This window comes from Micromonospora sp. 067-2, from assembly GCF_046549295.1.
Lineage (GTDB): Bacteria > Actinomycetota > Actinomycetes > Mycobacteriales > Micromonosporaceae > Micromonospora.
Window position 1 is genome coordinate 230,687 of the sequence record NZ_JAJPWB010000006.1, and the last position, 55,609, is coordinate 286,295.

58 protein-coding genes and 5 pseudogenes (1 of these 63 only partly in view) are annotated in these 55,609 nt (G+C 67.8%); 37 read left to right on the forward strand and 26 right to left on the reverse strand.

Annotation, left to right across the window (positions count from 1 at the left end; genetic code table 11):
• A protein-coding gene (locus tag ACLJN9_RS16325; RefSeq protein WP_410812199.1) for an NADP-dependent oxidoreductase crosses the window boundary here: on the reverse strand, positions 1-113 show its 5' end (the start). It extends 781 nt beyond the left edge of the window; 113 of the gene's 894 nt are visible here — the first part of the coding sequence; the start codon lies at positions 111-113; its stop codon lies beyond the left edge, outside the window.
• 70 nt (positions 114-183) lie between these two features.
• On the opposite strand from ACLJN9_RS16325, the gene ACLJN9_RS16330 reads away from it, so the two are divergent.
• Positions 184-774 (forward strand): TetR/AcrR family transcriptional regulator, encoded by a 591-nt coding sequence (locus ACLJN9_RS16330; RefSeq protein ID WP_410812200.1) that lies wholly within the window; start codon positions 184-186, stop codon positions 772-774.
• A gap of 138 nt (positions 775-912) precedes the next feature.
• Here the strand turns inward: ACLJN9_RS16330 and ACLJN9_RS16335 are convergent, their stop codons facing one another.
• The 3 genes from ACLJN9_RS16335 to ACLJN9_RS16345 form a co-directional block, all read right to left on the reverse strand.
• Positions 913-1,035, reverse strand: a complete 123-nt coding sequence (locus ACLJN9_RS16335; RefSeq protein ID WP_410812202.1) for a hypothetical protein — start codon at positions 1,033-1,035, stop codon at positions 913-915.
• 3 nt (positions 1,036-1,038) lie between these two features.
• Positions 1,039-1,665, reverse strand: coding sequence for a maleylpyruvate isomerase N-terminal domain-containing protein (locus ACLJN9_RS16340; RefSeq protein ID WP_410812203.1), 627 nt, complete (start codon positions 1,663-1,665; stop codon positions 1,039-1,041).
• Positions 1,666-1,759: 94 nt separating this feature from the next.
• Positions 1,760-2,287, reverse strand: a complete 528-nt coding sequence (locus tag ACLJN9_RS16345; RefSeq protein WP_410812205.1) for an ATP-grasp domain-containing protein — start codon at positions 2,285-2,287, stop codon at positions 1,760-1,762.
• A 573-nt stretch (positions 2,288-2,860) separates the two neighbouring features.
• Here ACLJN9_RS16345 and ACLJN9_RS16350 point away from each other — a divergent pair.
• Positions 2,861-3,619, forward strand: a complete 759-nt coding sequence (locus ACLJN9_RS16350; protein WP_410812206.1) for a hypothetical protein — start codon at positions 2,861-2,863, stop codon at positions 3,617-3,619.
• Between the two features lie 418 nt (positions 3,620-4,037).
• On the forward strand, positions 4,038-4,604 hold the full coding sequence (locus tag ACLJN9_RS16355) for a hypothetical protein (RefSeq protein ID WP_410812207.1): 567 nt from the start codon (positions 4,038-4,040) through the stop codon (positions 4,602-4,604).
• 96 nt (positions 4,605-4,700) lie between these two features.
• Here the strand turns inward: ACLJN9_RS16355 and ACLJN9_RS16360 are convergent, their stop codons facing one another.
• Both ACLJN9_RS16360 and ACLJN9_RS16365 read right to left on the reverse strand, forming a co-directional pair.
• The gene (locus ACLJN9_RS16360) at positions 4,701-5,501 is read right to left on the reverse strand and encodes a leucine-rich repeat domain-containing protein (protein ID WP_410812208.1); all 801 of its coding nucleotides are present in this window, start codon (positions 5,499-5,501) and stop codon (positions 4,701-4,703) included.
• Positions 5,502-5,880: 379 nt separating this feature from the next.
• Positions 5,881-6,009 carry a hypothetical protein gene (locus ACLJN9_RS16365; RefSeq protein WP_410812209.1) on the reverse strand — a complete coding sequence of 43 codons (129 nt, stop codon included), beginning with the start codon at positions 6,007-6,009 and terminating at the stop codon, positions 5,881-5,883.
• Between the two features lie 434 nt (positions 6,010-6,443).
• On the opposite strand from ACLJN9_RS16365, the gene ACLJN9_RS16370 reads away from it, so the two are divergent.
• Positions 6,444-7,514, forward strand: coding sequence for an alpha/beta hydrolase family esterase (locus ACLJN9_RS16370; protein ID WP_410812210.1), 1,071 nt, complete (start codon positions 6,444-6,446; stop codon positions 7,512-7,514).
• 72 nt (positions 7,515-7,586) lie between these two features.
• Here ACLJN9_RS16370 and ACLJN9_RS16375 read toward each other — a convergent pair whose 3' ends face one another.
• The gene (locus ACLJN9_RS16375) at positions 7,587-9,782 is read right to left on the reverse strand and encodes a ricin-type beta-trefoil lectin domain protein (RefSeq protein ID WP_410812211.1); all 2,196 of its coding nucleotides are present in this window, start codon (positions 9,780-9,782) and stop codon (positions 7,587-7,589) included.
• A gap of 218 nt (positions 9,783-10,000) precedes the next feature.
• On the opposite strand from ACLJN9_RS16375, the gene ACLJN9_RS16380 reads away from it, so the two are divergent.
• Positions 10,001-10,996 (forward strand): alpha/beta hydrolase family protein, encoded by a 996-nt coding sequence (locus ACLJN9_RS16380; RefSeq protein ID WP_410812212.1) that lies wholly within the window; start codon positions 10,001-10,003, stop codon positions 10,994-10,996.
• Positions 10,997-11,224: 228 nt separating this feature from the next.
• Here ACLJN9_RS16380 and ACLJN9_RS16385 read toward each other — a convergent pair.
• Positions 11,225-11,335 (reverse strand): annotated as a pseudogene (locus tag ACLJN9_RS16385) (transposase); the annotation flags it as partial.
• A 480-nt stretch (positions 11,336-11,815) separates the two neighbouring features.
• Between ACLJN9_RS16385 and ACLJN9_RS16390 the strand changes: the two are divergent.
• Positions 11,816-13,402, forward strand: coding sequence for a hypothetical protein (locus ACLJN9_RS16390; RefSeq protein ID WP_410812213.1), 1,587 nt, complete (start codon positions 11,816-11,818; stop codon positions 13,400-13,402).
• 558 nt (positions 13,403-13,960) lie between these two features.
• Here ACLJN9_RS16390 and ACLJN9_RS16395 read toward each other — a convergent pair.
• Positions 13,961-14,956, reverse strand: a complete 996-nt coding sequence (locus ACLJN9_RS16395) for an RNA polymerase subunit sigma-70 (protein ID WP_410812214.1) — start codon at positions 14,954-14,956, stop codon at positions 13,961-13,963.
• Between the two features lie 97 nt (positions 14,957-15,053).
• Positions 15,054-16,046: a zinc-binding dehydrogenase gene (locus ACLJN9_RS16400; RefSeq protein WP_410812216.1), complete on the reverse strand. Its 993-nt coding sequence runs from the start codon at positions 16,044-16,046 to the stop codon at positions 15,054-15,056.
• A gap of 328 nt (positions 16,047-16,374) precedes the next feature.
• Here ACLJN9_RS16400 and ACLJN9_RS16405 point away from each other — a divergent pair, with 328 nt between their 5' ends.
• The 4 genes from ACLJN9_RS16405 to ACLJN9_RS16420 all read left to right on the forward strand — a co-directional run bounded on the left by ACLJN9_RS16405 (position 16,375) and on the right by ACLJN9_RS16420 (position 20,269).
• On the forward strand, positions 16,375-16,575 hold the full coding sequence (locus tag ACLJN9_RS16405; protein ID WP_410812217.1) for a DUF1883 domain-containing protein: 201 nt from the start codon (positions 16,375-16,377) through the stop codon (positions 16,573-16,575).
• 630 nt (positions 16,576-17,205) lie between these two features.
• Positions 17,206-17,697, forward strand: a complete 492-nt coding sequence (locus ACLJN9_RS16410; RefSeq protein ID WP_410812218.1) for a SigE family RNA polymerase sigma factor — start codon at positions 17,206-17,208, stop codon at positions 17,695-17,697.
• A complete protein-coding gene (locus ACLJN9_RS16415) occupies positions 17,688-18,419 on the forward strand; it encodes a hypothetical protein (protein WP_410812219.1) in 732 nt (243 codons plus the stop codon). Before ACLJN9_RS16410 ends, ACLJN9_RS16415 begins: the two co-directional genes overlap by 10 nt.
• A gap of 860 nt (positions 18,420-19,279) precedes the next feature.
• Positions 19,280-20,269 (forward strand): hypothetical protein, encoded by a 990-nt coding sequence (locus ACLJN9_RS16420; protein ID WP_410812220.1) that lies wholly within the window; start codon positions 19,280-19,282, stop codon positions 20,267-20,269.
• A 123-nt stretch (positions 20,270-20,392) separates the two neighbouring features.
• Here ACLJN9_RS16420 and ACLJN9_RS16425 read toward each other — a convergent pair.
• Positions 20,393-20,554: pseudogene (locus ACLJN9_RS16425) on the reverse strand (transposase); the annotation flags it as partial.
• Positions 20,555-21,212: 658 nt separating this feature from the next.
• Here ACLJN9_RS16425 and ACLJN9_RS16430 point away from each other — a divergent pair.
• The 6 genes and pseudogenes from ACLJN9_RS16430 to ACLJN9_RS16455 all read left to right on the forward strand — a co-directional run.
• A complete protein-coding gene (locus tag ACLJN9_RS16430; RefSeq protein ID WP_410812221.1) occupies positions 21,213-21,953 on the forward strand; it encodes a hypothetical protein in 741 nt (246 codons plus the stop codon).
• 206 nt (positions 21,954-22,159) lie between these two features.
• Complete coding sequence (locus ACLJN9_RS16435; protein WP_410812222.1) at positions 22,160-22,612, forward strand: hypothetical protein; 453 nt, start codon at positions 22,160-22,162, stop codon at positions 22,610-22,612.
• Between the two features lie 180 nt (positions 22,613-22,792).
• Positions 22,793-23,491: a hypothetical protein gene (locus tag ACLJN9_RS16440; protein ID WP_410812223.1), complete on the forward strand. Its 699-nt coding sequence runs from the start codon at positions 22,793-22,795 to the stop codon at positions 23,489-23,491.
• An 81-nt stretch (positions 23,492-23,572) separates the two neighbouring features.
• Positions 23,573-24,055 carry a hypothetical protein gene (locus ACLJN9_RS16445; RefSeq protein ID WP_410812224.1) on the forward strand — a complete coding sequence of 161 codons (483 nt, stop codon included), beginning with the start codon at positions 23,573-23,575 and terminating at the stop codon, positions 24,053-24,055.
• Positions 24,056-24,406: 351 nt separating this feature from the next.
• Positions 24,407-24,868 (forward strand): annotated as a pseudogene (locus ACLJN9_RS16450) (YfbM family protein); the annotation flags it as partial.
• 27 nt (positions 24,869-24,895) lie between these two features.
• A pseudogene (locus tag ACLJN9_RS16455) lies at positions 24,896-25,093 on the forward strand (IS256 family transposase); the annotation flags it as partial.
• An 83-nt stretch (positions 25,094-25,176) separates the two neighbouring features.
• Here ACLJN9_RS16455 and ACLJN9_RS16460 read toward each other — a convergent pair.
• On the reverse strand, positions 25,177-25,473 hold the full coding sequence (locus ACLJN9_RS16460; protein WP_410812226.1) for a hypothetical protein: 297 nt from the start codon (positions 25,471-25,473) through the stop codon (positions 25,177-25,179).
• Between the two features lie 301 nt (positions 25,474-25,774).
• On the opposite strand from ACLJN9_RS16460, the gene ACLJN9_RS16465 reads away from it, so the two are divergent.
• From ACLJN9_RS16465 to ACLJN9_RS16475, 3 genes are all read left to right on the forward strand, one after another.
• The gene (locus ACLJN9_RS16465) at positions 25,775-27,748 is read left to right on the forward strand and encodes a WD40 repeat domain-containing protein (RefSeq protein ID WP_410812227.1); all 1,974 of its coding nucleotides are present in this window, start codon (positions 25,775-25,777) and stop codon (positions 27,746-27,748) included.
• A gap of 449 nt (positions 27,749-28,197) precedes the next feature.
• Positions 28,198-28,920 carry a HEAT repeat domain-containing protein gene (locus tag ACLJN9_RS16470; RefSeq protein WP_410812228.1) on the forward strand — a complete coding sequence of 241 codons (723 nt, stop codon included), beginning with the start codon at positions 28,198-28,200 and terminating at the stop codon, positions 28,918-28,920.
• A 37-nt stretch (positions 28,921-28,957) separates the two neighbouring features.
• A complete protein-coding gene (locus ACLJN9_RS16475) occupies positions 28,958-29,551 on the forward strand; it encodes a hypothetical protein (RefSeq protein WP_410812229.1) in 594 nt (197 codons plus the stop codon).
• A 19-nt stretch (positions 29,552-29,570) separates the two neighbouring features.
• Here the strand turns inward: ACLJN9_RS16475 and ACLJN9_RS16480 are convergent, their stop codons facing one another.
• From ACLJN9_RS16480 to ACLJN9_RS16510, 7 genes are all read right to left on the reverse strand, one after another.
• Positions 29,571-29,978, reverse strand: coding sequence for a hypothetical protein (locus ACLJN9_RS16480; RefSeq protein ID WP_410812230.1), 408 nt, complete (start codon positions 29,976-29,978; stop codon positions 29,571-29,573).
• Complete coding sequence (locus ACLJN9_RS16485) at positions 29,975-30,739, reverse strand: hypothetical protein (protein ID WP_410812231.1); 765 nt, start codon at positions 30,737-30,739, stop codon at positions 29,975-29,977. The genes ACLJN9_RS16480 and ACLJN9_RS16485 overlap by 4 nt, the downstream gene beginning before the upstream one ends.
• The gene (locus ACLJN9_RS16490) at positions 30,688-32,124 is read right to left on the reverse strand and encodes a hypothetical protein (protein ID WP_410812232.1); all 1,437 of its coding nucleotides are present in this window, start codon (positions 32,122-32,124) and stop codon (positions 30,688-30,690) included. Before ACLJN9_RS16490 ends, ACLJN9_RS16485 begins: the two co-directional genes overlap by 52 nt.
• On the reverse strand, positions 32,121-34,004 hold the full coding sequence (locus ACLJN9_RS16495; protein WP_410812233.1) for a hypothetical protein: 1,884 nt from the start codon (positions 34,002-34,004) through the stop codon (positions 32,121-32,123). Before ACLJN9_RS16495 ends, ACLJN9_RS16490 begins: the two co-directional genes overlap by 4 nt.
• A complete protein-coding gene (locus tag ACLJN9_RS16500; RefSeq protein ID WP_410812234.1) occupies positions 34,001-34,315 on the reverse strand; it encodes a hypothetical protein in 315 nt (104 codons plus the stop codon). The genes ACLJN9_RS16495 and ACLJN9_RS16500 overlap by 4 nt, the downstream gene beginning before the upstream one ends.
• 12 nt (positions 34,316-34,327) lie before the next feature.
• Positions 34,328-35,425, reverse strand: coding sequence for a hypothetical protein (locus ACLJN9_RS16505; protein ID WP_410812235.1), 1,098 nt, complete (start codon positions 35,423-35,425; stop codon positions 34,328-34,330).
• 194 nt (positions 35,426-35,619) lie between these two features.
• Positions 35,620-36,549, reverse strand: coding sequence for a TRM11 family SAM-dependent methyltransferase (locus ACLJN9_RS16510; RefSeq protein WP_410812472.1), 930 nt, complete (start codon positions 36,547-36,549; stop codon positions 35,620-35,622).
• Here ACLJN9_RS16510 and ACLJN9_RS16515 point away from each other — a divergent pair.
• The 4 genes from ACLJN9_RS16515 (at position 36,525) to ACLJN9_RS16530 (ending at position 40,783) form a co-directional block, all read left to right on the forward strand.
• Positions 36,525-36,800, forward strand: a complete 276-nt coding sequence (locus ACLJN9_RS16515; RefSeq protein ID WP_410812236.1) for a hypothetical protein — start codon at positions 36,525-36,527, stop codon at positions 36,798-36,800. The genes ACLJN9_RS16510 and ACLJN9_RS16515 overlap by 25 nt on opposite strands.
• A gap of 130 nt (positions 36,801-36,930) precedes the next feature.
• Entirely contained in the window at positions 36,931-37,728 is a 798-nt protein-coding gene (locus ACLJN9_RS16520) for an aminoglycoside phosphotransferase (RefSeq protein ID WP_410812237.1), read from the forward strand.
• Between the two features lie 615 nt (positions 37,729-38,343).
• Positions 38,344-39,366 (forward strand): serine/threonine protein phosphatase, encoded by a 1,023-nt coding sequence (locus ACLJN9_RS16525; RefSeq protein ID WP_410812238.1) that lies wholly within the window; start codon positions 38,344-38,346, stop codon positions 39,364-39,366.
• Between the two features lie 865 nt (positions 39,367-40,231).
• Positions 40,232-40,783, forward strand: coding sequence for a DUF4240 domain-containing protein (locus ACLJN9_RS16530; RefSeq protein ID WP_410812473.1), 552 nt, complete (start codon positions 40,232-40,234; stop codon positions 40,781-40,783).
• Here the strand turns inward: ACLJN9_RS16530 and ACLJN9_RS16535 are convergent.
• Positions 40,729-41,337 carry a glycosyltransferase gene (locus ACLJN9_RS16535; protein WP_410812239.1) on the reverse strand — a complete coding sequence of 203 codons (609 nt, stop codon included), beginning with the start codon at positions 41,335-41,337 and terminating at the stop codon, positions 40,729-40,731. The genes ACLJN9_RS16530 and ACLJN9_RS16535 overlap by 55 nt on opposite strands.
• Before the next feature lie 70 nt (positions 41,338-41,407).
• On the opposite strand from ACLJN9_RS16535, the gene ACLJN9_RS16540 reads away from it, so the two are divergent.
• Positions 41,408-42,181: an SDR family NAD(P)-dependent oxidoreductase gene (locus ACLJN9_RS16540; RefSeq protein ID WP_410812241.1), complete on the forward strand. Its 774-nt coding sequence runs from the start codon at positions 41,408-41,410 to the stop codon at positions 42,179-42,181.
• Positions 42,182-42,901: 720 nt separating this feature from the next.
• Here ACLJN9_RS16540 and ACLJN9_RS16545 read toward each other — a convergent pair.
• On the reverse strand, positions 42,902-43,051 hold the full coding sequence (locus ACLJN9_RS16545) for a hypothetical protein (protein ID WP_410812243.1): 150 nt from the start codon (positions 43,049-43,051) through the stop codon (positions 42,902-42,904).
• A 53-nt stretch (positions 43,052-43,104) separates the two neighbouring features.
• Positions 43,105-43,260, reverse strand: a complete 156-nt coding sequence (locus ACLJN9_RS16550) for a hypothetical protein (protein ID WP_410812244.1) — start codon at positions 43,258-43,260, stop codon at positions 43,105-43,107.
• Between the two features lie 25 nt (positions 43,261-43,285).
• Between ACLJN9_RS16550 and ACLJN9_RS16555 the strand changes: the two are divergent.
• Together ACLJN9_RS16555 and ACLJN9_RS16560 are read left to right on the forward strand one after the other, a co-directional pair.
• Positions 43,286-43,927: pseudogene (locus tag ACLJN9_RS16555) on the forward strand (DUF4240 domain-containing protein).
• 24 nt (positions 43,928-43,951) lie between these two features.
• Positions 43,952-44,485, forward strand: coding sequence for a GNAT family N-acetyltransferase (locus ACLJN9_RS16560; RefSeq protein ID WP_410812245.1), 534 nt, complete (start codon positions 43,952-43,954; stop codon positions 44,483-44,485).
• An 868-nt stretch (positions 44,486-45,353) separates the two neighbouring features.
• On the opposite strand, the gene ACLJN9_RS16565 is transcribed toward ACLJN9_RS16560, so the two are convergent.
• The gene (locus ACLJN9_RS16565; protein WP_141908475.1) at positions 45,354-45,863 is read right to left on the reverse strand and encodes a hypothetical protein; all 510 of its coding nucleotides are present in this window, start codon (positions 45,861-45,863) and stop codon (positions 45,354-45,356) included.
• A 16-nt stretch (positions 45,864-45,879) separates the two neighbouring features.
• Positions 45,880-47,106: a PQQ-binding-like beta-propeller repeat protein gene (locus ACLJN9_RS16570; protein WP_410812246.1), complete on the reverse strand. Its 1,227-nt coding sequence runs from the start codon at positions 47,104-47,106 to the stop codon at positions 45,880-45,882.
• Between the two features lie 124 nt (positions 47,107-47,230).
• Here ACLJN9_RS16570 and ACLJN9_RS16575 point away from each other — a divergent pair, with 124 nt between their 5' ends.
• From ACLJN9_RS16575 to ACLJN9_RS16605, 7 genes are read left to right on the forward strand one after another with little or no spacing between them, the layout of a single operon-like run.
• A complete protein-coding gene (locus tag ACLJN9_RS16575; protein WP_410812247.1) occupies positions 47,231-47,761 on the forward strand; it encodes a MauE/DoxX family redox-associated membrane protein in 531 nt (176 codons plus the stop codon).
• Positions 47,754-48,326: a hypothetical protein gene (locus tag ACLJN9_RS16580; RefSeq protein ID WP_410812248.1), complete on the forward strand. Its 573-nt coding sequence runs from the start codon at positions 47,754-47,756 to the stop codon at positions 48,324-48,326. Before ACLJN9_RS16575 ends, ACLJN9_RS16580 begins: the two co-directional genes overlap by 8 nt.
• Positions 48,323-48,454, forward strand: coding sequence for a hypothetical protein (locus tag ACLJN9_RS16585; protein ID WP_410812249.1), 132 nt, complete (start codon positions 48,323-48,325; stop codon positions 48,452-48,454). The genes ACLJN9_RS16580 and ACLJN9_RS16585 overlap by 4 nt, the downstream gene beginning before the upstream one ends.
• 18 nt (positions 48,455-48,472) lie before the next feature.
• Positions 48,473-49,039, forward strand: coding sequence for a hypothetical protein (locus ACLJN9_RS16590; RefSeq protein WP_354992425.1), 567 nt, complete (start codon positions 48,473-48,475; stop codon positions 49,037-49,039).
• Between the two features lie 34 nt (positions 49,040-49,073).
• Positions 49,074-49,625, forward strand: a complete 552-nt coding sequence (locus ACLJN9_RS16595) for a hypothetical protein (RefSeq protein WP_410812250.1) — start codon at positions 49,074-49,076, stop codon at positions 49,623-49,625.
• Positions 49,625-50,170, forward strand: a complete 546-nt coding sequence (locus ACLJN9_RS16600; RefSeq protein ID WP_354992427.1) for a hypothetical protein — start codon at positions 49,625-49,627, stop codon at positions 50,168-50,170. The genes ACLJN9_RS16595 and ACLJN9_RS16600 overlap by 1 nt, the downstream gene beginning before the upstream one ends.
• The gene (locus tag ACLJN9_RS16605; protein WP_387135797.1) at positions 50,167-50,514 is read left to right on the forward strand and encodes a hypothetical protein; all 348 of its coding nucleotides are present in this window, start codon (positions 50,167-50,169) and stop codon (positions 50,512-50,514) included. The genes ACLJN9_RS16600 and ACLJN9_RS16605 overlap by 4 nt, the downstream gene beginning before the upstream one ends.
• Here the strand turns inward: ACLJN9_RS16605 and ACLJN9_RS16610 are convergent.
• Entirely contained in the window at positions 50,432-50,821 is a 390-nt protein-coding gene (locus tag ACLJN9_RS16610; RefSeq protein ID WP_410812251.1) for an IS110 family transposase, read from the reverse strand. The genes ACLJN9_RS16605 and ACLJN9_RS16610 overlap by 83 nt on opposite strands.
• A gap of 56 nt (positions 50,822-50,877) precedes the next feature.
• On the opposite strand from ACLJN9_RS16610, the gene ACLJN9_RS16615 reads away from it, so the two are divergent.
• On the forward strand, positions 50,878-51,156 hold the full coding sequence (locus ACLJN9_RS16615; RefSeq protein ID WP_410812252.1) for a hypothetical protein: 279 nt from the start codon (positions 50,878-50,880) through the stop codon (positions 51,154-51,156).
• 49 nt (positions 51,157-51,205) lie between these two features.
• Here the strand turns inward: ACLJN9_RS16615 and ACLJN9_RS16620 are convergent, their stop codons facing one another.
• Positions 51,206-52,081: a sigma-70 family RNA polymerase sigma factor gene (locus ACLJN9_RS16620; protein ID WP_410812253.1), complete on the reverse strand. Its 876-nt coding sequence runs from the start codon at positions 52,079-52,081 to the stop codon at positions 51,206-51,208.
• Between the two features lie 87 nt (positions 52,082-52,168).
• On the opposite strand from ACLJN9_RS16620, the gene ACLJN9_RS16625 reads away from it, so the two are divergent.
• The 3 genes from ACLJN9_RS16625 to ACLJN9_RS16635 all read left to right on the forward strand — a co-directional run bounded on the left by ACLJN9_RS16625 (position 52,169) and on the right by ACLJN9_RS16635 (position 54,607).
• Complete coding sequence (locus ACLJN9_RS16625; protein WP_410812254.1) at positions 52,169-52,627, forward strand: carboxymuconolactone decarboxylase family protein; 459 nt, start codon at positions 52,169-52,171, stop codon at positions 52,625-52,627.
• Positions 52,628-52,885: 258 nt separating this feature from the next.
• Positions 52,886-53,824 (forward strand): sigma-70 family RNA polymerase sigma factor, encoded by a 939-nt coding sequence (locus tag ACLJN9_RS16630; protein WP_410812255.1) that lies wholly within the window; start codon positions 52,886-52,888, stop codon positions 53,822-53,824.
• Between the two features lie 3 nt (positions 53,825-53,827).
• Positions 53,828-54,607, forward strand: coding sequence for an alpha/beta fold hydrolase (locus ACLJN9_RS16635; protein ID WP_410812256.1), 780 nt, complete (start codon positions 53,828-53,830; stop codon positions 54,605-54,607).
• Positions 54,608-55,609: the final 1,002 nt, after the last annotated feature.

Here is a 55,609-nt window from a genome sequence, read left to right on the forward strand (position 1 = left end):
CCCGCCGCCCGCACGGCGATCCGCACCTGACCAGGATCCGCATGGGGCTCCGCGTCGTCGACGAGTCGCAAGACCTCCGGACCGCCGAACTCGGCGAAGCTCACCTTCTTCATGCGCCAGACAGTAGCACTACCGGATAGCTTTAAAAACCCGCTCCACTGATGCTTCTGATAGTGTCTTGCTGTGACCGCGCCACCCGGACGTCGTGAGCGTAAGAAGGCCGCGACCCGCCAGAAGATCGCCGACACCGCCCTGCGGCTCTTTGAGGAACGCGGGTTCGAGGCGGTGGGCATCCGCGAGATCGCCGCCGAAGCCGACGTGGCCGTCACTACGCTCTTCCTGCACTTCGCCTCGAAAGAGGCCATGGTGTTCGAGCTGGACGAAGACTTCGAGCAACGCCTCGTCCAGGCGGTCACCGACCGGGCGCCGCACGAGCCGCTCATCCCCGCACTGCGCCGCGAGATCCACGCACTGGTGCACCACTGCACGTCGGCCAGTGCGGCCCCGATCTGGCTCATAATCGGCGAATCACCTGCCCTGCGAAGGTACGACGAGGCGATGAGGTTGCGCCACGCAGAATCGTTGGCCACGGCAATCGCCGCCGATCCCGACCTGTCACAGACCGCGACCGCGTGCCGGACGATCGCAAGGTTCGTCATCGACGCCTATTCGCTGGCCCGCGAGGCGGCCGATCCTCAGACCGCCGTGGACGAGATATTCCAGATGATCGAGGCCGCCTGGAAGGTCACCGCCCCTGCCCGCCCTGCCCGGTGAACGGCGCGAGCCCAATCTGCTCCGAGCAGGGCGCAGCGGCGCTGACGTCGGCCGCAACGAATCGAACAGCCGCAATTCAGATCCACAGCATCGACGATAAAGGCTCATCGTCGTCCATCTGACGTAGGGAGATGATCTTCAGGTGATCCGGACCCCCACGCCGAAGCCGGGCACCTCTGAAAACCAGCGCAGAAAGCGCAAATCCCGGGCCAGCAGCGCGGCCAGCACACCCACGGCGAGCAGCAGGTCGGCGAGCTCCACCAGCTAGAGGGCGGAGATGGAGGTGGGAGCTCGTTCTTGCCGAGCTAGCGCGCGTATCACGTTCAGGGAACCGTGTCGCCAGGCCGCGAGGCTGCTCAGCAGCTGGATTGTCGCCTCAGTCGCTGTCTGCGGCATCGGTGGCGTCGGCAAGCCGAGGCTGACTGCCAGGTCGTCGGTGTGCACGAGCAGCTCCACGACCCGGGTCAGCAGGAAGTCATCGATCTTTAGGCCCCAATCGCCGAGGTCCACGATGCGATCGGGCGGTTGCGCTGTCACCGTGGCACCCAGGTCGGCCAATGCCGCATCGACCGCGTCCGCCAGCTCGCTGGCGGTCGTCGCCGCAGCTGTCTGCTCGCTGCGGCGCCGGATGTCGATGTTGTCGGCACCACCCACGCCTGAAGTCACCCAGGCGTTGCCGGTGAAGTGTTCCAACACCGAGATCGCCGATTCTCCTGGTGGCGCGGCGAGGAACGTCACGGTCTGAGTGACCTGGTTGGCCAGGTGGTGGGCGAGGCCGCCGGTGGAGAAGTCCGGCAGTGCGCTGGGCGAGGACCATTGCTCGGCCAGTATCGGATTGCGCAACAGGGCCATGGCGGTCTCGGCGGCGTCCAGGAACGCGGGTCGGATCATCGAGTGCACGTTATGCGCGCACAGGAACCCTTGTCATCCCCGCACGCGCCGGCGGGGAGCGGCTCCCCGTTGCGAGTGCGTGGACATCGGCAGATCAGTACACCGGCTTGAACCTGCCGGCTTGAAGCGCGGCGGTCGGCTGAGGCCGTCGGATGAACTCTCGGTCGCGGGCGGTGACCGAAGCCGTTGGGCTGGCCGCTCGGAGGACCACATCGAGGACCAAGTCTGGATCCGCTACGTAGGCGCCGCTGGCCCATGCGGCATTTGCCTCGATCACGGCCCAGTAGCCGCCGAGCAGTCCTACGTCCACAATGATGGCGGAGGGCGGCGTGTGCTCGTATCCGGCGATGAGATCGGTGCCGAAGGCTAGCGCGTCGGTCGACGGAGGACCGAGGTGCAACCGGCCGTGCGCGGCGTACTGGCTGCCGGTGTAGACGACACCGTCGAGCAGGTGTAGCCGGTACTCGGCGGTGAAGTCGACGATGTCGCTGACGAGCACTGGAGTCCGCTCACCGACACCGTGATAGGCACCCTGAAGCCGCAACTCACCCTCGACGACCTGCGCAAGGACATCGCCGCCATCGGTCACCCGACCGCCGCCACCCAACTGCAGGCTCAGCAAGCCGCTCACCCTGCACACAGGTGTGTCCGTCACGGACCAGGCCATCCGCCAGCGCCAGAACCGAAGGCCGCCGCACCGAACCCGGTCCGGCCATAGCAACCGGTCCCCGACCAGAAACGCCAGGAAGCGTTCGATCGGTTCCAGGCATCCGTGACGCCTTCGGACCCGCCGAACAGCCTGAAGCGCTGGTCAGGGCGCTGCCCGTGGGATCGGTGTCTCAGATGATTGAACCGCGGCGGACTCCAGCATGCTCGCCCACGACGCTTCACATCGAACCGCAGCACACCAACAGACGTGGCCTTGGGTGAACCGAGACGCCGGCCGGCACCAGCCACCCCCAGCAACCGACGCGGTCGGTGCTCAAGGGCTCAGGCAGGACCCAGGGGCCCGTGCGGATCTCGGAAATCTTGTATGTTTCGCCCTGACGATCATGTACGTGAGTGATAGGAAAGAGAAGTCAATATGCGAGGGAAGATTACGGCTGGCGTTCTCCTGGCACTGGCCCTCCTGGTCCCGGCGACATCGGCGGTGGCTCAAACCAGATCGCCCGTGCTCACCGAAGCATCCTGCCGAGTGGTCGTGTACACGGATATTCGCGAGCTTGTCACCGTCGACCTCGATACCGCCTCCGACACCGAGGTGCGGGTGCTGGCCAACCAGATCCTGGCTGCGGCAACCGCCAACTCGTTGACCACGTTGCCGGGCAGAATCCAGGCGCGGCTCGACGGCTCTGCGAAGGATCTCCGCGCGTTCCTCAAGACGAACCTGCAGACCTCCTGGTCCACAGATCTGCGGATCGCGGTGAACCGCACGATGCCGAACGCTGGCGTCAACGTGCAAGCAGCCGCGCAAGCGGCACTCGACAACGGGACCATCGATGCCCTTCTGGCTTACCTGAACCACGGCCTGTACATCGCCCGTGCGCTCGACTCCGGGTCTCTCAAGCTGTACACGGATATTCGTCCGCTTGTCACCGTCGACCTCGATACCGCCTCCGACACCGAGGTGCGGGTGCTGGCCAACCAGATCCTGGCTGCGGCAACCGCCAACTCGTTGACCACGTTGCCGGGCAGAATCCAGGCGCGGCTCGACGGCTCTGCGAAGGATCTCCGCGCGTTCCTCAAGACGAACCTGCAGACCTCCTGGTCCACAGATCTGCGGATCGCGGTGAACCGGACGATGCCGAACGCTGGCGTCAACGTGCAAGCAGCCGCGCAAGCGGCGCTCGACAACGGGACCATCGATGTCCTTCTGGCTTACCTGAACCACGGCCTGTACATCGCCCGTGCGCTTGACTGCACGTCTCAGCCAGCGGCGGCGGCATCGGCCTGACGTCTCGGAAGCCGTCCACTGTGGACGGCGGGTTCGGGTGGGCCGTGCCATGAGGGGGCGGCCCACCCTCTCGGCGGGCCGACTGGTGAGAAATCGGCCCAGCGGGCAAAGCAGCAGCAACTCATGACCTTGTGGCCCGGCCGGAGGCGTTCAAACCTCCGGCCAGCTCGTCGGTGATTTCGGCTATCACGTGGGCTCGTCGCTGCAGCAGCGATGGGGTGTGCAGAACGACTGTTGGCACCCGTTGCTGAGTAGTTCGTGTCCGCAAGATGTGCTGGTACTGACCGGAGAATCGATGCGGGACGACGACAGCGTTGACCAGATCCGCCGAGTGTTGCGAGAGCTGGGCCGCCCGCGTGTGATCGAGTTGCGCGATTATGAGGCCAGCACGGATTCGGTGGCCTGAACGCGCGGGTGGGTGTCCACCTGGTCGGTGGGTGGATGGGTTCCGGGTGGAAAGGGCTGGACCGTGGGTATCGCATGGCGCGAGTCGCCGGAAGAACTGGTCGGGCTGCTACGCCACCACGGCCTGACTCCAGACCGGGTGAACAACGTCGGGACGGCATGGAAGGCGTTCCGCGACTTTCTTGCCCAGCCGGTCGACGGCCTGGAGCCCGGGCCGAACAGCGACGCCGACGGCTTCACTATTCAGTGGGGCCGGTACAGCTGGCACAACCGGCTCCCCAGCCTGAGCTTCACCCGACAGTTCGCCGTCGACGTGCGGGGACGTTGGAAGGAGACCGACTGGTACCAACCAGAGATCTGGCAGGTGAGCCTGGATCTGGTCTTTGCAGACGCACCCGCGCTCGCCGATCTGGGCCGGCTCAACGTCCAGGACAGCGGGTTCGACTTCAGTCCACTCGGTCCGGAGCGCGACCATGCGATTGGTGAAGCGGAGTCGGAGGTGCAGCACCACCCGATGTTGCGAGCACTCTGGGCGAGGACCCCCGTGCACAGCGCCGTCATGCTGGACCGCGCGGATTAGTCACCCGAACGCCCCAGACGCACCCGGCTTCGGTGACCCGCGCATTGCTCGAGTGCACGGTGATCGATAGTTGCGGGTGGTCTCGTGGTAGCAGCCTCATCGCCTGACGTCCGGCTGAACGATGTCCCGGCCGCCGGTGTGCGGCGTCGGGAGGTAGCCCGGGTACGGCTGCGGCAGTGCCGCCACGCAGGCCGCGGAGCATGCGTTTACCAGTAACGGCAACACGTCGGTGGCGACCAGGCCAGAGATCCAGACCTGGCGAAGCTCACCGTCAACCGGCCCATCGCAGACGCTGCAGGTTCGCACCGCGTCGCAGCCCCACACGCCTGGGTCGAGCGCGGCGAAGTCCGCCTCCACCGCACGGGTCACTGGCCGCAGCCGTGGAAACGGAGGACGGAACTTGACGTTGCCATAGAGGACGCGCGTGCTCACCGTGCTGCCGGCCAGCTTCGTGCATCTGGTCAGCTCATACGGGTACCAGTGCAGCCGGTGGGAGGTGTACGGATCGAAGACCTCAAGGCTGGTCATCGACCCGATCTCGGGCGGGATGCGAACCAGATTCGTGCCGTAGAGCACCAGACGTTTGACGGCGGTCAGCTCCGCGATCGTCTCCGGTAGCGTGACGATCTGCCGCCGCTCAGGAGCACTCAGCTCCACGAACGGCTTGAACACCGTCCGCCCATCCGCCGCGGCCTCGTCGATCAGCGCCAGCAGGTGCCGCCAACCCGTCGCCTCGGTGTCCTGACGGTCCGCATGGAAGACGACGTTGTCCGGCCGGGTCGCGACCGAGTGGCCGACGCAACGGCAATGGTCGCGTGCCGGACCGCCTGCACTGGGTCCGACCGCATCCGCAAAGCGATTGGGAACCAGATGCGGCGTGATCTCGTTCGCGTCCACGCCGAGGACCCTACCGGCACCCATCGACCGCATGCGCGCTGTCATCGGCTCATCCAGAAGGCGCCGACGTGCTCGTGGCTGGGAAGCTCATGCAGTCACGTGCGAACCAACAGGTCGAGAATTCCGCCAGTACCGGACAGGCTCTCGCGGTGCCACGGTCATGATCTGCGCAGCCTGATCCGCTGGAAGATGAAGAAGTAGCCGCTACCGGCATCCGCCGTGCACGAAGGGCTGCGCAGCCCAGTAATGAGCGGCGGCCGCCGGCGCCGGGCCGGCGGCGAGAACCCACTCTTCGCCGAGTGTCCCGATAACGAGATCGCCGTTCTCGAACCGCAGCAAGAGACCAGCGCAGACTCGTCAACGTCCTGGCCGACGACGATCACAGCGCCGTCGGTGAGCCGGGCGCCAGCCGGTACGCCGCCGCGGCGAGCGCCACGATCACATGCACGGCGAAGGCCACGAGGCCGACCCACGGCGCTAGGGTCCCGTCCGCCTGGGTCAGCGCCATCACGGCGCTGCCGGCGTTGCTCGGCAGGTACGGGGTGAGGGCCTCGGAGATCGAGTCCGAGCAGCACGGCCAGACCAGGCACGATCAGCAGGAGGCCGGCCAGGATCGCGATGGTGCTGGGGCGGACGAGCATGCCGAGCGCGACGCCGAGCACCGCGACCAGGTACCCGGGTACCATCGGCACCCCTTCAGCCGGGCGGCCCATGAGGCGATCAGGTCACGGCCTCGGGGCGAACCCCGCTCGTCGAGGGTCACCACCCGGGCGGCAGCAGCTGGACGACCAGTGACGCCACGTCACGTGCGGTCGTGACGCGGCGCCACTGACGAGTCGGCCGGGCCCGAGGTGTCATGGAGCATCTGACAACGACGACCGTCCCGGTGCACCTACTGACGGCGACAGTCCGAGGCCCAGCCCGTCTGAAAGGACCGCCTGAGTGACCGCCCCACACTCCGCGCCCGATGCCGCACCCGAGGCGTCCGCTTCCCCGCGCAGTCGACGGCGATGGCCTTGGATCGTCTCCGCCGCCGTCGTCGCCGTCGTGGTTGCCATCGGCGTCGGCACGACCGCCCTTCAGTTCGGTCTGCCGTGGTGGATGCAGGAAGGAGACCGCAACCACGTGTACGAGAGCGACGCCGGTTCGCAGCGCTACCAGGTCCACCTTCCGCCTCAGCACGACGCAACGGCCCGACTGCCCGTCGTCATGGCGATCCACGGCTGCGCCATGACCGGCTACGGGTGGAACTCGATGAAGTCCACGACGCAGTTCAACAACCTGGCCGATCGGGAGGGCTTCATCGTCGTCTACCCGACGCAACGGATCTTCGGTAGTGCGATCAACTGCTGGAACTCGACGGACCCCCGCGAGCAACACCGCCAAACCGGCGAACCCGCGCTGCTCGCCGGCGTCGCCCGCCAGGTCGTCGACACGTACGACGCGGATCCCGACCAGGTGCACGTGGCCGGCGCCTCGTCCGGGGCAGGAACCGCCGTGATCCTCGGCGCGACCTACCCCGACGTGTTCGCCACGGTGACCTCGGTGGCGGGCGGTGAGTACGGACTCGACCAGGTCGACCCGGACAACCCGGACGCGACCCCACCGCTGGACACGGCACGTCAGGCCCGGGCCCAGATGGGTAGCCGCGCCCGGCAGGTGCCACTGCTCGTCATCCAGGGCGAAGAGGACGAGGTCGTTCCACCCCTGGTCGCCACCCGACTCGTCGAACAATGGACCACGGTGAGCGATCTCGTCGACGACGAACTGCCAAACGGCAGCCTCCACTCGACCGAGGAGAATGTGTCCGTGCCGGCGGCGGCGGGCCGCCACGCGTACGTGCACTCGACGATCACGGCACCGAACGGTACGTCGATCGTCGAGGCATACCGCGTCCAGCAGATGGGGCACGCCTGGCCGGGCCCCGACGGCGACGGCAGGTACACCGATCACGCGGGTCCCGACGCCAGCGAGATCGTCTGGGAGTTCGCCAAGCGTCACCCGATGACGTGAGTCGACGGGGCGTGGCACGACGTGGCCGCGCAGCGGACTCCTACCGCGTTCCCGACTCTCATCGGGTTCCGGTCACGGAAAGTTCACCAGGTACACGTTGGTGTTGCTGGAATTCGCCGCCGCTCCCACGTCGTTGATCACGCGGGAGATGGTGCCGACCCCGCCGAGAGAGACCACGGCCATGTTGTGGAATCGCACCCCGGCAGTGGTGGGCGCCTCGAACGCCCGTGCCGAGGCCACCGCGGGATTGACGTTGAAGTAGCAGTAGCTGCCCAGACCCCACGCTTCGAACGTGGTGACCCCGGGGTTCACCTTGATCGCCGGATAGCCGTTCTGCGAGCCGTTTGTCCAGGCGGCCTGGTTCGGTGGGTCGTACGGCATCTCGTTCTGGAAGAAGATGATCCGACCGTTGGCGCCGTTCCAGACCACCTCGGTCTTCTGGTAGTGCTCGACGAAGAGGCCGGTGGCGAGCACGTTGTCGCCGTTGACGGACAGGCCGACGTCCGCCGTGTTGACCGTCCAACCGACGCCGCTACCGTGATCGGCACGCCACGCCCAGGTGTGGTCGATGATCGTGTTGTTGGCGTTGACCACCAGGCTGTTCGTCGCCTTCCCGGCGACCATGCCGCCGATGCGGAAGAACACATCCTGCACGGTGGTCGGGTTGCCGGCGTGGGACACCACCGACTTCGCCGAGCCGACACGGAGCAGGGTGTCGCTGTTCGTGGTTCCGGCGTCAAAGAGCAGGCCCTTCAGGCGTACGCCGTCGACGTCGGCGACGTCCATGGCGTTGACACCGCCGTCGGGAATGATCGTCGGATAGCCGATGCCGAGCACGACGGTGTTCGCCTTCGTCACCCGCAGCGTTTGGTTGACGTGGTAGATGCCGGGTGTGAAGAAGACGTTGCAGCCGTTGGCCAGGGCCGTGTTGATTGTGGCCGCGGAGTCGCTGGGGCGGGCGACGTAGAAGGTGCTCATCGGCAGTGAACTGCCGGGCGTCGATCCGCCTGCCCAGCTCGGGCCTGCGGCGTTCGTCCGCAGTGCGGGGAGGAACACCCGGTACCGTCCGGCGCCGTCGAGGTAGAGGTACGGCACGTCGCGTGAGAGAGGCGTGCTGCCGAGCGTGGTGAAGCGCGGACCGGCGGGCGCGGTGTTGAAGTTGTTCGGCGGCGCGCCGTTGACGCCCGAGAAGACCATGTTCCAGTTCGACCCGCTCCACGAGCCGAGCGAGCTGTCCCGCGTGTACCACTGCTGCTGGGAGGCCGACTCCGTGTTGCCGTCGACCTTCGAGTCGGCGATGTACCCGCCGCTGGCCCAGCCGTAGCTTGCGGGAAAAAGATTGAGGTTTCCGAGAACGTGCATCCGGCGGAACGGCGCGGCCTGGGCGACAGCCCAGCGGTTGGCTCCGCCGTTCGTGTTGATCGACATGTTCTCCGCGGAGCGCCAGAAGTTCTGAGTGGCGTTGCCGGCGTCGCTGGCGTTGAAGGCGTCGACCGTCACCGCGCCGTTGATCCGTACGTCGTCGGGGTTCTGCCCGAGGCCGAGGATCGAGGAGTTGAAGCCGATGTTGGCATAGACGTTGTACGGCGTGGCGCTCGGCTTGAACAGCATCGCATCGCGCCGGGTGGCGAACTGGGCGCTCGTGGTGCTCTTCTGCGCCTCGAAGATGGTGTCGAGTGAGGACTGGATGGCAGCATCGCTCATGCCGTGGTCGTAGACGTGCACATTGGGGCCGAAATCGGGGGTGTCCGAATAGGCTGGGCAGCTGCCGCCGCCGACCGTGAGCGAGAATTTCTGCGCCCCGGTGCCGTTGCAGTCCCAGATCTGCAGGCGGGTGCCGTTGGCACTGGCGCCGCTCGGCGAGTCCATGCAGCGGCCGGACTGGGGGTTGCGCAGCGAGCCGTCGGCCTGCGCGGTCCACTGCTGGGCGCCGGTGCCGTTGCACTCCCACAGCTGCAGCTTGGTGCCGTTGGTGGTGCCACCGCTCTGCACGTCGAGACAGCGGCCGATCGTGGTCAACGCGGTGCCGCTCCAGGTCCAGTGCTGGTCGGCGGCACCACTCTGGCAATCCCAGAGCTGCACCGCCGAGCCGTTGCCGCCGGTGTCGTCACCGCTGACATCGACACAGCGACCGCCCGGGCCGATGATCGGATTTCCCACGACGGCGGCGCCGGCCGGACCGGCCGGCGCGACGAACCCGAGGGCGCCGAGCACGATCAGCGCCAGCAGGCTCCCTGCGCGCCGAGACCTCACTGGTGTAGCTTTCATCGCTTCCCTGCTCCCACTGGTTGGTCTGCCCGGCGCAGCCACGTCAGTGTGAGAGCGCTCTCAAGCCTCGCATCCATAGTGTCATGTCAATGAATCACACTCGTCAAGAAGTGCTGGACATCGAATCGTCCGATCACCGGTCGGTCGACGCGCGGGGCCGGGGGTCACCACACCGATTGACGCTGATTCATATCGTGACGATAGTAGCGAGCGTGGACATGAACCCTCCTTGGACCACTGGCGCGGCCCCCGCGCGCGCGGTCAGCCGTCGTCGCCTGCTCACCGGCCTCGGTGCCGCGACGGTGGCTGCCGGGGTCGGCGCGCTCGGCCGACCCGCTCCGGCCACAGCCGACCATGCCGCCGCCGCCGTCCTCTTCTCCGTCGTCAGCACCTTTCCCAGTAGCGTCGGCGGCGACCCGGCGGACGTCTACCATCCCGTCACCTCCCGTCGTCACACTCCGTGGCCGGTGGTGCTGCTCCTGCAGGGCGCCAACGTCGACAAGGCCAACTATCGGGCCGTCGCCCGCCGAGTCGCGGCGTACGGCTTCGTCGTCGTGGTCCCGAACCACCAGCGAGTGATCGCCGGCCGTGCCGGCCTGTTCGTCGTCGGCGAGCAGGCGGGTTGGACGGTCGACTGGGCCGCCGGCATCAACTCCAGCCCCGGCTCACCGCTGCGCGGGCGGGTGGACGCGGACTCGCTGCTGCTGATCGGGCACTCGTTCGGCGGCGCCACCGCGCTCAGTCTCAGCACCGGGCTGTGCACTCCGCCGTTCTCCGACGCGCCACTGCCAGCACCACGGCAGCTGCGGGCGATCGCCTGCTACGGCACCAACAACGCGGCGCCTGGCGGCTCAGGGGTAACGCCAATCGCTAACACCGTACCGATCGCCCTGATCCAGGGCAGCACCGACGGCATCGCCGAGCCGGCCGACGGCCTCGCCACGTACGAGGCGATCACTGCGCCGCCGAAGCTCTACGCCGAGCTGAAAGGCGCCAACCACTACGGCATCACGGACACCCAGCAGCCGGCGGGCGCCATCCCCGATCCCTCCCCCGAAGCGCTCCACCAGTCGGTGGCCGTCGCGAAGGTCGCCCGGTGGAGCGCGCTCTGGCTACGGGCGCAGCTCGGTGACCCGGTCGGGCGGGCCTGGGTCAGCGGTCTCGGCGACCTCGTCGACACCGACGTCACCACGCGATACCGCGTCCAGCTCTGATCTGACCTCTGCCGCGGGATCAGGGATGGGTTCTGCCGCACCGGCAGGGCGCTTCAGGGCGTCAACCCACGTCGGTAGTCCATCTGATTCTTAGCCGGGCGGGCCGGCCAGCATGCTCGCAGCATCTGGTCGCGGATCCGGTGTTCGACCACATGCCGGAGCGCTACTACACCCACAATGAGCACCGAGCACCAGCGGATGACGCCCGCATGTTGCGGCTGTTCTCGATCTCCCGGCCGTGCCGGAGTACTGCCGCTGAACTCCGACAGTGTGCCCGCCCTTCTTCAGATCGCCGGTCTCGTCGATGACCAGCACCGCGTCGGCATCACCGAGCTGCTCCGCATCAGGCCCCAGCTCAGCGAAGGTCAAAATCCCCGGCTGGAGTACTAACTGCCGCGCGAGCGCCCACGGAATGTGGGTGCGGCCCACCATATTGAACTCCACCGATGGCGGGGTCGATGACAGATACCAGTCCGTGTCACAACACCGTCACAACGATCGCGCCCCGATACACCGGTTGCTTCTCTCTTCACTATCCGGCGACCGTACTGCCGGCGAGCGAATGGAATCGGGATGAGGCTAATTGATCGAACCCGCGGAACGACCCGCGGGTTCACCGTTCTCACGGTGCTGGCGTTGCTGCTCGCGGTGGGTGCGCCCGCCGGAGCGGCGAACGCAGAGCCTTCGTCGACGAATCTGAAGTCTTGGCAGGCGGAGATTACGAAGGTCGCGCAACCGTCAGCGAAGGGGTGCTTCACCGCCGACTACCCCCGGCTGGCGTGGCAGCAGAGCAAATGCGGATCAACTCCGTCGATTCCGATGACGCCCAAGCGCAGCATCCGCCCGTTGGTGGTAGGCAACGGCAACGACATCTCCGCGCAGGCACCGAGCGGATTCATCTCCTCCTCGTCCGGCACGTTCGAAAATATCGTGAACGTGACAAGTGAGAGCTCACCCATCGCCAACGCGGGGCCGCCCGTCGCAAATGCCTACACCCTTCAGATCAACACCAACTTCTTCTCGAGTACGGCCTGCGCCGGGTCACCCAACGCCGGATGCCGGGGCTGGGAGCAGTTCGTGCACGCCAACAACGGCTCCAGCGGCCTGGCGTACATCCAGTACTGGCTCCTCCAGTACAACGCGGCATGCCCGGCCGGCGGCTGGACCCAGTTCTCGTTCACCGGAGACCCCGACATCTACTGCTACCGCAACAGCCCGTCCGCCGTGGCGGTGCCCAACCAGCCGATCACCAACCTCGGCGCCCTTCGGCTAACGGGTACGGTCAGCGCGAGCAGTGACAGCGTCACCCTGTTCGTGGGGTCGACGGCGTACAACGCCACGGGTTCCAACTCCGTCAACGCGGCGGCGGGCTGGACCAAGTCCGAGTTCAACGTGTTCGGCTACGGCGGCAACAGCGATGGCGGAGGTGCGGCCACCTTCAATGGCGGCGCGTCCCTCAACGTCCGGACGAGGATCACCTACGGAGGCACCGCCGCACCCATCTGCGCGGCTGAGGGCTTCACCGGTGAGACCAACAGTCTCAACTTCGGATCACCCACGCCGCCGGCGACTCCGCCCGGCCCGGCCGTCATCTTCGTGGAGAACACGACGGGCGGCGCGGCGACCAACTGCGCCGCGGCCTCCGTCATCGGCGACACCCATCAGCACACGGTCGCCGGCCTGCTGTACGACTTCCAAGCCTCGGGAGACTTCGTCGAGGCGCAGGTCGGCAGCACCTTCGAGGTGCAGACCCGGAAGGTGTCCGGCGCGCCCACCTGGCCCAACGCCTCGGTGGACCAGTCGGTCGCGACTCGGATGGGCAGCACCAAGGTGTCGCTGTGCGACGGGAAGAGCCTGGTAGTGGACGGGAGGATCCAGGACGTGCCCTCCGGCGGCGCGCTGCACCTGTCATCCGGGGTGGACGTCCACCACGTCGGCAACGTCTACGTGGTGACCGACCAGACGGGCAACAGCATCCGGGTCACGGTCAACAGCGGGTACATCGACGTCACGGTCGGCATTGGCACCTCGCCGGCAGCCGTACTCGGCCTGTTGGGCAACCCCAACAACGACCCCAAGCTGCTCGCCGCCAAGGACGGGACCCAGTACGCCGTCCCCCTCTCCTTCGACGACCTCTACCAGAAGTTCGGTGCCAGCTGGCGGGTCACCCCGGTCAGGACCCTGCTCGCGTCCTGCGCCACGGTGTCCTCGGGCAACCCGTCGGCACCGTTCTTCGCCCGCGACCTCAAGGACGATGTCCGCAAGCGGTCGGAGAACATCTGCCTCCAGGCCAAAGTCGTGCAGGCCTGGCTCGACGCCTGCACGCTGGACGTCGCGGTGGTCGGAGACCGGGCTGCGACGGCGTACATAGGCCGGACGCCTCCGGTCGTCAACGGCAACAGGTAAGCGCCCACTGAGCTCGATGGGCCGTCACCCCGCTGGGGGGTGGCGGCCTGTCGAGAAAGTACGGACTCGGTGCTGGGCAGGGTCGGCACACGCCGATGGTCGCGTACGACTCCCGCGAATTGCGACATCACCCGGCGGGCCCGTCAACGTCCACTCGACCGCGGAGGGCCGCCACCACGGTTAGACCGAGCGCTGGCTTCAAGGTTCGCAAGCTGGAGCCCTCGCGGCACAAATTCGGCGGTCAGGTCGAATCGGAGTACACGAGGTGACTGCCGCGGTGCCGGCAGGGGGCCGCGCGAACGACTCGTCAACGAGCGAGAAGTCGCAGCCACCCTCGTTCGTCGGTGTAGGTGTTGCCGAGCTACCGGGTCCTCCCGCGATCGGCTCAACGGAGGTCGGCTATCTCCAAGGGGCCTGCGGGTACGAGGTGACTGACGATCGCCGAGAGGGCGACACGCGGTCCTAGAGCCGCGCGATTCGCGCCAGATCCGGATGGCCGAAGTGAGCGTCGCCGATCGCACAGACGGTCGAATATGCCTGCGGATCCCGCGCGTGCGGTTACTGCTCCAAGGTAAGCGGGAAGCCGAACGTCGCTGCGAGTACGGGATCATGGAACTTGGTCACACGCGAGATGCCGGCGGAGGTCGGCGTCAGTACCACGACCCCGTCGGCTGTGTGCGTGCCGTTGGTGTCGAGGTGGTAGACCACCGCGGCCGGCTGACCGTTGGCGGTGGTCGCCATCATCCGCCAGTCGCCGGGTGACCCCAGGACATAGGTGTCGAGCATCTGGATGCACATCGCTCGGCCAGACTGCCAGTCCCGGAAAGGCGTCGCCTCCAGGGTCGCGTCGGTGCGCAGCACTTGCTGCAGGAGGCCAGCGTCAGAGCGCTCGAAGGCCGCGATGTAGCCGGCCAGCAGCGCGCGAGCTCGTTCGTCGGTCGGCTTGAGCAGTTCTGCGGGACCGGGATCCATCTCGTCCAGCCGTGCCCGGGCACGTTGTAGTCCGCTCTTCACCGCGGCAGCGGTGGTGCCGAGGATGTCCGCGGTCTCGGGTGCTGAGAAGCCCAGCACTTCGCGCAGGACGAGAATCGCGCGTTGCCGGGAAGATAGGTGCTGCAAACTGGCGATGAGGGCGAGTCGGATGGATTCGCGAGCGATCACCACCGCGGCTGGGTCGTGCTCGGGTGGTGCGATCCACGCCTCCGGAATGGGTTCCAACCACGAGACCTCGTCAGCAGCCAGGGACCGAGGCGGACGATCGGCGCCCTCGTTGGGTCGTGCCAGCCCCGAGGGTAAGACGCGGATCCTCCGCGGCTTCAATGCCGTCAGGCACACATTGGTGGCGATCGTGTAGAGCCAGGACCGGATCGACGCCCGGCCTTCGAACCGGGAGTAAGATCGCCAGGCTCGTAGAAATGTCTCTTGCACCAGGTCCTCGGCGTCGTGCACCGACCCGACCATGCGGTAGCAGTGCGCCAAGAGTTCCCGGCGGAACCGCTCGGTCTCGGATATGAACCGGTCCTGGTCCCGTGGCTGGCGCAGGTGCGAGGTCACCCGACGAGCCTAGTGACCAGCAGGCGGCTGCATGATCCATGTGAGGGCGACGCTCTTTGCCGAAGCGGGCACCTGATGGCGGCGGAAGATGATCTCCTCACGGGAGCAGCGCCAATTTGCCGGTCGTGGCCCTGTCCTCCAGTTCCGCGAGCGCCTTCGGTCCGTCGGTCAACTCGTACGTTGTGGGCCGGCCGGGGGTCAGGATTCCGGCCGCGATGAGGGAGGACAGCTCGCCCATCAGAGAGCCGAAGACCTGTGGCGTCGCCTGAATCAGCATTCCGAGATTGAACCCGGCCAGGTGGACCTGATGCTTGTACACCAGCTCCCAGTTGGTCACCGAAGCTTCGCCGCCTGCCAAGCCGTAGACGACCACCCGACCTGTGACCCGCTTGGCCGCCGCCAGACTGGCCTCGAAGGTGACGCCGCCGGCCGACTCCAACACCAGATCGGCACCGACGCCGCCGGTCAACCGCAGCACCTCGGCAACGATGTCGCCGTCGACGGAGTCCAGCACGTGATCAGCACCCAATGCGCGCACCACCTCGTGCTTGCCCGGCGAAGCGGTGGCGATGACCGTCGCCCCGTAGTGCTTCGCCACCGTGACCGCCGCCTGCCCGGTCGCACCCGCTGCGGCATGGATCAGTACCGTCTGCGTCGCCACCAGAGCGCCCACGGGCTTGAGAACAGCAAGCGCGGTGACCACATTCACGAGCAGTCCTAGCGCCTCGACCCCGGTCCAGCCCGAGGGCACCGGCACCACCCCGGCCGCGGGAAACACCGCATACTCGGCGAAGGTGCCCTCGCCGACACCGACGACTCGGGTTCCCAACAGCTCCCCGGCCACAGCGGCGCCCACCGCAACAACTTCACCGGCAGCCTCGAAACCCGCCAAGTACGGGGGCGTTGGTCCGTCCCGGAACGTGCCCCGCGATTTCGAGATGTCGGCGAAATTGACGCCGGCAGCGACGATCCGGACCAGGACCTCATCCGGGCTGGGGCTCGGCACGGCGGCGTCTTCGACCAGGCGCATGTCCTGCGGGCCGTTCAGAGACATCTGCTGCAGCGCGCGCATTGTCGTGGGAATATTCATCAGCGAACAACCTTTCGGCCTGGACGTGGTAAGTCGTGCGCGACCCCAACGGTGGGCGTGCCCACAACATGTAGACCGCAGTGAACCTCCAAAGGAATCGCCGCTGCCGAGACGTCAGACACCGGGGCCATGACGCGCGCTCACCGGCACGACCGGACATCCGGACCGCAGGATGGAGCGAGGTGTACATCACGGAGTGTGGTGAGCCGTCCGCGGCATGCGGATGTGCCTTCGACCCAGCACTGACCTCGAGTCCGGAAGCGGGGTGACCTGCTTGCAGACGGGTGGCGACCTTTACGACCGCCGCGCGCTCCGCTAGTAATCGCCTATGGAGCACCTGTGGTTCAACCTCGGTGGCTGCGCAGGCGGCACCCAGCTCGCGGTACAGCTGCGCGGCTCGTCCGCGCGGGCATGCCTCATGGACGCCGACGAGTACCAGGCGTACCTCGACGGTGACGAGTACGAGTATCACGGGGGCTTCTTCGACGTCAGCCCGATAGTCCTCGAGGTCCCGTACGACGACGATTGACACCTGGTGGTCGACAGCTACCACGGGCGCGTCAAGGTCAAGTACGAGGCAATCTTTAGATGATGCGACCGGCTTTACATGATGCGACCGGCGCCGCGTCTGCACGACCCGACGACTCACCAGACACGAGAGCTCCCGCCCGAAACCTTCAGGCTGCGGTGCTACGTGTTGTGACGATCGTCGAGCGCCGAGTCGCGCACGCCTACAACGTCCCGCAGTCGCACGCCACCGCCACTCACGTGCCACCGCCTCGACGATCATCGGACCGGCGTCCGGCGATTCCCTGGCGGATGACACCGCGCCGACATCTGTGACGACTTGGGCATGGAGATCATCGCCTTGCTGCTGGCGGGAGTGCCCGAATCACACGTAGATCGGGCGGCCAGGACCACCTGGCTGGCCGCTGCCGTCGGTCGAGGAGCCGACTGCACGCTCGATGCGGCAGATGAGTGCACCGAACCGTCGGTAGCATCGCGACGTGTCCCTCCTCTGCTGATCACGACACCGTCAAGGACCCCTCGACGGCATCGGCCTCGCCGCTGAGCGGGAAAAGAATCGCGATCTCGAAGGCAACCCGGCGCGGTCCGGCTTCCGTTCACCCAGTGAACCCGAAACGGGGAGGGAGCACGGATGGCGACCGAGCAGGCCTACCGCGAATACGTTGCGGCCAACCTGAACCGTCTGCGCCGCACCGCGTACCTGCTGTGCGGTGATTGGCACCTGGCCGATGACCTGACATCGACCGTACTGGTCAAGCTGCTGCGGCACTGGAAGCGCGCGTCGCAGATGGAACATCTCGACGCGTATGCGCGGCGCATGCTGATGTCGGCGTGGCTCGACGAACGCCGCCGCCCGTGGCGCCGCGAGTCGTCCACCGACCTGCTGCCGGACCGCCCGGCCGCCGGCGCGGATACCGACCAGCGGCTCGACGTGCTCTCCCTCCTCGCCAGGCTGCCCCCGCGCCGCCGTGCCGTGCTCGTCCTGCGCTACTTCTGCGACCTTTCCGTCGAGGAGACCGCGCAGGCGCTCGGCTGCAGCGAGGGCACCATCAAAAGTCACACCGCCCGGGCGTTGGAGTCGCTGCGGGCCGGCCTCAACGAGGGAGACCCACTGTGGATCTGACCCAGGCCATGCTGGCCGCCACCGACAACCCGCCACCCACGAGCATCGACGTCAACCGGCTGATCACCGGCGAACGCCGACGCACCCACCGCCTGTACGCCGTCGCCAGCGCCGCCCTCGCCGCGGTGCTGATCGGCGGCGTCGTGCTGGCGCAGCAGCCAACCAGGCACACCGAAGCGCCCGGTGCGGCACCCCCACCGGCCGTCGCCCCGGTCGCGTCGGAGGAACCGCCGTCCTGCGGGATCAGCACGCAGATGGACGACGGCCTGCTCACTGGCAACCCGCCGCTGCGACCGGTCACCGAGTCGTGCCTCGTCGGGGCCGGCCGCCTCGGCGACGCGCTGACCATGGTCCTGACCGACCAGCTCCCGGACGCCACGATCACGCCACCGCTGCCGGCCGAGATCGCGAAGCTCGTCGCGGGGGACGGCTACTTCACCGCGTTCCGAATCGCCGGCGGCGACCTCGAGGTGCGGGTGCGCGGGTCCGAGACGACCGCGGCCGGCCTCGACACCTGGCGGGCGAGTCGGTGCCTGCAGGTGACCTGCCGGGTCGAGCAGCACGAGGGTCAGCCGGTGCTGATCCGCACCGCGACCGGCACCGTGGAGGTGGTCGCCCTGCACGCCGACGGGACGATGGTGTCGGCGCTGGCCCGCGGCGGGCTCACCGAGCAGCAGCTCGTCAGCATCGCCGTGGCTCCTACGCTGACCGTCTACCCCTGATCGGTGCACCACTGCCGCTACCACCTCGCGTTCCTTGCCGTACAACCCACAGCCAGACGCTCCGGAAGCGCCACGGCCTTGCTCAACCACCACCGCAGCCGACCCGACCACGTGAACCTCCTGTCCTGGACCAGCACCACTGCCGACGCCCAGAACATGCACATCCGTCACGGCTACACACCACAACCGACCATCAACCTGCCCGAAGGCCCGACCCTGAGCACCATGCACCGAAACCCGCACCATCAAACGCCTGGCCAACCAAAGCCAGTCCCACCACAAGCCAACGAACCCGCGCCGTTCTATCCAGTTCTCTGGGCATGCGATCCGCAGGCCAACCGTCGACAGAAGGGACGACGGCTCCCCGACCTCCCGCAGCAGCGGACAGGCCAAACCGCGTCAACTCCAGGCGGGCAAGCGACGACACCCCACAAATCGGCGGCCTCGAGAGTCACAGAGCGCCGACGGCGACGACGGACACAACAAGCGGCGGAGCGGCGAAGCTCGGGACACTGGGAAGAACACGCGCAAGAAGCTGTCGGCTCTTCCCCTCCATAGGCGGACGGCTGGCCAAACTCGGGAGGCTCCGCTCGATCGGGCCCTGAACGCCGTTGCGGCCCGTCAGGGAACCAGCAGCAACGTTCCAGCGCCACCACCCGCCCACCCCAAAATGGCCCGCCGCGGGAAACCTCTGAAGCCGCCGATCTGACCCAGCCAGCCCAAGGCAAGCGCCACACCCGCCTGCCGATCATCGCGGCGACCGCCGCACAACCGCGCTACGTGCCGCTGCACCCAATCTGCTCCCCTAGACGGGGCTCGCACCAACTCGCACCAACATACGGGCCATAGGATCCACTTCTATGGTCCGCACCACACCTCCGCGTCCCCTAGACATCACCGAACTCTTCCCGGAACTGCGGGAACATTCCATCACCGCTACCCGCCTGCATCCCCGACCCGGCGCTCCGACCGTTACGGACAGTTCGGTCGGCGGACCGCTGCTGTGGCCGGCCGACGAGGTATGGCCGGTCTGCGACGACGCCGGAGCGCACGAGCCATGGAACCTGACGACCCCGGCCGCCCTGCACCGCAGGCGGGAGATCCTCACGACCGCAGAAGCCCGGGAGTCGCTGCCGGGCGGGGACTTCTTGACTGCGGAGGAGCGGGCCGAGCTCGATGCTGCCGACGTTCTGGACCTGGACGACCTGATCGAGAATCCCATCCCGTTGGTCCCGGTCGCGCAGCTGTACCGACAAGATATTCCGGACTACGCCGGTCCGGACGGCACCGACCTGCTCCAAGTGCTGTGGTGTCCGGTGGACCACTCGGACCGGCACTACAGCCCTCGCGTCTTCCTTTACTGGCGCAACAGTTCCGCCGTCGGCCCGCTACTCGAAGCGCCTCCCGAACCGCCGGTGATCAGCGACATGTACCTGCCGCTTCCGTGCGTGGTGCACCCCGAGCAGGTCCGCGAGTACCAATACGCCGACCTGCTCCCCGATGACCTACGCGATCGGCTCGACGAGTGGGATGACGACGAAGACGAGAGCCGTCCCCACTATCAGACCGACTTGTCGCTCGCGCCGGGATGGAAGGTCGGCGGGTACGCGAACTGGTCACTGACAGATCCGTACCCGATGGACTGTGCTGCCTGCGGCACCACGATGACCTTGATTCTCACCGTCGACTCAGGCGACTGGAACGGCATGCATTGCAGCTGGCGCCCGTCCGATGAGAACCCGACCGCATCCCCAGACATCGTCGGCGTGCAGATTGGGCGCGGCTACTCGCTGTACACCTTCCGCTGTCTCAAGTCATTCGATCATCCCCCGGCCACCGCTATGCAGTGACCCGACCACGCACTAAGAACTCCTCCTAACTCTTCGAGTGATGGAGTCGGCGCCAGCAGAGAATGAATTGCGGGGCTGTCGCCGCGACTGCCAGGGCCCATGCAGTGCCGGAACGTCCCGTCACGGTGAGCCGACCCGTGTCCGCCACCGAATCCCGTCGATCAACTGCCGTCTGCTCAATCTCGGCGGACGTCCCGACTTACGCGGTCTGGGCAGCAACGGCTCCAGCGCCGCCCACTGAGCGTCGGTCAGGTCGTGTCGCCTCGCCACCGCTAAGGTGACCACGAGGTCTGCGGTGATGGGTTCTTCTTCGTCGTTGAACCACCTACCGGAGACCTCACTGTCTATCGATTACCGACACGCCGACGTCGGATTCGACGATCCCACGTCTGCACACCGCCATGCGACGGGCATTGCCACCTGCCGTAGAACGTCCTGCCAGGCATCATGGTCTCTATGAACGCCGATTGGGTCACCATCACGGCCTACGAGAACACACCAGGCTGTCTGCAGCCGCTGGCAGCCGTCCGCGCTTGACTGCGCGACCGAGGCATCGACTGGATGCCATTCGAGTCGTACGAGGTCTATTGGGGTCTGTCCTGCGGCGTCGGTCCCGACGGCCACTGGCACGGCTGGCTCGACATCCGGATCGACGCCGCCGCACTTCACCGCCTCGGCCTACATCCCGATCAGTCCACCGCTACGGTCCCCGGGCCCACCCCGCCTGGCTGGTGGCATGCCGCAGCAGAACGCAACGCGCAGTAGCTCAGTAATCACTTGTGAAACACGGCCTGGAGCCGCGCGATTCGCGGCAAATGAGGACGTGATGGCCGCCACGGATTCGTCTCCTGCTACTGACATCGGCGGTTGGCTGGACTGCACCCAGAGCTAACCCGGGCGGCCCCGAAGGCCGCGGCTCGACGGCATTGGACATCATGGAGGCGTGGGCGACCTTGTAATCAATCTACTGGCGAGCGTCATCGCCGGTACGGCCGTCTGGCTCACAGGGTTCCTGGTGCGAAGGCGCAAGCTGAGTCGAGAACGGGCCTTCTTCAGCCTCACTGCGGGAGCGAGCTGCCTGCTGGTGGTATCCCGGCACGCGTCGTCGCCGCGGGAGTTCAGCGTTCATCGCCGTGACGTTGCCGCGCTGGTGGAGCTGGCAACCGTCGCCCGAGAGTGCGGCGCGCACGCCGACCGGGTCGGCGAGAACCAGCCGACCGGGGAGATCGGCCGGTTGACCGAGTTCTGTGTCGGGGGCCCCGGCGGCGCCAGCCCGCGCAGCGCCACGCACGTACGCACGATCCTGCGCGGCGTGACGTACGAGGTCTTCGACGAGGAAAGGCACCGGATGTCGTTCACGGTCGATGGCACTGAGTACGTCCACAGCCTTGAGAGCAGCTATGTCCTGCTTGCCCGGTTCTGGGGTCCAGCAGGTGGGCATCCGGTGTTCTTTATCGGCGGCCTGAGCGCGGGCAGCAATCTCGCCGGCGCCCGTTACCTGGCCGCCCGCCACCCTGAACTCCACCGCACGTTCGGCGCCGGCCGGCCGTTCGCGTTCGTGCTGCGGATCGTCGAACCGGCCGCTTACGGCACCGACTTCACCGAGCTGATCGCTGACGTGACCGACGTCGCGTTCCAGCCGATTCCTGACCCGCCGCTGCAGGAGCGCGTCACACCAGCGTGAAGACTCGTTCGTGTTCCCGCTTTGATCGAACTTACGGAAAGCTACCTGGACACACGCCAGTTATCGAACCTGGCGGATCATCCTGCTGCCCGAAGGGCGGCGCGCCCTGTTCGCGGCAGATGCGGATACGAGGGGCTGGCCTTCAACAAGGGAGGCGTCTGCTTCCGAGGTTCGCCGTCTGCGCCGCGATGCCGGATGATCCCTGCGTGGAGATCATCCGACTGCTGCAGGCGGGAGTGAGCAAGCCGCACCCAGATCGGACGGCCAGTGCAACCTGGCTGGCCATGGTGTACGACAGCACCAGGGCAGTCGGCGGTGTGGTCACGACCTCGGTCGAGGAGCCGATGGTCGGCCGAAATCACTACAGGGTCGGTGTGCGGCTCCGTGATGGCAAGCCGTTGAGCATCCTCTTCAACGCTGCGGCCTTATTGGTCGCTGGCGCCGAACAGCAAGATCCCCACATGATCAACGCGATGTTCGTTGACGTCCCCGGCGCGGACATCTACCGCCGGGCAGGGCTGCGGGTCGCCACCACGGCAGAGCTGAATCAGCCGCTCAACGACCGACACCTGCATCTTCTTACCGACGAAGAACGCCGGGATGTCGCCTACCACCAGCCGAGCCGGCTCGGTGACCTGCTGTTCAACTGGTTCGACTGAGCTGCCCCTCCGCGCTCGCCGTGCGGCAAATGCGGATGCAACTGGTGTCCGGAGCCGTCGTGTGCCGCGACGCCACAGAACCCTCACCCGGCGGGCGGTGCGAGGGTGACAACGCGACTCTCGGGTGCGGCGAGGATAAGCAATCGACGGCAACGTGACGAATCCTCAGAATCATTAGTCATGACCATCGCCGTCCCGGTCGCTGACTTCCTGGTGCTGCCGCCGCGCCTCGACAGCACCGCCGAACTGCTTGCTGAATCGGCCCGGCGACGAGGCCTGGCCGTGGAGGTCCCCGCCGAGGATGTCGGCCACGTCACCCGGTTCGACGCCGCACGGTCGTACCTGGACCGTTACGAGGTACACCAGGCCGGTGGCCGCGACGTGCTGGAGTACTGGATCCCCGCCGAAGAGCTCACCGACCTCAACGCCCACATCGTCGGCGCCATCATGCAGGAAGCCGAGTACCGCAGCCCAGTGAACGACCAAGAGTTCATCAACGCCGACGAGACCCTGGGCCGGCCTCTGCCGGCCGCGTGGCGAACCTACCTCCAAGGTGAGTCATGGTTCCGGCAGGGCTGGATGTCCCGCGAAGCCTACGTTCGGCTCAACTCGCCACACGAGATGCTCGAGCTGCATCACGCCTGGCACCAAGCCACCGAAGAGTTTCCCGGCATCGCGATCATCGGCGGGGACGGCTCACGTGAACAGCTTGTACTGGACCTGCGCAGCGACCCTGCGCCGGTGCTACTGGTCGACATCACCAGCAGCGGCTGGAAAAGCGCAAATCGGCAAGCCGACGACGTCAGCCAACTTATCGACCGCATCGAGGCGGGCACATTCGAGTTCCACCTCGAGGATAGCGGACATCGGCAGGGATGAGCGTCGCGCATCTCGCGGCATGAGCGGATGCAGGGCGCCTCGCCAAAGTGCGCTCTGTCGGGCGTGCTGCATTCTCTGTGTATGCCAGGAGCAGCCAAACGCGACGAAGCCTTCGAAACGGTGGGACCGAGGGAGTACCTCGACCGACTGTTGACGGAATACCAACTCGACGAGCAGGAACTCGGCGACCAGATCAGAGTTCGAACACCCCCGCGGTGGCTGCCTAATGAGATACCCACGCAGGAGTACCTGGTGGACGCATCCCTGCTCCGCTCGCACGGTGACTTTGCCTGCGCCGGCGACACCGAGGCTCTGGCCTTCTGCGAGAACATCATCAACGCGATGACGACTGGCTATGGCATCTCTCGCAACGAAGCGGTCGCACGCCTCAACAAGCACTGGTCGCATGCCGATCCGCCGGGACGGGTCCCCCGTGTCTGGATCGTCGGCTTGGACATCGTCTATCACGAGGAAGCGGAATCCTGGGCCGCGTTGATCTACTACGGTCCCGACTCGCGCTGGTGGGACCCCGAGACGAGCCAGCAGCCGCTTCCGTTGCCGTGATGCAGTTACACCGACACATGGGTCTGAGCACTCCGCGGTGAAACAGGACGCCGCACCGACTCTCACCTGTGGAAACGTGGAGCCGCAGGCAGGGATGGGTGCAGTTGAGCGCCGTTCGACGCCGTTGGGTGCAGTTCGAGGCCGTTCAGAGCATGCTGTTGCTCCCCACCTGCTCCCTCATTTGCAGATCGCGCCATCCCGCGGATCCGCGATGCTCTGGCCCCACGTGTGAAGCACGTGTCGCCCAGGTTGGTGTCTCACCGCCGAAGCAGACAGCGGTATCGTGCCCCGCCAACAACAAGACGCTCCCGCGACGGGAGGGGAACAGACTTGTCGGGAGGACTTCGTGGCATGGAGCTGATCGGGCGCCGGCTTTCGGCCGAGGAACTGCGGGTGTTGGATGATCCGAAGACGGTCAGTCTGCTGCTCTTCGGCGACCTCGACGATGAAGACGCAGAGATGCCCGATCCCGAACTGGATCTGCACAAGGCGTGGCAGGCCCTGTATTACCTGCTGGCCGGAGCCGCCGGGAGGTCGGACGACCCAGCCGCTGCGGCCGTCCTCGGCGGCGAGGACATCGGCGATGAGGGCGGCTACGGGCCCGCACGCCTCCTCGGTGTGGAAACGGTCCGCCCCGTCGCCACCGCGCTCGACATGCTAGACATCGGCACGTTGCGCGCCCGCTTCGACCCAGACGCCCTGGCGGCCGCAGACATCTACCCGGGCGGGTGGGTTCGCGGCGCCGACGACTTCGATAGCTTCCTCGCCCCGGCCTTCGCCGACCTCTGCCGCTTCTACCGCTCAGCCGCCGCCCAGGACCAGGCGGCACGCCTTGCCATTGCCCGCTACCGGCGGGCCGTGAAGGCCCGCGGCCACCTCCCCAACGAGCTGGCGGCGTTGAAGTGTCTGTACCTGGTGACCCGATCCCTGGACCCCACCGGAGCAGGCAGAACCCGATGGACGATGCGCTGGAAACCCGCATTGAACGCCTTCGCCACCACCTTCAGCGACCGCTTCCCGGCCGCTGAAACCTACTAACCAAGATCGCCGGAAACACCGTTAGCGAGACAGCCCCCATGGAGGCGAATCGGTGGCATGGGTCGAGCGCATCAGCTCGGATGTCACCGGCGCTGACGCGCACGCACCACCTCGATCTTGGCCTGTTCGGCGATGCCGGTCAGGCGGTTCAGGTGCCGGTAGACCGCTGCCGGCTCCCGGGAGGTGTCGGCGAGTTTCCCGTGAGTTCGAGAATTCTGAAGGTCTGTCGGCGCGAACCGACGGGTGCGGTCGGCTGTAGGTAGGCGGTAGGACGTCGGGTTCGCGGGATCTCGGACCTGTGTGCCAATGCGGTCCGCGTTCTGGTCGGCGTGCCGGCGGCGCAGGCGAGTTGGTCTGGTTGTGGTCCGGCGGGTCTGCATTGTGCTCCTTGGAGTTTCGGTGCATGAAAAAGCGCCCCTGCCGGAGGCAGGGGCGCTGGGTTTCGCGTTGTAGTAGGGAATGCTTGCTCGCTGCGCCCGGGGTCGTTGGCCGGCCGGGCTTGGTGTGGTTCGAGTGGTCAGGGTGGGCCAGCGAGCGCAGGTGTGCCATCGGCCGCAAGCTCACTGCATAAGCCGCCGAAGGGCATGTAGCTGATCGTCGGCGTTCGGTTGTGCCGGTGAGAGCGCTTTGAGCTGACCCCATCGAGGGTGTGCGTTCGTTGGGGTGGACTAGGGTGCCTGGGTGATCGTCAAGCTGCCGCTGGACAGCCAATTGTGGGACGGGCTGTCGGCCTGCTACTCGACCGCCAACGCCATCGCCCGGTTGCGTGAGGTGGTTTCTGCGCGCCGGTTGGGCGAGCCGTGGCGAGAGTTGTGCGATGAGCTGCTGCATCAGGGATCGGTGTACGGCGTGACGTCGGCGGCCATTCCGCATCTGGTTGATCTGGCGCTGGACCTGTCGGCGGATGCTCGGCGGGAGCTGTGGATCCAGATCGGGTTCATGGTCACGGCTGGCGCCGGTCATTTCGAGTCCCCGCCAGCGCCTGGGCTGCAGGAAGGCCTCACCGCGGCGCTGCGAAAGGCGGATGTTCTAGCGGTGGAGGACTTCCTCGCTGATGCGACGGTCTCACCGGATGAGGCTGGGTATTTCGCGTTGGCGTGCGTGGCGTTCACTGGGCATTCGGTCGGTCGAGCGCTGTGGGAATTCTTGTCACCGGGTGCCGGCTACGTGCGGATGGTGTGCGCCGGGTGTGACGCGGAGTACGACGTCGGTGGCTTTGCCGACCCGCTCCAGCGGCCGTGTCTGCCGCCGGTCGTAGACCTGCCGCCGATCGGCCTCGAGCCGTGGCAGAACGTCGCCCGGGCCATTGACGACGTGGATCTGGGGCAGGGGTGGTCGGGTTTCCTTGATTCGGCTCGGCACGTGGCCGCTGCTGGTGTGCCTGCGCACGTCCCGGCTGATGCCGTGTGGTGCCTGGTAGCCGCGATGGTGGCGACCACCGGCGGCGACGCGGTGCCGTGGGCACGTACGCTCGCCCGCCTGGCCGGGCACACACGCTGCGTCGATTGCGGTCTCGTGTATTCGATCGCGGACCTGATCGATGAACGGGGCGACGCTGGTCCGATCGATCCGGCATCTGTGCCGGCAGAGACACTCGCCGACGGTGTGACTGGATTTCGACCTGCGCCGGGCCGGGTTCCGACTTCAGCCACCCTCGGGGCCCGAGTGCGGTGGCGGGTCGCCAGCGGCCCGGTCGACGCACTCGCTGCGCTGGGAGATCGGGCGGTGCTTGCGGCAGGTCCGGCTGGGACTACTGCCTGGGAAATCGTGTCCGGCGGCCCGGCGCTGCCGGCCATGCCCGGCCCCGCGGTCAGCGTGTGCGTACCCGACGATGCCGTCATCGTCACCGCGACCCCGGACGGCACCCTGCGCAGGTGGGAAGCATCGACGGCGAAGCCCATCGGCCATCTCGTACGACGCGGTGGAACGCCGGTGCGGTCGTTGGCGGCGGTAGTCGTGCCCGACGACCTGGACCAGCGCGCCGTGTCATGGCTTTCCCAGCTGCGAGGGCGCCGAGTGCTTGCAGTCGGTGACGCCGGCGGCGGGGTCGAATTGTGGGAGCCGCTCGCCGGGCGGCCGCATGTCGAGTTGTTCCGGCATGGGAACCGGTCCGTGGTCGACCTAACCGCCCTTGATTTCGTCGACCAGTGGCCGTGGAAGGGCAGCGACCTGATCGTGCTGTACGGCGACACTGTCGTCGACGTGTGGGGGTCAGCAGCGGTACACGGCGACCGCTCCACTATGGCGCCCGGCTCGGCCAGCCTGGCGGCGATCGGTCACGAGCACATCATCGGCGCCGTCGTCGCTCCACGGCGCCTCGGTCACCGGGCGCCGGTCCTGCTGGCCGACCGCAATGGCACGGTCTCGATGTGGGAGACGTTCGGGGTCCGCCTCAACGATCCCCTGCCACCTGATCCCCAACACCGCGACGTGATTGGTATTGCCGCGGTGCCGTTCGACCGGAGCATCGCTGTCGTCACGGTCAGTCGCACCGACCGCACCCTACGGATATGGGATCTGGTATCGGGTTCGGCGACGCTTGTCCCGCTCGACGTGCATCCACGCTGTGTGACAGTGGTCGGAGATACCATTGTCATCGGGCATGATGCCGGCCTCCTCGCGGTCGGCGTTGAGGCGACACCACTCTCAACGTGAGCGGTCAACGTGTAGCCGACGTTACCAGCCTTGAGGTTGCTGGTCGGGTCGCGGAAGACCCGGCCGAACGCGGCCGCAGGCTCACACCGGCGGCCTTCCCGGCGGCCTTGGCCTGACCGGACGTGTCGTGCTGCACTGCCTGGGGTGCCACGGGCTCCGGCTTGAGCAGGTCAGCGACGCTGCAGTCCCGGACCGCGCAGATCGCGAACCCGCTGGTTATCTCGGTCAGATCGCCGCGTCGAACCCGGGGATCGTGCCCTGGGCGGCGAGCAGCAGGAACGTGGAGCTCTGCACGCCGGCGCTTCTGTCGCCTATTCGGGACTGTTGTAACGGGGTCGTTGATGAGGGTGGATGGGTGGACTTGGGCATGGTGAGGGGATCTCTCTGGCGGGCGGGGATGGCGGATATCGCTGGTCTGGACCGGTCGTGTTGCGGCAGACTTCGCGGTCGTGGATGGGGAGATCGCGCGGCTGATCGGGCTGCTGGACGACGACTCGACGGAGGTCGCTGAGGACGCGAAGGCCGAGCTGATCTCGGTAGGCGTTGAGGTCGTCGAGCCGCTGTCGGCTGCCGTGCCGTCGTTGGAGCGATTCGGGCAGCTATCCGCGATCGAGGTTTTCGAGTACTTCGGTGATCCCGGAGCCGGCCCGGTGTTGATCGATCTGCTCAGCAGTGAGCACGACACGGTGCGTGAGTGGTCGGCGTGGGCGATCGCGCAGCTCGGTGTCCGCGAGGCTGTCCCGGCGCTGCGGGCGGCTTACCGGCGACTGCGAATAGCTGAAGGCCGTTGGGATGACAGTGAGGCAGTGGCGATGCGTCGCGTGCTGACCATGCTGGGGGCGCGTGATGAGGTGATGCCGCCGTTGACAGCGTCGTTACGAGCGCCGGCCGGCAGCTTGGATCACGCCTGGCCGTCCGGTCGACTGGAGGAGATCATCAACGAGCTCGCTGATCATCGGCAGGCCGTGTTGTACTTCATGCTGTGGTCGGTGATCGACGACGGCGCGTTCTGGCATGGTCACGAGACGCTCGATCAAGCGCTCGATCGAGATGCGCCTTGGTCGGCCGTGGTTGAGGCCGCGCGGGAGTCCGCACTGCTGGAGGCGGCCTTCATCCCGAAGCGGGACAACCTGTTCGCCACCCTGGAGTGGATGGACGAGGGCGATCGGTGAGCACGCGATCGACCTGCGGTGCAGCGGGGTGGGGCTGATGACCGGTCGGTTGGTGGACACCGATGCGCTGACGAAGTTGTGGGACCAGCGGTGGCCGGGGTGCTCGAAAGTGCCGTACGAGCTTCGAGGTGTTCAGGATCGGTGGGTACGGTTCCATACGCTCCCCGCCTCGAAGCGGTATCCGGAAACCAAATCCGAATACGAGACCATCCTGGGCCGCCACAACACGGTATTGACGGAGTTGGTGAGGGGCTCCGCGTTACTCGTAGTGACGGCTGGTTACTCTGATCGGCCCGAGCCGCGGGTTCCCGGTCGATCGGCGGAGACCGTCGCCGTGCATCGGGACGCGTCGTACTGGACGAGTGCCTGTATCGACGACGATCCGGGGTTCGAGAGCTATCTGCACCTGTATGCCAGCCAGGTCAGGTGGTCGCCTGGATGCGTGGATCCGTTGCTGTGCAAGGTCGCTGATGACGTGATCGCCAATGTGCTGCTGGCTGACACCGGTCTGGGATGGCTGTATCACCCGTACGACGGCGGAATGGATGTGATCATGTCGTCGCGCATCGAACGGGACGTGCTGAGGGACCGGCACCGTGACTGGTTGTCCGCGCACCCGGATGGGCTGTAGCACGGTCGTCCGAGACCTTTCATCGAGGATTCGGTAGGCGCGTGACGTTGTCGGGCAGGGCCGCGACGTTGCGGGGCTGTCGGTCGAGTTCGGTGACCAGTTCGCGGATGACCTGAGCGTAGGTGTCGACGCGCTCGGTGAGTTCGGTGTTGTCGGCTCGCAGTCGCCGGTTGGCTGCTTCCAGGTCCGCGATTTTGTTTTCGAGGTGTTGGTAGGCGGCGGGGACGCCGTCGGCGGCCCGCCGCTGGTCTTCGAAGGCTTGGCGCAGGTCGGGGTGTTTGTGGGTGAGGACCCAGCGTTTGACGCCGGCTTCGGCGGCCAGCTGCAGCACGGTCAGCGCACCGGTGGACTGCGTCGGTGTGCCGGCCAGCAGCCGGCGTGCGGCGGCTTGGATGGCGTCGCGTTCGGCTTGCCGGTCGGCGGTCACCGGCGGCGTCCGGGGTGGTGTCGGGCGATGAGGTGTTCGAGGCGGGCGAGTTCGTGTCGTTCTCGGTCGTGACGTACTGGCGGTGCCGCGGGATCGTTGACGAGGGCGCGGAGGCGCGCGGCCTGCTGGCGTAGCACGTAAATGTCGCGGTCGGTGCGGGCGATGTTGGCGCAACTGGGGCGGCAGTCGTCGATGTCGGGGGTGCGGCGGGTGCCGCGTTCGTCGGTGGCGACGCGACAGGCGGCGCGGGCTGGGTCGAGGACGCAGGTCATGCCCTTGCCGGTGAAGATCTGCAGGTCGGGGTTCGCGAGTAGGGTGGCTGCTTCCCGGTTGGTGCGCAGGGTCCGGCCGGCGAATCGGGTGGCCGCGTTCACGCGGGTGCGGTAGGTGTCGGCGGCGGGGCCGCTGACGTGTTCGCCGTCGGCGAGTCGGTGGTGGGCCTCGGCCATGGTTTCCAGGCGGGCGAGCCACTCCTCGAAGGCCAGGTCGTCGGGGAATCCGGAGGCGTAGTTACCGCTGTAGCCGAGGGTCATCCTGACGCTGACGTGCCCGTACTGGATCGCGGCGGCGACCAGGCCGCGGGGGCGCCGGGCGATGAACCAGGCCAGGGTTCGCCGCAGCCGGGTGGTGGTGATCGGCGCGTCGACCGGGTCGGCGGGCACGCGGTCGTCGCGGCCGTGGTCGTGGCAGTAGGTGTCGATCCAAGCGATCAGCGCGGCGATGTCCTTGGTGGCCAGCTGGTCGCTACGGCCCAGACCCACGCGGGTTTGCAGGCAGCCTTCGGCCCGCCCGTTGATGAGCAAGGTATTGGGGAACAGCAGCGGCCCGGTGTGCAGCCGCTCCAGCACCGCAACGGCTGCCGCGACCGGAGCGACGACGACCCACGGGTCGACGCGTTGCGCACCTTCGGCCTGGGTGGCGCCGGTGGAGTCCCGCACCCCTTTCCAGTGCCGCCCGCGCAGGAGATCAGCCCGGTCGCGGTGTCGTGTTCGATGCAGCCGCGGCGCAGATTCAGAGTCTCCCCGGGACGCTGACCCGACAGGTAAGCGATGATCACGAAACAGGCGGTGCTCAGGTGCCGCGCGAGCGTCGGCGCCTGGTCGAACGTGATCGACCGGTCCCGCCACGGCCGCCCGTCGATGAGCCCTCGCACGGGCGTGAACAGGTAGCAGTCGTCGTCGATGTGCAGTCCGGACGCGGCGACGACAGCGCCGTGGGCACGAGCGGCCGGCTGACCATCGATGAGCCTGCCGAGGTGGTAGTAGTTGACCTTTATGGTGCCGTCCGGAAGCCGTTGGCCGGGAACGCCCATTCCATGTGCCCGGTAGCGTTCCAGCACCCGGGCGACGTCGTCGGTGAGGGCGTTGCGCGGACGTCGGGGTCCCACTCGCGGCGGCCGGGTGTGGCGGCGACCTGGCGTGTGATTGACCAGAGACTTGTGCTCGTCGAACGCGGCGATGATGTCCTCGGCGAAGTCGTCGACGAACCGCAGGCTCCACGACAGCAGCGCGGTCATCGTGTCGGGGTGGATGCGCGGGGTGCGGTTCTCGCCGCGGTAGCGCCCGCCCTCGAGGACGTCGCGGACCCGTTCACCGCCCCACGGGGGTGCCTCGGGCAGCCGGTCGGATGCGGGTAGCAGGTGACGCATCGTCCAGGCCCGGGCGACCGCGGCGAGCAGGTCCTCGCGCAGGTCGTAGGAGACGTCGCTGGCGCGCACGTCGGCGACGTAGGTGTCGAGGTGGGCGAGGGTGACCTCGCTGAAGCGGCGGATGCCGCGGTCGGTGAGCCACTCGGTGAACGCGCGCAGGTAACGGAAGATCGCCACGATGGTGCGGATCGCGGGCCGCGTCGAGCGGGCGTGGAAGGCGACCACATCGCCGGCGTCACCGTTGATCATGAGCCAGGCGATCAGCTTAAGGGGCTGCCGGAACGCCTCCGGGACGCAGGAATGATCCAGGCAGGTCGCCTTGGAATGGTCCTCGTGCAGGGCATGGGTGAGGATCCACCGGTCGTCGGCGAATCGCGACAGCCTCTGCGGGTCGGCGCCGGGACGCAGGGTGCGGTTGGCTAGCACGAGGGTGTCCGGGCCTGGCAGCGCCGCGATGCCAGACGCGGACGTCGCGGCGGTGGTCGATGCAGTGGTCATTTGTGGTCCAGTCCGGTGCTCAGGAATCGGTCGACGAGGTCGTGGTCGGCCGGGGTGGCCGCCTGCCGGGCGTCGTCGACAGCGGTCGGGCCGTAGGGTTTGAGGAGATCGGTGAGCTGGGTGACGGCCTGGCCGAACCGGCGGCCCCAGCCCAGCGGGGTCATCTGCTGGCGGCGGGCCAACAGAGCATCACGGACCAGAACCTGCACCGGCAGATGCGCCGGGGTGGCGCGGGCGCAGGGACAGGACAGGCAAAGCAGGAATGACGCGGTGCACGGCCGGCCGGGGGCAGTGTGCGGGCTGTCGAGGTTGTCGGTGCAGCCGGCCATCACGGTGTCGAGCCGTCCGGCGATCAGGTCCTGCAGCCGGGCCACGGTCAAGCCGTGAGCGGTGGCGACCGCCTGCGGATCAACGGCCGCCCGCTCGACGTCCTCGCTGGTGAGCACAGGCATCGGCCGGTGCGCGCGGGCGCCGTCGACCTGTTGTTGCAGCACGCTCGCGACGATCTGCTGGTACTCGGCGATGTTGCCGCGGTTGCGAGCGAGGTACTCGTTCGCGAGGGTGTGCTCGGTCTGCGCGACCGGACGCTGGTGAATCTCCAACCAGGTCAGCCGCAACCGTCGGGCATCGATCACTAACGGCCCTGGCGGGGCCGGATTATCAGCGTCCTGCTCGTCGGCCGCCCTGGGCGGATCACAGTTCAGGCCCGTGGTGGCGCCCCAGTACTGCAACGACTGTTTCGGCACCCCGACCCGGAAGCCACGCCCGGTTTTGCCCTTGGCGTTGTAGAAGGCGAACAGCCGGTCGGTGCCCAACCAACGTCGGGTCTCACGGGCCAGCTCGATCAGCAGGGTGTAGACCCCGAACGGGGTCACCAGGTCGTCGCGGCCCGACCCCAGCCCGTCGATCTGCTCACCGCCGGCGCCGACGTCTTGCAGCGCGACGGTCATCGCGGCGTGCCGGCTGCCGCGCCGGGGTTTGACCAGCTCGATCACCGCGGTTGCCGGACCGCCGGCATCCGCGTCCGGCCGGTGATGCTTCGTCGTCGCGTTGTCTACCGCTCCGAGGTTCTGCCCGGTCAGACACAACAGCAGGACCGCCGCGGCGGCGACGTCGGCGTAGGTCAAGTGCAGACCGCCGATCACGGTGTTCGGCCCGCCATGGCGCACCACGATCGCGGTCGGCACGGCCCGGTCGCGGACGTCGGCGCCCCGTGGCACATCGCCGTGCCGGTCGAGGTGGTCCAGCAGCCATCCCTGCTCCCACCGGGTGTGGTCGCTGCGCTCGATGCCCCCGCCGCGCCACAACTCCAGCACGCCTCGAGCGTGGCGGATGCGGTGGGCGGCGGCGCGCAGCTGCTCGCGGGCAGCCTGGGTGATCCTGCCGAACTCCGCCTCGCTGTAGCTGCGTACCGTGCTGTCGGACTTCGGGACGGAGGCCTGAGTCAGCCGAGCCCAGAACTCCGTGGGCAGATCGGGCGCGAACCGCAAGGTCGAGCGCAGACTGCCCAGGTCGCGGTGCAGCCACTTGCCGCCGGCCAGGATGAATCCGTCCAGGTGCGCCCTGCGCAGCTGGTCGGGGCGCGTCGGAGGCCGCTGCAGCGTGGCCAGGTAGCGGGTGAACCGTTTGAGGATGCTCTGGATATCCAGCGCCGATCTGACGCTGCGCCGTGGCCCGCTCGGCCCAGTGGCGCCAAGCACCGCGACCGCCAGCCACTCCCGCAGTTCCCGGCTCACCGGCAGCGCCATCAAGTCGATGTCGGCCGGTGGCCCGCCGTCCTCGGGCAACACCCGCACCCGGCATTCATGCTCGCCCACGAACAACCGCTGCGGCAGCGCGTACCCGGCCGCGGGCAGTGCGGCGGGCCGGCCGGCGCTCACCGGGCAGCCTCGGACGGGGCGGTGATGACCTGCGGATGCGCGGCGAACATCTCCGCCATCAGCGCCGCCATCCCCGCTCCGTGCGCGTGCTCGATCAGCAGCGACACGTCGAGCTCCCGGAACGGCTCCAGGTAAACGTCCATCGTGGTGGTCACGTCGGAGTGCCCCAACAGCGTCTTGACCAGGTACCAGGTGTCACCGAACTGGGCCCGGAAGTCGCGCAGTTCCTCGGCGTCCAGATGCGCGAACCGCTTCTCGTAAAGTAACCGGCCGACGGAGAACCAGCGCAGGGCGAACGAGTGACGCAGCATATGAGCGGTCGCCTACACCGCGTCAAGGCCGGCCCGCGCGACACGCTGATTCGCGGTGTCGAACGTGTGCTGCCAGCCATGCACCTGCCGCGGCAGGCCGTCCTCGTTGACCCAGACGACGGCCGGCGCCAGACCGCTCGCGGTGTCGGTGAAGATCCGGCAGCGGACCGCCGGGTCCAACGCGTCCAGCGAAACCGTGTTTCGGCCTCCGGCCCGGTCGGTGAGCTCGACCCGCCGCCGGCCCAGCACCCGCGTGAGAACCAATAAGTCGCCGACCTGGTCGTAGCGCCCGGCCCGCTGCGCGCGGCGTACTGCAGCGGCCCGCTCGCCCTCGCAATAGGCCAGCACACCGGCCGACACCGCCCGCGGCATCCAGTACTGCCGACCCCGTTTACCCTTTCCGCACTCCGACGCCAGCCAGCAGGTCACGTACCCGCGAGTCGGGTCGTCCGCAGGCAGCTCCACCAGCAGCACGCTGGCCCACTCAGAAAGCCGCAACCCTGTGCCGTACAAGCCGTCGGCGAACGCGCAATCGCGTTGGCTGTTACGGCCTCGCCACCGTTCGACCTCCCGGCCATGCCGGTCCAAACCGCGCAATCCGATGTCGCGCCAGCAGGCATACCCGCCCGGATCCAACCACTTCACGTCCCGGCGGCGAACCACGTGCGGCGACGCCGCGAACGACTCCAACCGTGCACCTGCTCGCCGGCCGCGCAGATGCCTGCGGGCCACCGGATTGGCCACCGCATAGCGTGGCTGCGCCCACTCGTAGAACGCGTTGACCGCGCTGAGGTTGTCCAACACGCTCGAACCGGCCACCCGCGACGGGTTCGCCGCGTCCGTCATCCGCCAATACTTGAACCCGTCGACCTCGGCCTCACCGGCCTGCGACCAGGACTGCCCAACCGCGTCGAGGTAGCCCAACCAGACGCACAACCCGCGGCCGAACTTGTCCCGCGTGCCCGCCGACCGGCTCGTCATCCGCGGCGAGGCCAGAAACGCGTTCACCGCCGACACCACCCGGCCGTCCGAGCAGATCAAGAACTCCTGACCCGGCCGCGTCCCATGCGCCTCGGCGAACTCCCGCAGCGTCGGCAACCCGGCCAGCACCGGATCCAGGCCGTACCAGCCAGCGCCCCGGTCCGACCGGCAAGCATGCAGCCGCCACACCGCCGAGCCACTACCACCTCGCTGCCCAATGATCACGCGTCACCTAAGCAGCGACCGCCCTACGAGCGCCAATGCAACAGCGCGATTTCGGTACAGACCGGCGCCCAGGGACAGGTAGCGGCGGGTGGGTGGGCTCACGCGACCACCCCGGATCCGTCCTCCGCCGAGATCCGCGTCTTGGTGAAGATCAGAACGTCTTCGTGTGCGATGAGGTGCATCGGCACCCCGGAGGAGCGGGCCTTGCGGACCTGTTGGAGTTGGAAGAACGGCGGGCGAGCGACGAGCTGCCCGTGACGGATGGCGGCGAGGAGTGCGACGCACCGCTCGGTCGGCACGAGTCCGGCGCGCAGGCCGGCGGCGATGACGGCGCTGGGCAGGTCGACCAGTTCGCCGCGTTTGCGCCACGGGCGGGCGGTGACCACGACGGCGCCGCCGGGGCGTAGCAGGGTGGCGCAGCCGGCCAGGATCTGGGCGAACCCGTCGGCGAGGCCGGTCAGGTCGCGGTAGGCGAGGTTGCCCTTGTCCTCGCCGTCGTTGTACCGGTCGTCGTACTTGACGACGCCGTGCTCACCTGGGCGGACGAGGCCATGGACGGTGGGCCCGTACGGCGGTGGGTTGACCACGAGCGCCACCTGTCCGGTGAGGGCCTTCGGCACCAGCGACATCAGTCGGGTCGCGTCGCCGCGGATGACGGATGCGCGTCCGCTGGCACCCTGGTCGTGGGCGTGGCGGATGTTGGCGTCGGCGATGTTCGACCATTGCGGCTCGTATTCGACGCCGAAGGCGTCGCGGCCGGCGTGGACGGCCTCGACCAGGGTGGTGCCGATGCCGCACATCGGGTCCAGGACCAGATCGCCGGGCTGGGTGTAGGCGGCGATCGCGTGGGCGGCGATCGCGGGCAGCATCCGGGCGGGATGATTGACCGATTCCGGCACGTACCGGCCGCGTCGCTGGACGGGGCGATCGCTTCGACCTACTCGATCAGCTACTCGCCAGAGATCGACCCAGTGAGGCCCACTACCACCTCGCGTTCCTCGCCGTGTCGCCCAGCGCCAGGCGGTCAGGACACGGCACGTCCCTGCTCAGCCACCATCGCAGCCGACTCGACCATGTGAACCTACTGTCCTGGACGAGCACCACCCCCGATGCCCAGAGCCTGCATGTCCGGCATGGCTACATCCCAGGATCGGCGATTCAATTGCCCGAAGGCCCGATCATCTGTTCCATGCGTCGCAGCCCACTTCATGGCGACATCCACCCAACCAGGACGGCCGCGGCCGAGGGCCAAACCAGTCATCCACGTCTGCGACCATGACCCATCCGCCACTCGCGAGGACGAGACACGAGACTGGCTACCGGGTCGACATCGACTTTGGAGTGGCGGGACTGAGTCCTGCTGTCCGCCAATCCCGCCTCAGCCGGGCAAACAGCAGAGAAGAGAACCGATGCGTAGCGATTGGACCGCTCTGCCGGAGAGTGTCACGGCCGGGATCGCCGAACGGGTCGGCGGACCCTATGACGTTGCCCATGCTCCCAGTGGCGACCACGCTGAGATCGCCTCGACAGTCACCGGGCCAGCCGGACAGATCTTCGTCAAGGCCGCCTCCGGCGAGTTGAGCGTTCGGTCGCTGCGCTACGAACTGGCGGTAACCCGGGCCATCAACCGGCACCCACCCGCGGTCCTGTGGCAGTTCGAATCCGATGGCTGGCTGGTGGTGGGGACCGAGCATCTTGCCGGTCCCCACCCCGACCTGTCTCCCGGCAGCACGGACCTCAATCTGCTCCTAGCCGCACTGACAGCACTTCAGGAGACGCCGGCGCCCGGCGAGACGCGGTTCACCCCGGCAGCCCGGCTCGGGTTCGCGCACCCGGCGATGGACGGCGGGACACTTATCCATTCGGACCTCAATCCGGCGAACCTGATCGTGACACCACTCGGCCTTCGCATCGTGGACTGGGCGTGGGCAACCAAGGCCGCCGCGTGGGTCGAACTCGCGTTGCTCGTCCCATGGCTGATCGGTAGCGGCCACAGCGCCGAACAGGCAGAAGAGTGGATAGCGCAGCTTCCCGCATGGACTGCGACTGACCGTCAGGTCTTGGACGACTTCGCGTCAAAGAACGCGACGAAGTGGGCGGCCAAGTCCCGGCAGGAAGCCGAGCGCTGGGTACGCGACCTCGCAATGTGGACCGGCGAGTGGGCGGATCACCGGACCGACGGCCATCAGTCGGCCTGCGAGCCATAGCGCGGGGGCACCCTCGTGAGGTGGGCGCCGGTAGCGGTAGGACTAGCTCCTCAACCAGCCAGCAGGCCCGTTCGGACCCGCGAATCAGGTCATTCAGCCGGGCGGGTCCATGGCCGTCCGAGCCGCGAACCAGCCGCGCTGCTCCCAATGTAAGCCGCACAAACGGCGAAGCCCGTTACCGGCAATTCCGGCAACGGGCTTCTGACCTGCACGAACTGAGAGTGGGCGATGCTGGTATCGAACCAGCGACCTCTTCGGTGTGAAACAGGACGCCGCACCGACTCTGACCTGCGGGAACGTAGAGCCGCAGGCAGGGGTGGGTGCAGTTGAGCGCCGTTCGACGCCGTTGGGCGCAGTTCAAGGCCGTTCAGGGCACCCCGCTGCTCCCAACCTGCTCCCCCAAACCGGGCCCGCGCCGGGCCGCCGACCGCCGACCGACCGTGAAATGCCGGCCCAGTACCCATGCTTGGCGCCAGCGCTGGCTCCCGCAGCCGCATCGGTCGATAAGGAAGCACGTCCACGATCGCCGCGCCTTGTCAGCGGCATGAGAGTAAACCCGTCGGCCGAAGCTGTTCGCCATCCTTCAAGGAGTGCCCCAAGAGGCATGATGCTGAGGTGCTCCTTACGCGGCGTTCCCGACATGACCGTGTTGCAGCCTGGCTTGCCGCCCGCGATGATGGCGAACTCGCGGCGTTGGTGCAGGCAGGGCCGCTCAAGGGCGTGGGTGTGGGTGGCGGCGTCTCGAGCATCGACATCGACGGGGTGCCCGTGTTCGTCAAGCGAATCCCGCTCACCGACCGGGAGCTGGCTCATCCGCACAGCACGGCGAACCTGTTCGACCTACCGGCCCGTTGGCAATACGGCATGTATCGCCTGGCCGGTCCGAGTTTCGGGGCTTGGCGCGAGCTGGCCGCGAACCAGATCGTCACTGAAGGCCTCCTCGCGGGCGAAGCGCAGTCGTTCTCACTGCTGCACCACTGGCGGGTGCTGCCTGGCCGCCCACCAGTGGCGGCGGAGCACCGCGACATCGATACCGTCGTCACCCAGTTCGGTGGCAACAAAGCCGTTCGGGCCCGGTTGGAAGCGCTGGTGGGCGCCACCACAAGTCTCGTGCTATTTCTCGAATATCTCCCAGATGGTTTGCCTCGCTGGCTGAGCGATCCGGTCCAAAGAGCCGCAACGGTCGAGCGGCAACTGTTCGAGATGGTGACATTCCTGCGCAACCGCAAGGTTCTGCACCTGGATGGACATTTCGGCAACATCCGAGCCGATGACGACCAGCTCTATCTTGTCGACTTCGGGCTTGCTACCTCACCGCGCTTCGATCTGTCGGAGGCCGAGCGCGCCTTTGCGGCGGCCAACGACGGTCATGATGCCGACTACGCTTCGATGCGGCTGGTGAACTGGCTGGTCACCTCAACGTGCCGGCTGCCGACGCTAGCCGGCAGCGGTTTCGTCGCCCGTAACCAGTTGGTACGCAGGTGCGCGACCGGTGACATCCCACCGGAGGTGCCGCTCCCCCTGGCAGAGATCATCGCCAGGCACGCACTCGCTGCTGCCCGAATGAACGACTTCTGCTGGCGCTTATTCGACGGCGATCTTCACGCAGAGTATCCCGACAATAAGAATGCCACGTAGATCCCAACGAAACGCGCGACTCGGGTAACGGGATAACGCCCTCTCATCGGCATGTGCGGACGCCGCCATACATCCTCCGCCGGGCACCGACGCGGACGCCGTCGGGTCCGCCGAAGAGGTCTCCAGACTGAAGGGCCTGGTCACGGCGCTGCCCATGGGATCAGCGTCTCAGATGACGGAACCGTGACGGACTCCAGCAGGCTCACCCGCAATGCTTCACATCGATCTACAGCAGACCTACAGGCGTGGCGTTAGGCGACCCGAGACACCGGCCGGCGCCAGCCATGCCTTAACAACAGGCCTGACCACTTCGACCTCTACTGGGAGGTCACGCCGCACCGCTCCGCCGCATCACCACAGGTCACAGCCCTCGTCTCTCTCCGGCGTCGGTGAGCACTTCGGGCGCGGAGACCGCTTCGCCAACCTGCACCCAATCTGCTCCCAGTTGCAAGGCCGTGCCCACCAACAGCTCCTTACCGCCTTGACCTGCGCACACTCTCCTGCCAAGCCACATAGAACCTTGTCGACCGCTGCGCAGAACCGAAGAGCACTCCGCGGGAAACAGGACGCCGCACCCCCTCTGACCTGTGCAAATGTGGAGCCGCAGGCAGGGGCGGGCGCAGTTGAGCGCCGTTCGATGCCGTTGGACGCAGTTCAAGGCTGTTCAGGGCACCCCGCTGCTCCCAACCTGCTCCCCCGACCGGGCTCGCGCCCGGCCGCCGACCGATCGTGTGTGACCTGCCGGCCCAGTGCCTTGGTTGGCACCGCTCCGGTTGAAATTTACCGGTAAGGCAGCGTAAGAGGCTCGTCGCAGCGACATCCGACCACACAGGAGCAACTTGGTACCGTCTAACGGTGGAGCAGACTGTCTTCTGGCGCATCGTCCTTCTGGCGCATCGTCGAAGGTGCCCGTGCCGAGGCGGGTAGTGACACCGAACGCGTCGCCCAGGTACTCCTTCGTTGCCTTCGCGCATTGACTCCGCAGGAGATTGAGCAGTTCGAGGAACTCTGGCTCCAAAAGCAGGAAGAGCTCTACTGCTGGCCGCTTCGGGACGCTGCCACGCTGTTACTCGGCCCTTTCGACGACGATGACTTCCTCGCCGTACAGGACTGGATCGTGTCGCACGGACGGCAAGTCATGCGGCGCGTCCAAGCCGACCCGGACAGCCTTGTCGAATTGGCACCCGACCGGCACAACGCTCGGGTCGACTGGTTCTGCGGTCTTCCGATCGAAGCGCACATCGCCGCAACCGGGGCTCCCACCACAATCGATGGGCCCTCCGGACTCGACACGCCCCTCGGAACACCAGCAGACCTCACCGACGAAGCCCTTACGAGGCAACGATTTCCCAACCTCACGGCCTACCTCGACGCCAATCGGTGGATCGCGCGGCCATGGGAAAGCGCGGCCAGCTGACCACCAACCGCACCCACCGGCCGGACACCGACCCGACCGAGCGCCCTGACGTCCCGTAGCGCGAGGCGGTCGTCCGCCGCGAGCACCCCGTACTCGATCAGGTCGGCGAGCTGCCGGCGCAGCTGCTCGTACGGCCTGGTCGGGTCGTTGGTGTCGACGGTGAGGGCCGGCCGTCGGTCACGACGCGCCCTGCTCCGCGGTGGCCCTCTCCGGAACGAGGACCGCCGTGGTCCACCAGGCGGTAGATGACTGCGGAGGCTCCGCTGTCGGGCAGCAGCCTGCTTGAGGATCTCCCATGCCTCGTACTCCCAGCGCGCGCTCGGAGCGTCATAGTGGGTCAAGACGTTCCACCGCGGATCGAGCGCCGTCCACCGACCGGCCACCACGGTGTTCAGCGCGTGTTGGTCGCTCAGTCCGTGTTTCGTCACGAGGGACAGCGCGGTGGCCCCGATGTCGGCCGCCCGCCACGCCGGGACGTCGACGCAGATCACACCGGAGTTGAAGTAGTCGGACCATCCGTGTTGGCGGTTGGTATTTTGGACTTGCGGGTCCAATTTCTAGGGGCAACAATTCGAGGCGGTATGGGGCATTGGCCCGACCGTCCCGGCAAGGATGGGAAGAATGATGGATCTGCAGCTCACCGGCAAGCGCGCTCTCGTTACGGGTGCGAGCAGCGGCCTCGGCGCGGAGATCGCCGCGGTCCTGGCCGTGGCGGGAGCGGTCGTGGTGGTACACGGCCGCGACCGGGTCCGCACCGAACAGACCGCCCAGGAGGTCGGCGGTCAGGCCGTCATCGGCGACCTCGCCACCGACGCCGGCGCCGAGACCGTGGCCGCCGAGGCCGGGGAGGTGGACATTCTGGTCAACAACGCTGGCATCTACGATCCTGCTGCAGGGTGGGCCGACACGGACGCTGACGCGTGGGCCGCCATGTACAACATCAACGTGCTCAGCTCCGTGCGGCTGATCCACCATCTGGTACCGGTCATGCGGGCCAAAGGCTGGGGTCGGGTCATTCAGATCAGCAGCGTGAACGGTGAGATCCCGTCGGCTACGCAGCCGCACTATGGCGCCAGCAACGCCGCCCGACTCAACCTCACACGCTCGCTGGCCCGCGATCTCAAACACACTGGCGTGACCTCCAACGCCATCGCAGCCGGCAGCATCCTCGTCCCCACCACCCGCGAATACCTCATGGGACTCGGACGCGCCAACGGATGGGGCGAGACCTGGGAGGAGGTCGAGCGCAACGCCCCCCCGATCCGCGACGCCACCGACGTCGGCCGCATCGGATACCCCCGCGACTACGCCGACCTCGTCGCCTACCTCGCAAGTCCTGTCTCGGACTACATCACCGGCGCCACGATTCGCATGGACGGCGGCTGGTACGACCGGTAACCACAACAGGATCGAGAACCCCCAGCACCTGCCGCAACTGGGTTGCGACGCGTACCGACGGCCAACGACGTCTACCGCTCCCTGTCGACGGCTACGGACTGCAGGCGGGCACCTGAGGACGTCCGCCGTCGTGGCTCAGGGGATAGATTGGCCAGCGCTCGGCTGGTGACGCCGTACGGGGCGATCGTCAGGGTCGAGCAGGGGCGACCGCGTCGTCAGGGTGCAGTACCGGCCCGACGCCATGAGGATCGGTTCGTTGGCACTCCAGTCCACGCCAAGCTCGACTTTGGAAACCCGGACACCGTCGGTGACAGCCAGCCGCGCAAACGTGTCGTACACCCGCTCGGTCTCGACGGTCAGGCCGTCGTCTCGCTAGGCGGTCCACCACTACGCCGCATTGCTGCGGGTTGCGGCGAGTTCGGGGAAGGCGTCCTCCCAGCGCCTCGCCGACCGGGAGCCGGTCGCTCAGCCCGAGCACCACCGCAACGCCGTAGCGGCCGGATGCCCGCCCGGCGTGCGCGGCTCCAGGCTCACCGGCCTGCGCGGATGCGGCCGGCGCTGTTGTCGGCGCATCGTCGGGCCGCGAAAAGATGCGCGCCCTGGTCGCGGTCGGACGCTCGATCCTGACTGCCGTGCAGACCATGCTCACCCGCAGCCAGCCGTACCACGACCTCGGCGCGACTACTTCACCGACCGACTGGACCCCCGACGCGAAGCCCGTCAAGCCCGCCGATTCTCGACCAGCTCCGCTGCGAAGTGTCCGCCGCGATCGTGCTCCGTCCATTGCACGATGTTGTTCGTACGGTCCGCGACGTGTCGTAGTGGAATGAAGTTGTCCTGCGGGAAGACGGCCAGCGCGGTCGGTGCCATCGACGATTCGGAGGGCTTGCCGGACGCTACGAAGGGTCAGCTCCGCCATGGCGTCAGAAGTCCTGACCGGCGCGGATGGCGGCGACGAACACCGCCCACGCCTGCGGGCCGACGACGATCTGCACCTCCGGCCGCCAGGAGCTGCGCAGCACCCGGTTGAGGTCGGCGTCGACGGCGATCTCCAGGCGCTCGGGGACATCCGACCGCACAGGAGCAACTTGGTACCCTCCCGGGGTGGAGCAGGCGGTCTTCTGGCGCATCGTCGAAGGGGCCCGCGCCGAAGCGGGCAGCGATACCGAACGCGTCGCGCAGGTACTCCTCCATCGTCTTCGCGCGTTGACTCCACACGAGATTGAACAGTTCGAGGAACTCTGGTTCCAAGAATAGGACGAGCTCTACTCCTGGCCAATCCGGGACGCCGCCACGCTGTTGCTCGGCGCCTTCGACGACGATGGCTTCCTCGCGGTACAGGACTGGATCGTGTCGCACGGGCGGCAAGTCATGCGCCGCGTCCAGGCCAACCCGGACAGCCTTATCGAGTTGGCCCACGATCGGCACAACGCGCGGCGATTGGTTCTGCGGCCTGCCGATCGCGGCGCACATCGCCGCAACCGGGGCTCCCTCCGCCATCGATGGGCCCTCCGGATCCGACACACCCCTCGGAACCCCAGCAGACCTAACCAACGAAGCCCCTTACGAGGCAACGATTCCCCATCCTCACGGCCTACCTCGACGCCAATCAGTGGATCGATCGGCCATGGAAAGCGCAGCCAGCTGACCACCGACCGCACCCACCGGCCGAACACCGACCCGACCGAGCACCCTGACGTTCCTTCACGCGCGACTCGCGGCATGAGCGGATGTCTGGCGGGGTGATGGACCTTCGCTAGTGTCGGTCGTATGCGCGTCATCACGAGCGATCGTCTACTGCTGCGCCCGTGGCATGCGGACGACGCCGATTTTCTCTTCGACATGGAATCGCGCTGGGAGGTCGTACGCTTCCTCGGCCCGAACCCGAGGACGCTCAGAACGCGCGAGGAGGCGCTGGCCTCGATCAAACACCGGCGCGAGGTCGATCACCCGATTTACGGGATCTGGGCTGTCACCACCCGGGAAGGTTCCTTGGTCGGCAATCTCGCGCTCGTGCCGATCCCCTTGTCGGCCGGACAGCCGCCGATCACGCAGCCCGAGGTGGAGATTGGCTGGCACCTGCACCCGCACGCGTGGGGAACCGGCTACGCCACCGAAGCAGCGCGCACCGTGATGGACGACGCTTTTGCTCAGGGCCTCACGAGGATCGTCGCCGTGACCAACGTGGGCAACGAAACCTCACAGGCAGTCTGCCGACGACTCGGCATGGCGCACCTTGGTCAAACGACCAGGTACTACGACACCACAAAGGAACTGTTCGAGAAACTGCCCGTTGATTGGTGATAGCGCCATCGACGGTGCTCATGCCGTCCTCGCTGACATCCGCTCATCGGCGTGAGCGGACGCCGCCCTACCGCCTCTGCGGGGACGCCAACGTTGACGCCTTCGGATCCGCCGAAGAGGTCACCGTTCAGGAAGCGCTGCCCAGAGGTTCGCCAGTGGGATCTGGGTCTCAGCTCGCGGGATCCCTACCGACGCCAACGCGACGACAGCCAGAGCCGTGCATCGATGCGGGCCGGCCTCGTGATTGGCGTCGGCAGCCCTCAGTTCAACAGCCAACACCAGCCAGTCGGAGGGCTGGAGGGTTGACCTCTTCGGTATCCACTGGGAGGTCACGCCGCACCGCTTGACCGCATCACCGCAGGTCAAAGCCCTCGTCTCTGTCCGGCGCCGGTGAGCACTTCGGGCGCGCTGACCTCTTCGCCAACCTGCACCCAATCTGCTCCCAGTTGCAAGGCCAGGCCCGACCAACGGCTCCTTACCGCCTCGACCTGCGCACACTGCCCCATCAGGCGACATAGAGCGCCGTCGACTGCTGCCCAAAACCGGGGAGCACTCTGCGGGAAACAGGACGCCGCACCCGCTCTGACCTGGTAGAACGTGGAGCCGCAGGCAGGGGTGGGTGCAGTTGAGCGCCGTTCGATGCCGTTAGACGCAGTTCAAGGCTGTTCAGGGCACCCCGCTGCTCCCAGCCTGCTCCCCCTAGACCGGGCTCGCACCGGGCCGCCGACCGCTCGTGAGCTGCCGGCCCAGTGCTGCATGTGGTAGCTGTTGAGCGCCCCGTCTTTGACGTAGCCGTTCATTTGGGATCGGAGCTGGCTGGCGTTGGTGTTGTCCGCTGAGCTGGGCCCGGGCGCGCGCCGAACGCCGGTCAGAGCAGTGTGAGCTCGAAGCACCCCCACCCGTCGCCGGCCTGCGCGACGAGCTTCCACGTTCCGGCGGCCGGCAACGGGATGCCGCTGGGGTACATCGCCTGCCCGGCGTCGTTGGTCGCCAGCGAGCCGGCGCTGTAGGTCTCGGTGCGGCCGCCGGAGGTCGCGGTCACGGTGAGCGCGGCGTTGAGCTGGGGGCGGGCCGGCAGCCAGAACAGCTTGCCCAGGTCGGGGCCGAGGTCAGGATGCCATTGCCGGCGGTACTCCACAAAGTCCCCGGCGATGAAGTCGCCCGAGCGGACCAGCGTGGCGTCGCCGGGCACCGCGACGCACTCGCGCCGGGCGCTGCCGGGCAGGCTCTGCTGGAAGGCCGGCACCGGCGGCGACGCGGCCGGCGACGATGGCACCGGCGCCGACCCGGCCGGCGAGGCCGGGCCGGCGGCGGGCGGGGCTGGTGCAGTACACCCGCAGAGCACCAGTGCCACGACGAACAGCGGGATTGCTCGCACAGCGTTGCCTCTCTCCTCAGGCGGCTGGGGTCCAGATCGAGACCCGGCCGCTCCAACAGGCCATGAGCGTCGCGGTCGTGATGCATTGCGTCGGCGGGGAGGCGGCCCGGCCCAGCACGTGCACCGCTCCGGTCGCGGGGTCGAGCGCGCCGATCAGCGGCGTCCGGGCGGCGGTGACCAGGAGGTCACCGGCGGCGGTACTGCCGAGCACCGACCAGTCGTCGAAGCGCACGTCGACCCGCCCAGTCGCGGCGTCGAGAACCAGGCCGCCCGGCGTGGACCGGGTGGCGAGCATGCGGCCGTCGCCGAGCGGGCCCAGCGCGGTCCAGCCGGCCAGCCGCCACCGCACGCCGCCGGTGTCCGGGTCCAGCGCGGTGACGCCGTCGGCGCCGGTGCGGCACACCATGCCGCCGCACCACTGGAGCTGAACACCGTCCGGCTCGGCCGGGTGCTGCCACAGCTGCCGGCCGGTCGTCAGGTCGAACACGGCGCTGCCCACCAGCTCCCCCTGGTCGGCCCGGTACGCGAGCACCCGATCCGCGGCAACGTCGAAGCCGTCGACCTTCCCGGGCCGCTCAAGCGTGACGGTCCGCACGAGCGCGCCGGTGTCGGCGCGATGCACCCGCAGTACCCCTTCGGCGTCGAGCTCGGCGATCGTGACGCGCAGGTCGGCCGCGTCGGAGCCGACCGGGTCGATGGCCCGGGTGGTGCCGGGCGCCGCCGGCAGGGTCCAGCGCACCGTACCGGTGCGGATGTCGATGCCGGCCAGGTCGGGCCGGTCGGCCCGGGTGCCGCGGAGGTCCGCGACGACGACACCGTCGGCGCCGGCCGTGCCGTGCAGGACCGGTGCGTAGCCGCCGACCTGCCACACCGGCGCGCCGGTGCCGGCGTCCAGCGCGGTGAGCGTGGCCGGCTCGGCCTCGGCGATCACCACCCGGCCCCGTTCGGCGGCGACGAGCTGCGCGGCGCCGGTGACCGGTACGGCCCACCGCTGCCGGCCGCCGGGCACCTCGTAGGCAGCGACGACGGACGGGGCCAGCACGAAGACGGTGTGGCCGTCGGAGCGGACGTCGACGGTACCGTCGGGCGGCAGGACCAGCGAAGGCTTCAACGGTGCCGCAGCTTCGGCCCCGCCCGCGAACGCCAGCACGCCGATGGCCACCAGGGCCGGGAGCCAGCGCCTCGTCCCGGGCGGGGCAGGGTCGGCGGTGGCGTCCAGGTCGATCACGGCGGCGGACGGCATGCGGTCAGCGTCTCACGAACCGGATGTGTTGGACCCGGTGCGGCAATTGCGAGCTTTTCACCACCGCAGAAATTACGGTTCTCAATATTGATGCTCTTGATGCCGCATCGTTACCGTCCACGGCATGACGGTGACGGGGCCCCTGCTTGCTGTGGCTGTCGGCGTCCTCGCCGCGATGTTCGTCGCCAGCGGGGTCCCGAAACTGCGCCGGCCCTTCGACAGCGCCCTCGCCATGGTTCGCTTCGGCGTGCTCAAGCGGATTCGGCCGGTCGCCGGGCGAGCGCTCGGCGGAGCCGAGGTCCTGCTCGGTGTCGCCCTCGTGGCGAGCCCGAGCCCGCGCTGGCCGGCCCTCGCCGGGGTCGCCCTGCTCGCCGTGTTCACCACGCTGGTCGCGGTGGCCCTGGCCCGCGGGCGGTCGTTCGAGTGCGCGTGTTTCGGTACCGGTGAACGGATCTCATGGTCCACAGTCGCGCGCAACGTGGTGTACATCGCGGCGGCCGCCGGTGTCGCCGCCGCGAGCCAACCCCCGGCCGACCGACTGCTCGGGCTGCTCGCCGGGGTGCTCATCGTGTGCGGCTACCTGGTGTTGAGCACCATGGCGACCCTGCGGCCGTTCGCCACCACCCTCGACGGAAACGGAGCGGCCGATGGGTGAGGTGACGCTGCTGGCCGTCGCCGCGGTCTGGCTCGTGCTGCTGGGGTTCGGTGCGCTCGTCGTACGCCGGGAGATGGAGCTGCTCACCGATCGGGTCGACAGCATCGGCCACACGCCGATGGACGGGCTGGCGGTTGGCTCGTTCGCGCCCCGCGTGCCGGGCCTCGGCCGCGACGACGTCGTGCTGTTCCTGTTCGGCGACTGCTCGTCGTGCCATGAGGTCGTCGACGCGGTCCGGCATAGCCTGCTGCCCGAACTGTTCCTGTGCGTCGTCAATGACGGTACCGTGCCCGGGTCCGGCGACAGCGTCGTGGCGAGCCTGCCGGCCGGCGTCCGCCGAGTCACCGGAGCCGACGCCCGCGGTGCGCTGGAACGGTTTCAGGTGCACTCGGCGCCGTTCGGGGTCGCGCTCGTCGACGGGATCGTCGCGGCCAAGGGCACCCTGCACGAGACCGGCGAGCTGGACCGGCTGGCCAAGATCGTGAACCAGCGCCGGCAGCTGCCGCTCATCGACGCCCCCGACGCCGGCCACCGGCACGACCATGAGCACGAGCCCGCGCAGTGAGACTGCTGACCGCAGCCGCCGGCGCGGCCCTCGGCGCCGGCCTCGCGGTGTGGGCCGGCGCGAACCCGATCTGGCTGCTGCTCATCGCAGCGGTCGCCGTCGGCCTGGCCCAGCAGGCCCTGCCTTGAGGACCCAACGTGGTCGTGATGATCACACGCGCCCGCGTGTCCGGGTGCTTCGGCTCACTGACGGTTGCCGGTGTCGTCCTGCTGGGCGCGGCGATCACCGCCGGCCTGCTCGCCGGCGGCGTGATCGGCCTCGCCGGGGCCCTGCTCGACCCGGTGACCCGGCTGCTGCTGGCCGGGCTGGCGGCGGTGACCGTCCTGCTGGGAGCCGCCCGGCGGCGGCTGCCGTGGCAGCTCGACCGGGAGACCGACCGGCGCTGGCTGGCGCATGAGGACTGGCGTACGGCCGCATACAACGGCTTCGCGCTCGGGCTCGGCTTCACCACGCGCATCGGGTACTGGCTGTTCTACCTCTTGCCGCTCGCCGCGTTCGCGATCGGCGACCCGCGGCTGTCGGCGCTGGGCTGGGCGGCCTACGCGGCCAGCCGGGTCGGCGGCTCGCTGCTGGTCTGGCGGGCCGGGCTGCAGATCGCCGGGCGCGGCCTGATCACACCGCTGCGCGCCGTCACCGACGCGGCCGCGTTCGTCGCGCTTGGCGGCCTGCTCATCATCACCTTGGTCATTCCCCTACGGGATCAGCTGCCCTGAGGCGACTCGGGGCCATGACAGAAAGGAGCGGATCGTGGGCGTTCCATGGTCCAGGCGCAAACTGCTCATCACCGGCTCGGCCGCCGCGACCGGCGGGGTGGCGGCGGTCGCCGTGACCTCCCCAGCCGACGCGGCGCCACCACCGGCCCCCGGCATCAACGTCGTCGAAGCGGTCACGGGCCGGCAGGTGTCCGTCCGGGCCCGCACGGCCCCGTCCGACCGGCCCCGCCAGTTCGATGGCGCGCTGCGGACCCTCGAGGCGCAGGCCCTCCCCTACGGCTGGGCCCTGCGCGGTGGCGACCTCGTGCTCGTCGAGGATTCCACCGGTACCGCCGTCGCCGTCCCACTGCACCGCGAGGTCAACGGCCGGGTCGCCAAGGTCGCCGCGGACGCGATCACCGTCGACGGCCAGCAGATCCGGCTCGACCCGCGGACGCTGCTCTACGTCGGCGAAGCCGTGGAGCCGCTCGTCGGCTTTACCGCCCACCACCTCCGGGCCGGCGACTCGGTCGCCCTGCAGTGCCTGGACAACCGGCGCGACGGCACCCTCACCGTGCACTTTATGCGCCTCCTGGCCCGGGCCTGATGGTGCACGTGGTCGCCATCGCGCTCGTCGCGATGTGCGTCGTGCTCACCGTCGCGTTTCTCGCCGCCCTCCGCGGCGTCGCCGAGCTGCGCCTGCGCCTAGCCCAGGACGACGGCGCGGCGGGGCCACCCAAACTGGTCATCGGGCGGCGGCTGCCGGACTCCGTCGTCGAGGCGCTGGCTGGCCTGGGCGAGCTCGGGCCGCGGTCGCTGGTCGTGCTGCTCTCGACCACGTGCGGCTCGTGCCTGCGGCTGGCCGGCGAGCTCGGTCGGGTGCAGGCGCCACTGGTCGCCTGCGTCATCGGCGAGCCGGGCCCGACGGCCGACGACGTCCGCGCGTCGGTACCGGCCGGGGTGCCGGTCATCGCCGGCGACGTGGCCCGGCAGATCCGCACCGACCTCAACCTCCACACCTTCCCGACGGCGATCGCGCAGCGCGACGGCTACATCGTCGCGACCGGCCAGGGCAGCGGCGCGGACGCGGCCGCGAACCTCGACCACCTGTGGCGGCAGGCCGTCCACGCAACCAAGGAGGCACACACATGATCCAGGAGCGCATCCGCACCACCCAGCTGACCCGCAACCGCTTCCTGGCCTTCGCCGGCACCTCGATGGTCGCCGCCGCCGTGGGGGCCTGGTTCCCGGGCCGGGCCGAGGCGGCCGTCCCCAACGGCTGCCGCGGCCTCGACGGCTGCCCGTGCTGCACCGGCTCCGGCTGCTGCGCGAAGAACTGCAAGGGCCTCACCATCTGCGGCGGCGCCCACTGCTGGCGCACCTGTGCCTACGAGGGCTCGACGCTGGTGAGCTTTAACTGCTGCGACTACAAATACACCAACAGCTCCGGCGGTACGAGCAACTGCATCTGCCGCGAGAACTGGGGCTCCTGCTGACACCCGACCGGGCCTGGCGCCGCCGCTGCTGACGCCCCGGGCCCGCCGATCCTGTGGGCCGGCGCCCGCTGGATCGCGGCAGGGCGGGGATTTTGAGTAGGCCTGTGACCATCAGACCGCGGCCGGGTTCGATTCCGATCGGGATCGAACGCCGGTTGCGGCGCACTGCAGCAAGGGCGGCCAGAAGTTGGGCCAGGCCGTTCGCGTCGTCCGTCAGGCGTAGCTGGCTAACGAGTTGACCAGCCTCGTCGATCACATCGATGTCGTGGTGGTACTCGCCCCAGTCCAGGCCCGCGTAGTATTTCATGATCGTCCAGTTTGGCGAGGGAGCGAGGTCGTAGAGCTGGTCGGACGAAGAGCTGCGTGGACAAGGCCGAGCGGGGAGTCCGCACCCTCGATCGGCTCTCGACGATCGAGACGGTCGCCGGAGCGCTCGGCGTCGCCCCAGCCGTGCTGCTCGCCGGCAGGGCCCCGCGGCAAGCTACGACCGACACCGGCAGCACGGTAGATCGGGTAAGGGCGGCGCTAGCCCGCTACGACAGACCCGGCTCAGGCAGCAAAGACCAGCCGGCGCCGTCGTTGGCGCAGCTCGACCACCAGGCACCTCACTGGATCGACCCGACCCGCGGCGCGGAAACCTAATCGGGCTCTTCACAGTCAAGGTGTTGGCCCGACGCGGGGCAATGGCGGCTCACACTGGGTCTGGCAGGTCGATGAGCGCGAGCTTGGCTGGGTCGATCACAGCGGTGATCTCGGTGATGTGGCCATCGGCGACGGTGAAGGCGAGCAGGGACAGCGGGGTACCGTTCTCGTTCCAGGAGATAACGCCGGGGCGGCCGTTGACGGTCGCTGCGTATCCTCCTGCAGCACCGCCCCCTACTTGGGCGCGGGTGGCGACATTGGTGGCTCCGAGCGTGACGAACTGGCCGTCCTGGGTGTGGACGGTGAACTTCACGTCGGGGTGGAGAACTTCCAGCAGCCGCTCGAACTGGCCCTCGCGGGCCGCGGCCAAGAACGCCTCGACCACCTCACGTTGCTGCTGTCGGTCGCTCGCGGACTGCCGGGCGGCCTGCACCTTCTGGCGGGCGCGGCTGGTGAGCATCTTGGTCGCGTCGGTGGACCTGCCGAGGATGCTGCCGATCTCCCCGTGGGGGACGGCGAACACGTCGTGCAGCACGAACGCCAGGCGCTCGTCGGGGCGCAGCGAGTCCAGGACCGTCATCAGCGCCAGGCCCACCGAGTCACCCAGCGCCACAAGCTCTTCCGCAGCCGGACCATCGTCGAGCGTCACGGCGAATTCGGGCAGATGGTCGTCGAGTGGGACTGTCGGGCGCGTGCGGCCCGAGCGTAGGAAATCAAGGCTGATGCGGCCGACCACGGTGGTCAGCCAGCCGCCGAGGTTGTGGATGGTTTCGGTGTCTTGGCGGGAGAGACGCAGCCACGCCTCCTGGACCGCGTCGTCGGCGTCGGCGTGCGAGCCGAGCACGCGGTAGGCGACGGCTGTGAGCCGGCCGCGGTGCGCCTCGAAGGCCTCGGCGATCGGGTCGGCGGAATGGTTGCCGGACATGGTGTTACCTCCCTGGAAACTGCTCCGTCATACGGGTGACGGGCACCAGCCCCGCGAGGTAACCCCGACCAAGGAGAGCATCCTGCCATGCAGAACCGACTGAAGAACAAGAACACCGACAACCCCGACGTGTGGAAGGCGGTCGGGCACCTGCAGAAGGCGATCGCCGCCGGGGGCGTCGACCCGAAGCTGCTCGCGCTGGTCCATCTGCGCGCCAGCCAGATCAACAGCTGCTCGGCGTGCGTCTACGCCAGCGTCGCCGGTGGGAAGAAGGCCGGTGATACCAACGAGCGGCTACACAACGTAGCAGCGTGGCGTGAGGCGCCGTTCTACACCGATGCGGAGCGAGCGGCACTGGCGCTGACCGAGGCCGCCACCCGGCTGCAGGACGGCGCGCAGGGAGTCACCGACGAGATCTGGGAAGAGGTAAACACCCATTTCACTGAGGAGCAGATCAGCGCGATCAACCTGGAGATCGCACTGACCAACTTCTTCAACCGGATCAACCGCACCATCAAGGAACCAGCCGGCCAGACCTGGGGCTGAGCCCCGGCGACCGGGCCCGTCGAAGGATCCCAGCGATCCCTCGACGGGCCTCCTCCGCGCCCCGGGGGTCCTTCTTCAAGTGGACGAGGTGCTTGCGCCGGCGGTGGCACCGTACGGGATAGCTCGGGTGACCGCAGTTCCCAGCGGAACGAGGGCGACCTTGCCGTCCTTGCCGCGCACGGGCCGGGCCGTACCAGTGGCAATGCCGTTGGCAGCCCCTCGTCGAGGGGCTCCGAAAGCGGCAATTAGCGTGGACCTGTGGTGTTCGAGGATCGCTTGGAAGCGCACCGGGTCGAATTGACCGGCTACTGCTACCGCATGCTCGGCTGCGCCGCCGAGGCCGAGGACGCCGTCCAGGAGACCCTGTACCGCGCTTGGAAAAACGCCCACCGATTCGACGAGCGCAAAGCTGGTCTGCGCACCTGGCTGCACCGGATCGCTACCAACGTCTGCCTCGACATGACCCGTAGCGTCCAACGGCGCGCGCTCGCGATAGACCTCGGCCCGTCCTCGCCCGCCGGGGGCAACCTCGGTGCGCCGTTGGGTGCCGCCACCTTCGTACAACCAATTCCTGACCGGCTTGTGCTGTCCGTCGGCAGCGACCCGGCCGAGCTGGCCGTGCAGCGCGAGACGATCCGGCTGGCGTTCGTCGCTGCCCTGCAGTACCTGCCGCCACGCCAGCGGGCGGTGCTCATTCTGCGCGAGGTGCTCTGCTGGTCGGCAGAAGAGGTAGCCGGACTGCTCGACAGCAGCCCGTCTGCGATTAACAGCGCCCTGCAACGTGCGCGGGCCACCATATCCACGCGGCGACCACCCGGGGGGAGTGGAGAGATCGACGAGAACTTGCTCAAGCGTTACGTCCAGGCGTTCACCACTTCCGACGTCGACGGCCTGGTGGCACTGCTCCGCGAGGACGCGACGATGTCGATGCCGCCGTTCGCGTGGTGGCTCGAAGGACGCGCCGCGATCCGTGCTGCCCTGCTGGGCGCGGCCGGTGTGTGTGGCGATGACCGGCTGGTCCGTTCTGCGGCCAACGGGTCACCAACGGTTGCTCAGTACCGCGATGGGGAGGCGTTGGGCCTGGTCATCCTGGATTGTCGCGACGGACTGATCGCGGGCGTGACGACGTACCTCGACCCGTCCCTGTTCCCGGTGTTCGGCCTGCCGATGAGTCTGGAGCCGTCGTCCCGTATGTAGTGCATGAACGACATCGTTGACATGTGGCATGACGAGCGTGGCGCGGGTGACCCGGTAGTGCTGTTGCACGGCGGGATGACCGACAGCCGCTGCTTCACCGGCAACCTCGACGGGCTTGCCGACACGTTCAAGACTTATCTGCCCGACCGGCGCGGCCATGGCCGCACGCCGGATGCGCCTGGCCCGCTCACCATCGAGCTGATGGCGCAGGACACAATCGCGTTCCTGGAAAGAACGGTCGGCGGTCCAGCCCGGCTGGTGGGTTACAGCGCCGGCGGCACAGTAGCGCTGCGGGTGGCGATGCGCCGCGCTGACCTTGTCGAGCGCCTCGTCCTGATCAGCACCGCGTACGACCTCGATGGACTGATCTTCAAGCCACAGGCGGGTGGTGCGATGCCCACCGAAATCGTTGACGCCTACGCCGAGGTGTCGCCAGACGGCCGTGACCACTTCCCGGTTGTCATCGACAAAATCGTCCATGCCGTTGCTACCGAGCCGAGCCCGGACCCTGACGACCTGCACGCCGTTACGGCCCGGACCCTCGTCCTAGCCGGGGACGACGACCTGGTCACGCTCGATCACACGGTGACGCTCTACCGGACGCTACCGACTGCCGAGCTGGCCGTGCTGCCGAATGCCAGCCATTTGCTGCTGCTGGAACACGCCGAGACGGTGCGCACCATGGTCCTGACGTTCCTGACCACGGACGCCGTCCCTACGTACATGCCCATCGCACGTGCCCACCCCACCAATGCGAATGCGTCCGGCAGCTTGCGGATCTGAGAGGGCGTTTACATCTGCGTTAGCCGGGTGTATTACATCGACAAAGGCTGCGAGCCTCGCAGCCCGGACACGAGGCAGACCCAGTGCGGTGGCGAGCGTAGATGATCCTGACGAGGAATGGAGCCTGTTTCGTCATCACGCGAACCACCTTCGAAGATGCCGGGGACTCCGCAGGCGGGTAGCCCGAGCCAGTACGCGCACGTCGCGGCATGTGAGTGGGTCATGGTCGGATGATGCGGGGTGCGCCGAGGTCTTGATTATCGATGTGGACGTCGGCGCGCTCATGCGGCCTGCATGCTTTGAAGTAGATGAGTTGCGCGTCCACGTAGCGGGGGATCTGGGTCTCAGCTCGCGGGATTCGTACCGACGCCACCGCGACGACAGCCAGAGCCGTACATCGATGCGGGCTGACCTCGTGATCCGCGCCGGCAGGCCTCAGTCCAACAGCCGGCACCAGCCAGTCGGGAGGCTGGAGGCTTGACCTCTCCGGTATCCACTGGGAGGTCACACCGCACCGCATAAGCGCATCACCGCAGGTCAGAGCCCTCGTCTATGCCCGGCGTCGGCGAGCACTTCGGACGCGGAGACCACTTCGCCAACCTGCACCCAATCTGCTCCCAGTTGCAAGGCCGGGCCAACCAGCGGCTCCTTACCTCCTTGACCTGCGCGCACTCCCCTGCCAGGTGACATAGGTAGTTATCGACTGCTGTGCAGAACCGCGGAGCACTCCGCGGTGAAACAGGACGCCGCACCTGCTCTGACCTACGGAAACGTGGAGCCGCAGGCAGAGGTGGGTGCAGTTGACGCACGTTGGGCGCAGTTCAGAGCCGTTCAGGGCACCCCGCTGCTCCCGACCTGCTCCCCCGACCAACGGTTCGTACCGGCCAGTCGAAGCCGCGACGGTCTCGGCCTGCGGGACCCCGATTGTGCTGTTCACGAAGCGAATGCTGTTTGCTGCGCATCGGCCAGACAGCGGTTTTGAACAGCGGCAGATCCGGCTGC

What these genes read in the sequence shown, in the direction of transcription:
- ACLJN9_RS16540 (WP_410812241.1), top strand. Translation starts at nt 41,408, where the DNA reads ATGGATCTGCAGCTCACCGGCAAGCGCGCTCTCGTTACGGGTGCGAGC.
- ACLJN9_RS16580 (WP_410812248.1), top strand. Translation starts at nt 47,754, where the DNA reads ATGGGTGAGGTGACGCTGCTGGCCGTCGCCGCGGTCTGGCTCGTGCTG.
- ACLJN9_RS16570 (WP_410812246.1), bottom strand. Translation starts at nt 47,106, where the DNA reads ATGCCGTCCGCCGCCGTGATCGACCTGGACGCCACCGCCGACCCTGCC.
- ACLJN9_RS16440 (WP_410812223.1), top strand. Translation starts at nt 22,793, where the DNA reads ATGACCATCGCCGTCCCGGTCGCTGACTTCCTGGTGCTGCCGCCGCGC.
- ACLJN9_RS16380 (WP_410812212.1), top strand. Translation starts at nt 10,001, where the DNA reads ATGAACCCTCCTTGGACCACTGGCGCGGCCCCCGCGCGCGCGGTCAGC.
- ACLJN9_RS16610 (WP_410812251.1), bottom strand. Translation starts at nt 50,821, where the DNA reads ATGAAATACTACGCGGGCCTGGACTGGGGCGAGTACCACCACGACATC.
- ACLJN9_RS16620 (WP_410812253.1), bottom strand. Translation starts at nt 52,081, where the DNA reads ATGTCCGGCAACCATTCCGCCGACCCGATCGCCGAGGCCTTCGAGGCG.
- ACLJN9_RS16545 (WP_410812243.1), bottom strand. Translation starts at nt 43,051, where the DNA reads ATGGCACCGACCGCGCTGGCCGTCTTCCCGCAGGACAACTTCATTCCA.
- ACLJN9_RS16365 (WP_410812209.1), bottom strand. Translation starts at nt 6,009, where the DNA reads ATGGCGCTGACCCAGGCGGACGGGACCCTAGCGCCGTGGGTCGGCCTC.
- ACLJN9_RS16420 (WP_410812220.1), top strand. Translation starts at nt 19,280, where the DNA reads ATGGTCCGCACCACACCTCCGCGTCCCCTAGACATCACCGAACTCTTC.
- ACLJN9_RS16390 (WP_410812213.1), top strand. Translation starts at nt 11,816, where the DNA reads ATGACGCCCAAGCGCAGCATCCGCCCGTTGGTGGTAGGCAACGGCAAC.
- ACLJN9_RS16460 (WP_410812226.1), bottom strand. Translation starts at nt 25,473, where the DNA reads ATGCAGACCCGCCGGACCACAACCAGACCAACTCGCCTGCGCCGCCGG.
- ACLJN9_RS16575 (WP_410812247.1), top strand. Translation starts at nt 47,231, where the DNA reads ATGACGGTGACGGGGCCCCTGCTTGCTGTGGCTGTCGGCGTCCTCGCC.
- ACLJN9_RS16340 (WP_410812203.1), bottom strand. Translation starts at nt 1,665, where the DNA reads ATGATCCGACCCGCGTTCCTGGACGCCGCCGAGACCGCCATGGCCCTG.
- ACLJN9_RS16605 (WP_387135797.1), top strand. Translation starts at nt 50,167, where the DNA reads ATGATCCAGGAGCGCATCCGCACCACCCAGCTGACCCGCAACCGCTTC.
- ACLJN9_RS16520 (WP_410812237.1), top strand. Translation starts at nt 36,931, where the DNA reads ATGCGTAGCGATTGGACCGCTCTGCCGGAGAGTGTCACGGCCGGGATC.
- ACLJN9_RS16490 (WP_410812232.1), bottom strand. Translation starts at nt 32,124, where the DNA reads ATGACCACTGCATCGACCACCGCCGCGACGTCCGCGTCTGGCATCGCG.
- ACLJN9_RS16375 (WP_410812211.1), bottom strand. Translation starts at nt 9,782, where the DNA reads ATGAAAGCTACACCAGTGAGGTCTCGGCGCGCAGGGAGCCTGCTGGCG.
- ACLJN9_RS16405 (WP_410812217.1), top strand. Translation starts at nt 16,375, where the DNA reads ATGGAGCACCTGTGGTTCAACCTCGGTGGCTGCGCAGGCGGCACCCAG.
- ACLJN9_RS16500 (WP_410812234.1), bottom strand. Translation starts at nt 34,315, where the DNA reads ATGCTGCGTCACTCGTTCGCCCTGCGCTGGTTCTCCGTCGGCCGGTTA.
- ACLJN9_RS16410 (WP_410812218.1), top strand. Translation starts at nt 17,206, where the DNA reads ATGGCGACCGAGCAGGCCTACCGCGAATACGTTGCGGCCAACCTGAAC.
- ACLJN9_RS16445 (WP_410812224.1), top strand. Translation starts at nt 23,573, where the DNA reads ATGCCAGGAGCAGCCAAACGCGACGAAGCCTTCGAAACGGTGGGACCG.
- ACLJN9_RS16600 (WP_354992427.1), top strand. Translation starts at nt 49,625, where the DNA reads ATGGTGCACGTGGTCGCCATCGCGCTCGTCGCGATGTGCGTCGTGCTC.
- ACLJN9_RS16400 (WP_410812216.1), bottom strand. Translation starts at nt 16,046, where the DNA reads ATGAATATTCCCACGACAATGCGCGCGCTGCAGCAGATGTCTCTGAAC.
- ACLJN9_RS16625 (WP_410812254.1), top strand. Translation starts at nt 52,169, where the DNA reads ATGCAGAACCGACTGAAGAACAAGAACACCGACAACCCCGACGTGTGG.
- ACLJN9_RS16560 (WP_410812245.1), top strand. Translation starts at nt 43,952, where the DNA reads ATGCGCGTCATCACGAGCGATCGTCTACTGCTGCGCCCGTGGCATGCG.
- ACLJN9_RS16475 (WP_410812229.1), top strand. Translation starts at nt 28,958, where the DNA reads ATGACCGGTCGGTTGGTGGACACCGATGCGCTGACGAAGTTGTGGGAC.
- ACLJN9_RS16635 (WP_410812256.1), top strand. Translation starts at nt 53,828, where the DNA reads ATGAACGACATCGTTGACATGTGGCATGACGAGCGTGGCGCGGGTGAC.
- ACLJN9_RS16590 (WP_354992425.1), top strand. Translation starts at nt 48,473, where the DNA reads ATGATCACACGCGCCCGCGTGTCCGGGTGCTTCGGCTCACTGACGGTT.